General features: G+C 45.5%; 45 protein-coding genes, 1 tRNA gene and 1 pseudogene (2 of these 47 running past the window's edge). 15 read left to right on the top strand and 32 right to left on the bottom strand.

From position 1 onward, the window contains the following. Positions 1-311: the 5' portion of a lipid-A-disaccharide synthase N-terminal domain-containing protein gene (locus A3CY_RS0110775; protein ID WP_018337930.1), read on the bottom strand. It extends 301 nt beyond the left edge of the window; 311 of the gene's 612 nt are visible here — the first part of the coding sequence; it begins with the start codon at positions 309-311; its stop codon lies beyond the left edge, outside the window. Continuing rightward, the gene (locus A3CY_RS0110770; RefSeq protein ID WP_026207557.1) at positions 308-1,036 is read right to left on the bottom strand and encodes a glycosyltransferase; all 729 of its coding nucleotides are present in this window, start codon (positions 1,034-1,036) and stop codon (positions 308-310) included. Before A3CY_RS0110770 ends, A3CY_RS0110775 begins: the two co-directional genes overlap by 4 nt. Before the next feature lie 157 nt (positions 1,037-1,193). On the opposite strand from A3CY_RS0110770, the gene pyrH reads away from it, so the two are divergent. The 8 genes from pyrH to gltX all read left to right on the top strand — a co-directional run bounded on the left by pyrH (position 1,194) and on the right by gltX (position 9,408). Then, positions 1,194-1,898, top strand: a complete 705-nt coding sequence (pyrH, locus tag A3CY_RS0110765; protein ID WP_018337928.1) for a UMP kinase — start codon at positions 1,194-1,196, stop codon at positions 1,896-1,898. 32 nt (positions 1,899-1,930) lie between these two features. After that, positions 1,931-3,814, top strand: a complete 1,884-nt coding sequence (dxs, locus tag A3CY_RS0110760) for a 1-deoxy-D-xylulose-5-phosphate synthase (RefSeq protein ID WP_018337927.1) — start codon at positions 1,931-1,933, stop codon at positions 3,812-3,814. Positions 3,815-3,823: 9 nt separating this feature from the next. Further along, entirely contained in the window at positions 3,824-4,522 is a 699-nt protein-coding gene (locus tag A3CY_RS0110755) for a Crp/Fnr family transcriptional regulator (RefSeq protein WP_018337926.1), read from the top strand. A gap of 58 nt (positions 4,523-4,580) precedes the next feature. Further along, positions 4,581-5,777 (top strand): pyridoxal phosphate-dependent aminotransferase, encoded by a 1,197-nt coding sequence (locus tag A3CY_RS0110750; RefSeq protein WP_026207555.1) that lies wholly within the window; start codon positions 4,581-4,583, stop codon positions 5,775-5,777. Positions 5,778-6,236: 459 nt separating this feature from the next. Further along, positions 6,237-7,379, top strand: a complete 1,143-nt coding sequence (locus A3CY_RS0110745; RefSeq protein ID WP_018337924.1) for a 1-acyl-sn-glycerol-3-phosphate acyltransferase — start codon at positions 6,237-6,239, stop codon at positions 7,377-7,379. Further along, positions 7,370-7,549, top strand: a complete 180-nt coding sequence (locus A3CY_RS0110740) for a hypothetical protein (protein ID WP_018337923.1) — start codon at positions 7,370-7,372, stop codon at positions 7,547-7,549. The genes A3CY_RS0110745 and A3CY_RS0110740 overlap by 10 nt, the downstream gene beginning before the upstream one ends. Continuing rightward, positions 7,549-7,845, top strand: a complete 297-nt coding sequence (locus A3CY_RS0110735) for a hypothetical protein (RefSeq protein WP_018337922.1) — start codon at positions 7,549-7,551, stop codon at positions 7,843-7,845. Before A3CY_RS0110740 ends, A3CY_RS0110735 begins: the two co-directional genes overlap by 1 nt. A gap of 33 nt (positions 7,846-7,878) precedes the next feature. Next, entirely contained in the window at positions 7,879-9,408 is a 1,530-nt protein-coding gene (gltX, locus tag A3CY_RS0110730) for a glutamate--tRNA ligase (RefSeq protein ID WP_018337921.1), read from the top strand. 112 nt (positions 9,409-9,520) lie between these two features. Here gltX and A3CY_RS23445 read toward each other — a convergent pair whose 3' ends face one another. Both A3CY_RS23445 and A3CY_RS0110720 read right to left on the bottom strand, forming a co-directional pair. After that, complete coding sequence (locus A3CY_RS23445) at positions 9,521-9,655, bottom strand: hypothetical protein (RefSeq protein ID WP_316928928.1); 135 nt, start codon at positions 9,653-9,655, stop codon at positions 9,521-9,523. Between the two features lie 116 nt (positions 9,656-9,771). After that, complete coding sequence (locus tag A3CY_RS0110720) at positions 9,772-10,314, bottom strand: nitroreductase family protein (protein WP_394330663.1); 543 nt, start codon at positions 10,312-10,314, stop codon at positions 9,772-9,774. A 299-nt stretch (positions 10,315-10,613) separates the two neighbouring features. On the opposite strand from A3CY_RS0110720, the gene glpK reads away from it, so the two are divergent. Both glpK and A3CY_RS0110710 read left to right on the top strand, forming a co-directional pair. Then, the gene (glpK, locus tag A3CY_RS0110715) at positions 10,614-12,116 is read left to right on the top strand and encodes a glycerol kinase GlpK (protein WP_018337917.1); all 1,503 of its coding nucleotides are present in this window, start codon (positions 10,614-10,616) and stop codon (positions 12,114-12,116) included. Positions 12,117-12,227: 111 nt separating this feature from the next. Then, positions 12,228-12,962, top strand: a complete 735-nt coding sequence (locus A3CY_RS0110710; RefSeq protein ID WP_018337916.1) for an MIP/aquaporin family protein — start codon at positions 12,228-12,230, stop codon at positions 12,960-12,962. Here the strand turns inward: A3CY_RS0110710 and dusB are convergent. Then, positions 12,947-13,930, bottom strand: a complete 984-nt coding sequence (dusB, locus tag A3CY_RS0110705; protein WP_026207554.1) for a tRNA dihydrouridine synthase DusB — start codon at positions 13,928-13,930, stop codon at positions 12,947-12,949. The genes A3CY_RS0110710 and dusB overlap by 16 nt on opposite strands. A gap of 71 nt (positions 13,931-14,001) precedes the next feature. Between dusB and A3CY_RS0110700 the strand changes: the two genes are divergently transcribed. From A3CY_RS0110700 to A3CY_RS0110685, 4 genes are all read left to right on the top strand, one after another. Next, complete coding sequence (locus A3CY_RS0110700) at positions 14,002-14,526, top strand: hypothetical protein (RefSeq protein ID WP_026207553.1); 525 nt, start codon at positions 14,002-14,004, stop codon at positions 14,524-14,526. A gap of 30 nt (positions 14,527-14,556) precedes the next feature. After that, positions 14,557-15,381 (top strand): outer membrane beta-barrel protein, encoded by an 825-nt coding sequence (locus A3CY_RS20850; protein ID WP_018337913.1) that lies wholly within the window; start codon positions 14,557-14,559, stop codon positions 15,379-15,381. A 188-nt stretch (positions 15,382-15,569) separates the two neighbouring features. Further along, positions 15,570-17,204 (top strand): dipeptidyl-peptidase 3 family protein, encoded by a 1,635-nt coding sequence (locus A3CY_RS0110690; protein ID WP_018337912.1) that lies wholly within the window; start codon positions 15,570-15,572, stop codon positions 17,202-17,204. A gap of 103 nt (positions 17,205-17,307) precedes the next feature. Continuing rightward, a complete protein-coding gene (locus A3CY_RS0110685) occupies positions 17,308-18,492 on the top strand; it encodes a dicarboxylate/amino acid:cation symporter (RefSeq protein WP_018337911.1) in 1,185 nt (394 codons plus the stop codon). A gap of 94 nt (positions 18,493-18,586) precedes the next feature. Here the strand turns inward: A3CY_RS0110685 and A3CY_RS0110680 are convergent. The 8 genes from A3CY_RS0110680 to A3CY_RS0110650 all read right to left on the bottom strand — a co-directional run bounded on the left by A3CY_RS0110680 (position 18,587) and on the right by A3CY_RS0110650 (position 26,570). Then, positions 18,587-18,657, bottom strand: a tRNA-Gln gene (locus A3CY_RS0110680). A gap of 69 nt (positions 18,658-18,726) precedes the next feature. Beyond that, positions 18,727-20,376 (bottom strand): S41 family peptidase, encoded by a 1,650-nt coding sequence (locus tag A3CY_RS0110675; RefSeq protein ID WP_018337910.1) that lies wholly within the window; start codon positions 20,374-20,376, stop codon positions 18,727-18,729. 60 nt (positions 20,377-20,436) lie between these two features. Beyond that, on the bottom strand, positions 20,437-20,658 hold the full coding sequence (yidD, locus tag A3CY_RS22510) for a membrane protein insertion efficiency factor YidD (protein ID WP_071595984.1): 222 nt from the start codon (positions 20,656-20,658) through the stop codon (positions 20,437-20,439). Further along, complete coding sequence (rnpA, locus tag A3CY_RS0110670; RefSeq protein WP_040371660.1) at positions 20,618-21,043, bottom strand: ribonuclease P protein component; 426 nt, start codon at positions 21,041-21,043, stop codon at positions 20,618-20,620. Before rnpA ends, yidD begins: the two co-directional genes overlap by 41 nt. A 53-nt stretch (positions 21,044-21,096) precedes the next feature. After that, positions 21,097-21,861, bottom strand: a complete 765-nt coding sequence (locus A3CY_RS0110665; RefSeq protein ID WP_018337908.1) for a uroporphyrinogen-III synthase — start codon at positions 21,859-21,861, stop codon at positions 21,097-21,099. Between the two features lie 36 nt (positions 21,862-21,897). Continuing rightward, complete coding sequence (locus A3CY_RS0110660) at positions 21,898-22,677, bottom strand: DUF4271 domain-containing protein (RefSeq protein ID WP_018337907.1); 780 nt, start codon at positions 22,675-22,677, stop codon at positions 21,898-21,900. A 26-nt stretch (positions 22,678-22,703) separates the two neighbouring features. Then, positions 22,704-25,406: a DNA polymerase I gene (gene polA, locus A3CY_RS0110655; protein WP_316928927.1), complete on the bottom strand. Its 2,703-nt coding sequence runs from the start codon at positions 25,404-25,406 to the stop codon at positions 22,704-22,706. A gap of 42 nt (positions 25,407-25,448) precedes the next feature. Then, complete coding sequence (locus tag A3CY_RS0110650; RefSeq protein ID WP_018337905.1) at positions 25,449-26,570, bottom strand: AAA family ATPase; 1,122 nt, start codon at positions 26,568-26,570, stop codon at positions 25,449-25,451. A gap of 156 nt (positions 26,571-26,726) precedes the next feature. On the opposite strand from A3CY_RS0110650, the gene A3CY_RS0110645 reads away from it, so the two are divergent. Further along, the gene (locus A3CY_RS0110645; protein ID WP_018337904.1) at positions 26,727-27,827 is read left to right on the top strand and encodes a bifunctional 3-deoxy-7-phosphoheptulonate synthase/chorismate mutase type II; all 1,101 of its coding nucleotides are present in this window, start codon (positions 26,727-26,729) and stop codon (positions 27,825-27,827) included. A gap of 280 nt (positions 27,828-28,107) precedes the next feature. Here the strand turns inward: A3CY_RS0110645 and A3CY_RS22070 are convergent, their stop codons facing one another. The 19 genes and pseudogenes from A3CY_RS22070 to uvrC all read right to left on the bottom strand — a co-directional run. Then, a complete protein-coding gene (locus A3CY_RS22070) occupies positions 28,108-29,205 on the bottom strand; it encodes a thioredoxin family protein (RefSeq protein WP_169503620.1) in 1,098 nt (365 codons plus the stop codon). A 5-nt stretch (positions 29,206-29,210) separates the two neighbouring features. Then, the gene (locus tag A3CY_RS0110635; protein ID WP_018337902.1) at positions 29,211-31,871 is read right to left on the bottom strand and encodes a zinc-dependent metalloprotease; all 2,661 of its coding nucleotides are present in this window, start codon (positions 31,869-31,871) and stop codon (positions 29,211-29,213) included. Between the two features lie 36 nt (positions 31,872-31,907). Then, positions 31,908-33,332 carry an ABC transporter permease gene (locus A3CY_RS22065; protein ID WP_018337901.1) on the bottom strand — a complete coding sequence of 475 codons (1,425 nt, stop codon included), beginning with the start codon at positions 33,330-33,332 and terminating at the stop codon, positions 31,908-31,910. After that, the gene (locus A3CY_RS0110625) at positions 33,329-34,453 is read right to left on the bottom strand and encodes an ABC transporter permease (protein ID WP_018337900.1); all 1,125 of its coding nucleotides are present in this window, start codon (positions 34,451-34,453) and stop codon (positions 33,329-33,331) included. Before A3CY_RS0110625 ends, A3CY_RS22065 begins: the two co-directional genes overlap by 4 nt. 1 nt (position 34,454) lies before the next feature. Further along, positions 34,455-36,114 (bottom strand): annotated as a pseudogene (locus A3CY_RS23505) (ATP-binding cassette domain-containing protein). 8 nt (positions 36,115-36,122) lie between these two features. Next, positions 36,123-37,025: an HlyD family secretion protein gene (locus tag A3CY_RS0110610; protein WP_026207549.1), complete on the bottom strand. Its 903-nt coding sequence runs from the start codon at positions 37,023-37,025 to the stop codon at positions 36,123-36,125. A 52-nt stretch (positions 37,026-37,077) separates the two neighbouring features. Then, entirely contained in the window at positions 37,078-38,469 is a 1,392-nt protein-coding gene (locus A3CY_RS0110605; protein ID WP_155828268.1) for a TolC family protein, read from the bottom strand. A gap of 291 nt (positions 38,470-38,760) precedes the next feature. After that, the gene (locus A3CY_RS0110600; RefSeq protein WP_155828267.1) at positions 38,761-39,777 is read right to left on the bottom strand and encodes a hypothetical protein; all 1,017 of its coding nucleotides are present in this window, start codon (positions 39,775-39,777) and stop codon (positions 38,761-38,763) included. Between the two features lies 1 nt (position 39,778). Then, on the bottom strand, positions 39,779-41,392 hold the full coding sequence (locus A3CY_RS0110595) for a RagB/SusD family nutrient uptake outer membrane protein (protein ID WP_169503618.1): 1,614 nt from the start codon (positions 41,390-41,392) through the stop codon (positions 39,779-39,781). Positions 41,393-41,404: 12 nt separating this feature from the next. Continuing rightward, positions 41,405-45,046 (bottom strand): SusC/RagA family TonB-linked outer membrane protein, encoded by a 3,642-nt coding sequence (locus A3CY_RS0110590; RefSeq protein WP_240388148.1) that lies wholly within the window; start codon positions 45,044-45,046, stop codon positions 41,405-41,407. A 464-nt stretch (positions 45,047-45,510) separates the two neighbouring features. Then, positions 45,511-47,046 (bottom strand): hypothetical protein, encoded by a 1,536-nt coding sequence (locus A3CY_RS0110580; RefSeq protein WP_026207547.1) that lies wholly within the window; start codon positions 47,044-47,046, stop codon positions 45,511-45,513. A 99-nt stretch (positions 47,047-47,145) separates the two neighbouring features. Further along, a complete protein-coding gene (locus A3CY_RS0110575) occupies positions 47,146-49,530 on the bottom strand; it encodes a S9 family peptidase (RefSeq protein WP_169503638.1) in 2,385 nt (794 codons plus the stop codon). Positions 49,531-49,532: 2 nt separating this feature from the next. Continuing rightward, positions 49,533-50,498, bottom strand: a complete 966-nt coding sequence (locus A3CY_RS22505; protein WP_155828265.1) for a TlpA family protein disulfide reductase — start codon at positions 50,496-50,498, stop codon at positions 49,533-49,535. A gap of 20 nt (positions 50,499-50,518) precedes the next feature. Beyond that, the gene (locus tag A3CY_RS22730) at positions 50,519-51,646 is read right to left on the bottom strand and encodes a TlpA family protein disulfide reductase (RefSeq protein WP_018337888.1); all 1,128 of its coding nucleotides are present in this window, start codon (positions 51,644-51,646) and stop codon (positions 50,519-50,521) included. Between the two features lie 28 nt (positions 51,647-51,674). Beyond that, positions 51,675-52,775, bottom strand: a complete 1,101-nt coding sequence (locus A3CY_RS22725; protein ID WP_018337887.1) for a TlpA family protein disulfide reductase — start codon at positions 52,773-52,775, stop codon at positions 51,675-51,677. A gap of 28 nt (positions 52,776-52,803) precedes the next feature. Continuing rightward, on the bottom strand, positions 52,804-53,760 hold the full coding sequence (locus A3CY_RS22720; protein WP_018337886.1) for a TlpA family protein disulfide reductase: 957 nt from the start codon (positions 53,758-53,760) through the stop codon (positions 52,804-52,806). 129 nt (positions 53,761-53,889) lie between these two features. After that, positions 53,890-55,047, bottom strand: coding sequence for a FecR family protein (locus A3CY_RS20795; protein ID WP_018337885.1), 1,158 nt, complete (start codon positions 55,045-55,047; stop codon positions 53,890-53,892). Positions 55,048-55,162: 115 nt separating this feature from the next. Beyond that, entirely contained in the window at positions 55,163-55,720 is a 558-nt protein-coding gene (locus A3CY_RS0110540) for an RNA polymerase sigma factor (protein WP_018337884.1), read from the bottom strand. 259 nt (positions 55,721-55,979) lie between these two features. Continuing rightward, positions 55,980-57,671, bottom strand: the 3' portion of a protein-coding gene (gene uvrC / locus A3CY_RS0110535; protein ID WP_018337883.1) for an excinuclease ABC subunit UvrC. The gene runs 108 nt beyond the window's last position; 1,692 of the gene's 1,800 nt are visible here — the last part of the coding sequence; the start codon falls outside the window, past its right edge; it ends in the stop codon at positions 55,980-55,982.

The following is a 57,671-nucleotide window of genomic DNA, read 5'->3' as shown; positions in this document are numbered from 1 at the left end:
TCAAGCATATACACGATTGCCGCAATAGGAGTAAGCAGAAGTACCACACGCAACAGCAGCGGCAACCATTTCCACTGATGTTTTTTGTTCAAGTTCCAGATATAAATGTAATAAGATATGATCTGCCCGAAGATGATTGCGAAATCGTCCCTCAACCAACCGTAAACAAATAACAGGTAAGACCCCAATATGCTCAACTGCCAGAATATTGCCGGGGAGATTACTTTCTTTGCCCGCTCGGATAAAATCCATTGCAACAGTATTCGGGCTGAAAAGAACACTTGGGCGAGGAATCCGATAACGTAAATCATAGGTTGTTTTCCGCAACTTGATAGTTAATATAACGTTTCCGCATCCAGCGGTAAGCAAAACAATCCTTGAAAGGACCCACCAGACGATTTGCCAGGTTGTATTTTGATTTTCCGGCAATCCGGGGAAAATGACGCACGGGAACTTGTTTTACTCGCGCATGTTGCAATTGAATCAACGCAGGCAGAAAACGATGCATTCCCGTAAAAAATGGAATCCGCTTCGCGTAATCCGTGCGCAACACTTTCAACGGGCACCCGGTATCCTCTACCCCATCATGTGTCATCATGCGGCGGAAGCCGTTAGCGATACGGGATGACATATTTTTCACGAAACTATCTTTTCGCCCGGTACGGATACCCATAACCAGCTCGTACTCGTCAGCATGTTCCAATAAACTATTGAAGTCCTGGGGTGTCGTTTGCAAATCGGCATCGATATACCCGACCCATTTGGAAAAGGAGTTATCGATACCCGCTTTCATAGCAGCACTCAATCCCCCGTTTTGGGCAAGATTCAAGAAGAAAAAACCTTCATTACGAGCGCAAACCTCCCGCATGAGGCGTTCGCTATCATCTTTCGAGCCATCGTTTACAAACAATATACAAGAAGACACCTTGGATGTTTTTAAAAATTCACCTAACTCTTCCTCTAATCTTAGGATATTCCCTTCCTCATTATACACTGGAACTATGACAGTTAGATCGTAATTTGCGGTTTTATTCATCTGCCGTGAAATTTATATTCTCAAATTAAATTATAGTTATAACAAAAATCATTAGTTTTGTTGTTACGTTTTACGCTAACGAGCGGCGTGTATTTCTAGTACAAATATATATACTAAAAACTAAGTTTTTTGTTATAAAATTTAAACAGACAAAGATATGCAATATAACCGAATTTTGTTAAAACTCAGCGGAGAATCTTTGATGGGCGGGCAAAAATATGGCATAGACACCACGTGTTTGGAAAGTTATGCCCGTCAAATACATGAAATCGCGAAGATGGGCGTCCAGGTTGGTATCGTCATCGGCGGAGGTAATATTTTCAGGGGACTGAGTGGAACAAACAAGGGCTTCGACCGGGTGAAAGGCGACAGCATGGGGATGCTGGCAACCGTAATTAACAGTTTGGCTTTAAGCTCCGCTTTAGACAACGAGGGATGCAAGAACAAAGTACTCACGGCTATCCGCATGGAGCCAATCGGGGAATTCTACTCGAAAGCAAAAGCCGTGGAATATTTGAAAGAAGGTTATGTCACCATCATGAGCGCCGGAACCGGTAATCCTTATTTCACAACCGACACGGCAAGCAGCCTGCGTGCCATTGAGATCGAGGCGGACGCCATGTTCAAAGGAACCCGCGTGGACGGTATCTATACTGCCGACCCGGAAAAAGACCCGACTGCCACGAAATTCGACAAGATCACGTATGACGAGATATATAACCGGGGGTTGAAGGTCATGGACTTGACTGCCACGACCATGTGTAAAGAAAATCATTTACCGATCATCGTGTTTAATATGGATCAACCGGGTAACTTAAAAAAAGTCATTTCAGGCGAGAATATCGGGACGATCGTGTATTAATTTCCCTTTCAGGCTTTTTTCAAGGGTGAATCATGAGTGAAGAGAAAAGAATATTAGATACAATAAATTCTCCCGAGGATTTAAAGCAAGTACCCGAGGATGACCTTATCCAACTATGCCGGGAACTACGCGAAAAAATCATCGACGAGTGTTCGGAACATCCCGGGCATTTTGGGGCAGGATTAGGTGTTGTCGAACTTACCGTGGCATTACACTACGTGTTCGATACGCCTTATGATAATATCGTGTGGGACGTGGGGCATCAGGCTTACCCCCACAAGATACTTACCGGAAGACGGGATAGCTTCTGTACAAACCGCCAATACAAGGGACTCAGCGGCTTCCCTAAAAGAAGCGAAAGTAAATACGACGCGTTCGGCACGGGGCACTCCTCCACCTCTATTTCCGCAGCCCTTGGAATGGCAGTAGCGGCAAAGATGAACGGGGAGGAAGACCGCCAATCCGTGGCAATCATCGGCGACGGAGCCATGACCGGGGGACTGGCTTTCGAGGGATTGAACAACGCGGGAACGAATAACGCCAACCTGCTTGTCATTCTCAACGACAACAACATGGCTATCGACCCCAACGTGGGCGGGATGAACGAGTACCTTCTCGACATCACGACCTCCAAAACCTATAACAAATTAAAAGAAGATATCTGGCATATCCTCGGGCGTATCAATAAAATCAGCCCGGGAGCCCGTAACTTTATCCAAAAAATAGACAACAGCGTGAAATCGTTGATGTTGCGCCAAAGCAACTTGTTCGAGGCTCTAGGATTCCGGTACTTCGGTCCCGTGGACGGGCATGACGTCAACCACCTGATTAAAGTCCTCCGGGATTTGAAAGGCATCAAGGGTCCCAAGCTATTGCATTGCATCACGGTGAAAGGCAAGGGCTTCAAGCAAGCCGAAATAGACCAGACCACCTGGCACGCCCCCGGTAAATTCAACAAGGAAACCGGAGAGATTATCAAAGAGAATAAAGGCAACACGCCCCCGAAGTTTCAAGACGTATTCGGCAACACGATATTGGAATTGGCACACACGAACCCAAAGATCGTGGGAATTACCCCGGCAATGCCTTCGGGATGTTCGTTGAATATCATGATGAAAGAAATGCCCGACCGCTGTTTTGACGTGGGTATCGCGGAACAGCACGCCGTGACGTTCTCGGCAGGGTTGGCGGCTCAGGGCTACGTGCCTTTCTGTAATATCTACTCCTCTTTCATGCAACGGGCATACGATCAAGTGATACATGATGTTGCCCTGCAAAAACTCAACGTCGTGTTCTGTCTTGACCGGGGAGGACTGGTAGGTGCTGACGGGGCGACACACCACGGGGTTTTTGACCTGGCAAGTTTCCGTTGTATCCCAAACATGACGATCGCCTCTCCCCTCAACGAGGAGGAATTGCGTGACATGATGTACACGGCTCAACTCCCGGATCAAGGACCATTTTCCATTCGCTACCCGCGGGGCAACGGCACGATGATTGAATGGCGTACCCCGTTCAAAGAATTGGCTATCGGGAAAGGACGCTGCCTTATCGAAGGCGAGGAGGTTGCCATTCTCTCGCTGGGGGCTATCGGGAACGAGGCTCTTAAAGCCATCGAGAGGGGAACAGGGCGTTCGGTAGCGTTCTACGATATGCGTTTCCTCAAACCGCTGGATGAAAAATTACTTCATTCGGTATTTCATAAATTCAAAAAAATCATTACCTTAGAGGACGGAACTATCGTGGGTGGCTTGGGTAGCGCCGTGTTGGAATTCATGTCTGACCACGGCTATTGTGCAAAAGTCGTACGCCTCGGCGTACCGGATCATTTCGTGGAACATGGCACCCAACAACAGCTATACAAGGAGTGTGGTTACGACAGCGAATCGATATTCCAAACTATTTGTTCGATGTAAATAGAAAATATGAAAGAAGAGGCTTTTATCCCTGACATTACGGAATGTATCAGCAAGTTCAAGCTGACATTCAAAGACGTGCCCGACCAGGACATCAAAGCCTTGTTCACGGATACCGTGATTAAATTTTACAAAAAAGGCGAATACATATACAACGAGGGTTCCCGCATCAAGGGATGTTATTTTCTTTTCTCGGGTATCGTGAAAATCTTCCAGACCGGAATCGCCGGGAAAGAGCAAATCATCCGCTTCGGAAAAGAAGGCGATATTTTCGGGTTTCGCTCCGTCATCCGTAACGAACCGGCTTGCACCTCGGTAGAAACTCTCTCCGATTGCGTGTTATGTTACATTCCCAATACTTCGCTGATGCACATGATTACTCATAGCCCGGGATTCGCTTACGAGATGATGCAAATTGCCTGCGAGGAATTGGGTGATGCCAACCATTATATCCGTGATATCGCTCAAAAATCGGTGAAAGCCCGATTGGCGGAAATACTCTTGCTCATTGCCTCCGATTTTGGCGTGGAAGAGGACGGAACGTTGAAACTGAATATCACCCGCGAAGACTTGAGTAATTTCGTGGGAACCGCCACGGAAACCCTTATCCGCCTACTCTCTGACCTCAAGAATGAGGGATTGATTGAAGCTAAAGGAAGAAAAATAAAATTATTAGATCATGATAAATTAAAAAGATTGGCTGATTGATTTAAAATCAGTCAATATGTCTATATTTGTGCCGTTTAAATTTAAACTCGAATAACTTATGCCACAGATCTCAGAAAAAGGAATGGCGATGCCTTCTTCGCCGATACGCAAATTAGTTCCGTTCGCAGACAAAGCGAAAGAAAGAGGAATTAAAGTGTACCACTTGAACATTGGACAACCGGATATTCAAACCCCGGATGTCGCTCTCGAAGCTTTAAAACATTGTAACGAGAAAGTAATTGAATATACCCATTCTGCCGGAAATCTTTCCTACAGAAAAAAATTAGCTAAATATTACCAGAACATCGGTATCAATATCGACGAAACGAATATCATGATTACCACCGGAGGTTCCGAGGCTATCACGATCGCTTTCATGTCCACGTTGAACCCGGGCGACGAGGTGATTATCCCCGAGCCGTTCTACGCTAATTACAACGCTTTCGCCCTGATGTGCGGCGTAAAAGTAAAAACGGTAACCTCTTCTATCGAAACGAATTTTGCTTTACCGGCAATTCAGGAGATCGAGAAGGTAATTACTCCCCGCACGAAAGGTATCGTGATCGTGAACCCGAACAACCCGACGGGATACTTGTATTCCAAGGAAGAACTCGAGCAACTCGCCACGATCGTGAAGAAACACGATCTTTACTTGTACGCTGACGAAGTATATCGCGAATTCTGCTACGACGGATACAAACACTTCTCCACGATGCAATTGCAAGGCATCGAGCAAAACGTGATCTTACTGGACTCTGTTTCCAAGAGATACAGCGAGTGTGGCCTGCGCGTGGGTGCGTTGGTAACCCGCAACAAAGAAGTGATGACTGCTGCCTTGAAATTCGGAATGGCTCGCTTGTGCGCCCCGGCTATCGGTCAGATCGTTGCTGAAGCATCCCTCGATACCCCCGCCGAGTATTTCGAGAGCGTGTATAACGAATACATCGAAAGACGTGACTTTATGGTAGAAGCCCTCAACAAAATGCCGGGAGTTATTTGCCCGAAACCCAAAGGAGCTTTCTATGCCGTGGTAAAATTACCCATTGACGATGCCGATAAATTCGCGCAATGGTTGCTCGAAGATTTCGAATACAACAAGCAAACCGTAATGGTAGCCCCGGCAAGCGGATTCTACTCTACACCGGGCTTGGGCAAGGATGAAGTCAGAATTGCTTACGTGTTAAAGATCGAAGATCTCAAGGGAGCCATGGAAACTTTGGCAAAAGCCCTGGAAGTTTATCCCGGTAGAAAATAAAAATTTCTTGCCCCATGTTCTGAGGCAATACCGATAAATATAATAACGAATAAAGCCCGCATAATGCGGGCTTTATTCGTTTTGTTTGCTCACGAATTACACTAGACTCGGATGCAAGGGTATTCAGCCCCCTCGTGTGTTGATTCTGCTCCTTGTTTTCCCCGGGTCTTCCCGCACTCCTCTCCCACTCCTTCCTACTTTTTAAACGGTTGTTATCCGATTATTATTCGATTACAAAATGAAATAACCCGTTTAATATCCTTTTAGTTATATAATATATCAACTCTTATTTATAGAGAAGAGCGAGGGAAGACTCGGAGAAGAGTGGGAGAAAACAGCCACAATAGTAAAAAATGAGGTGTTTCGCTCATTTAGAGCGAATATAAGCTTAGTCGACACTCTTTTATAAAACATTTTTGCCTATATTTGTCACGTGATTTCTAATTTTAAAATTACGACATGACATCGGATTCCCAATTTAATAGTATCAGACCCTACATAGGGGAAGAGATTCCTGCCGCCGTGGAGCGGCTAAGCCAAGCAGAAGAATTTTTGGCTCTTTTCTCCCAAATGACAAGGGTGGATAAAGATAAAATACAAAAACAACTCGAAGGTATTACCACGAGAAAAGAGTTCCAAGAACGTTTCTTCGGTCCCACGATGAAGCGGTTGATCGCAGGAACTACCGACGGGGTCACTGCCACGGGATTGGAATACATCGAACCGGGCAAAAGTTACTTGTTCGTTTCCAACCACCGCGATATTATCCTTGATTCAGCAATACTCAACGTGTTGTTATCAGAAAAAGGATGCCACTATTGCGAGGCTGCCATCGGAAGCAACTTATTGATCAACAAATGGGTGACGGATCTCGTGAAACTGGATGCCTGCTTTATCATCGAACGGGGACTTCCCGTGCGTGATATGATCACCAGCGCTAATTTGCGTTCCCACTACTTACGCAATGTTATCCTCGAGAACCAGGATTCCGTGTGGATCGCGCAAAAAGAGGGAAGAACCAAGAACGGCGATGACCGCACGCAACACAGCCTGCTGAAAATGTTCCGCATGAGTGGCCCGAAAGACTTCGTGGAAAACTTCCGGGAATTGCGGGTTGTTCCGGTATCCATTTCCTACGAGTGGGAACCTTGTGATGATTTGAAGACCGACGAGTTATATCAAAAAACGGTGGGCGAATATATCAAGACACCTGCCGCGGACATGAGAAGTATGCAACAAGGTTTGTCCGGGTACAAGGGACGGGTACATTTTGCCATCACTCCCCCGATTGACCGGGAACTAGAGGAAATCGACACCCGGGATAATAACGGTGACCGCATCGCCAACCTGGCAAATTTCGTCGACTCCAGAATACAGGGAAACTTCAAGTTGTGGGAAAATAACTACATCGCCTACGATTTGCTCCACGGCACGAACAAGTTTACCTCCAAATACACCGAGAAAGAAAAGGAGAATTTCATCCGCGTGATGACAGAGAAAATGGATAAACTCGAGGGCAATCGCTCAGTATTGAACAATATATTCCTCGAAATCTACGCTAACCCGGTTAAAAACGCTTTAGAAAGACATTTATGCGAATAGCGAAATACTTGCTGATTTTAACAGCATTCCTTATCATGATTTCCAGTACGCTCAGCCTCTTTCAAGGAGGTAACCGTACTGCCGTGTACGTGAATATCGGTGCCATGGCATCATTGGCTATTGCCGTCGGAATAATGAATTTCAAGACCCCTCCCAGAAATAATATATAATGTACAAGTTCAAGCGCAACATATATCTCGAGGACAAGTCAATAGAAATGTGGTTCGGGCTGACAAGCAAAAGCCGTGACCGCCACAGTAATTTCACCCTTTACGTCCTCACGGAGGGTCCCGACAGCCCATTCAGCTATGCCGAACAAATCAAGAGCGGCATTCCTTCCAAGAAAGAAGCCGAACGCTACGCGGTCACTTACGCTAAAAGCCTCTTGAGCCAACTCCTGGAACGGGAAAAAGAAGAGAAATCACAAGAAGACCCGCTCAAAGAAGACGAGGAAGAGGCGATCTAAACAGATCAACCAGTCATTATAAAAACTAAAGATATGATTTCCGATAGAAAAGTCAGAGTAAGATTTGCCCCCAGTCCCACGGGAGCCCTCCACTTGGGAGGAGTCAGAACAGCTCTTTTCAACTACTTGTTTGCCCGCCATAACGGGGGCGACTTCCTTTTAAGAATCGAGGATACAGACCAAACCCGCTACGTGCCGGGAGCCGAAGAATACATCATCGAATCGTTGAAATGGTGTGGCTTGACCGTAGACGAGGGCGTCGGGGTAGGAGGAGAATACGGACCTTATCGCCAAAGCGAGCGCAAACCGCTCTACAAACAATACGCCCTCCAGCTCGTGGAGTCGGGCAATGCCTATTATTCTTTCGATAGTGCCGAGGAATTGAACGCGCAACGTGCCGCTCACGAGGCAAAAGGAGAAACATTCATGTACAACGCAGCAAGCCGTAAACACATGAAGAACTCGCTCACGATGAACGCTGAGGAGGTAAAAGCCCTGTTGGACAGCAACGCCAATTACGTGATTCGCTTTAAAATGCCGGAGAATGAAGACCTTTTATTACACGATATCATCCGGGGGGAAGTACATTTCAACACCTCACTCTTGGACGACAAGGTGTTATTCAAGGCTGACGGGATGCCAACGTACCATTTGGCAAACATCGTGGACGACCACCTGATGAAGATTTCTCACGTGATCCGCGGGGAAGAATGGTTGCCGTCCCTCCCGTTGCACGTGCTTCTGTACCGGGCTTTCGGCTGGGAAGACACGATGCCGGAGTTCGCGCACTTGCCCCTGATCCTGAAACCTGTCGGCAACGGCAAGCTCAGCAAACGGGACGGGAATAAAATGGGCTTCCCCGTGTTCCCCATGGAATTCACGGATCCGGAGAGTGGAGAGAAATGGCACGGCTACAAGGAAGACGGCTATCTGCCTGATGCCTTTATCAATATGCTCGCTCTATTGGGCTGGAACCCGGGTACAGAACAAGAGATATTCTCCTTGCCTGAGCTATGCGAGCAATTTACCCTGGAACGCGTGAACAAAGCGGGCGCCCGCTTCAACCCGGACAAGGCAAAATGGTTCAACCACAAGTACCTCGTGGAAAGAAGTGATGCGGAACTGGCAGCCTTGTTGAACGAGTTGCTGGTAAAAGACGGAATCGCTTATGACACCCGGAAATTGGAAAAGATTTGCCACTTGCTAAAGGAAAGAGCAAACTTCGTGGCGGACATATACAATACATCTCAATATTTCTACAAAGCCCCGCAAAGTTATGACGAGAAGGGCGTGAAGAAATTCTGGAAAGAAGAAACGCCCGCCCTGATGCAGGAATTGGTCGGCGTACTGGAAAACGTGGAAGACTTCACCTCACCGAACACGGAAGAAGCCGTGAGAGAGTGGGTTACCGGAAAAGAAATCGGATTCGGTAAGGTCATGAGCCCGTTCCGTCTGGCAATCATCGGTGCCGCCGACGGTCCCCATTTGTTCGATATTATCGAAATTCTGGGTAAAGAAGAAACTTTAACACGCCTTCACCGTATTATAGATATATTGCGATAACTCTATAAAACAATAACCAAAAATTAAAAGTTGGAAAAGATCACATTGACCATTTCTAACTTTTAGTTTTTTAATACCGATACTATATGGATATTTCTAGAATAATGTATTGTTAACCTTCACGCAATCCTTTCTTTCCGGCTTGCCAGAGCCCCTTGGAGCGATTATCGGCTTCGTGCTGATATTTCTTCATCGGGATTAATGCCGTCGTTCTAGACGTTTTATTCGCATTAGTTGCCGGCATCATGGTTTTTACTCCCTGGACGAACTGCTCCCCACCGCCAAAGAATACGGGGCTCACCACCTCTCCATTTACGGTTTGATCACCGGAATGGGACTGATGGCTTTTAGCTTGTTGTTATTTTAGAACTTATTCCGATGAATCTTACTTTCATCATATTTGTCTTTCGCTTTCTGCGGACCATCGGGATAACCGACAGGAATGATACAAAGCGGGACAATCTGTTCCGGCATATTGGTATATTTCCGCACGATTCCGATACGATCCTCGTAAGGATAAGCCGCCGTCCATACTGCACCTAACCCTAACGCTTCGGCTGCCAGCAGAACATTCTGCGTCACGGCGGAACAGTCCACGTACCAATAAGAGGAACGGGTGGAATCCCCGCATACCACGATAGCCATAGGCGCTTGCGTTAACATCTTGGCGTAAGGCAACCCGGCTGCCATAGAATCGAGCGCAGCCCGATCCGTCACCACGACAAACTCCCACGGGCGTCTGTCCATCCCGGAAGGAGCCGCCATGCCCGCCTTCAACATAGCGGTAATCTTTTCCTCCTCCACTTCTTTCTTTAAATACTTGCGAACGCTCTTGCGTGCGGCAATATTTTCTAAGACCGCCTTAGTCTTCAAGACCGGGTCATCTTGTTGTTTCGCATCTCCCATACATGATGTCTTTAAAAATACAATCACCAATACTACGGCAAGTAAGATGTAAAAGGTATTCGATCTCTTCATTTTTTCTTATTTATTTTTCAATAATTGTTTTCATAAGCTTAATTTGCAACCTCGAATATACGAAAAAAAAAATCTCCCGGTTAAACTTTCCGGTTTTTTCCAAAATTCAGTACACACTTTCAGTGGCAAGTCGTATCACTAGCCTCAAGGCAATAATTGCAAATGTTCCTTTTATATATGTAACCGAATTAAAAAAAGTACGTAAAAGAATCTATAACTACATTACTATGAAGACAGCAAAATACATACTTGCACTAGACCAAGGGACAACCTCCTCCCGAGCCGTGCTTTTCAATCATGACGGGAACATCCTCGCCATGTCGCAAAAACCGATAGAACAACATTTTCCCCACCCCGGTTGGGTAGAACACGATCCGAGTGAAATCTGGTACACGCAATCCTCCGTGGCGGCAGAAGTTATCGCCAAAGCCGACCTCACGGGATTGGACGTGGCTTGTATCGGGATCACGAACCAACGTGAAACGACCATCATATGGGACAGGGAAACTTCCATGCCTGTCTATCGCGCCATCGTGTGGCAAGACCGCCGCACTGCCGACATTTGCCGTGAACTAAAGGAAAACGGGTATGCCGACATGATCCAGGAGAAAACAGGACTATTGATTGATGCCTACTTTTCCGCCACGAAAATCAAATGGATTCTCGATAATGTCGAGGGTGTACGTGAACGGGCAGAAAAAGGAAAACTGTGTTTCGGGACCGTGGACAGCTGGCTCGTGTGGAAATTCACGCACGGGCGGGTACACGTGACGGACGTCAGCAACGCTTCCCGCACGATGTTGTTCAATATTCACACCATGCAATGGGACAAGGAGTTATTGGAACTTTTCGGCATTCCGGAAGCCATACTCCCGAAAGTAAAAAGCAGTAGCGAGATCTACTCGGAAACATCGACGACCTTGTTCTCCACGAAAATTCCGATCTCCGGGATAGCCGGTGACCAACAAGCCGCTCTCTTCGGTCAACTCTGCCTGGAACCGGGGATGACCAAAACAACTTACGGGACAGGATGTTTCATGGTAATGAACACCGGCAAGGAAGTCGTGAAATCCGAAAACAACCTGTTGAGCACGATTGCGTGGAAAATCGGGGATTCCGTTACCTACGCACTGGAAGGCAGTGTCTTCGTCGGCGGAGCCGCTATCCAATGGCTACGGGACGGGATACAGCTCATCAACAACGCCTCGGAAAGCGAATCCCTCGCCACGTCCGTACCTGACAACGGGGGTGTTTATTTCGTGCCCGCTCTCACGGGAATGGGTGCGCCCTACTGGGATCAATACGCCAGAGGTGCCATCCTGGGGATTACCCGCGGGACAACAGCCGCACATATCACCCGGGCAACCCTCGAAGGAATCGCATTTCAAGTGTACGATATTCTGAAAGCCATGGAACACGATACTCAACGCCAATCCCTGGAATTACGGGTAGACGGAGGTGCTGTCGCCAACAATTTCCTGATGCAATTCCAAAGCGATATTTGCAGAACGAATGTCATCCGTCCCCAAATACTGGAAACCACGGCTCTCGGCGCAGCTTATCTTGCCGGGCTAGCAACCGGGTTCTGGCGTGACACGGAAGAATTGCGCAAACAATGGAATGCCAACAAAGAATTCTCCCCCGTGGCTACGGAGGAAGAAGTCGACAAACAACTCCATATGTGGCATAAGGCTGTCGAGAGAGCCCGCAATTGGGAAGAACTGGCATAACGCTATTCTCCCGGATAAACAAGAACAAATCACCGGATCGATAATCACAAAAGAACCGTCGATCCGAGTGACCGTAACCATAAATCTAGAATTTAAAACCTAAAATCCATTATGTCCCCATTTATAGCAGAGCTACTCGGAACAATGACAATGATTCTCTTGGGTGACGGCGTAGTAGCTAACGTCGTGCTAAAAAAAACCAAAGGATTCCAGGGAGGCTGGATCACCATCACCACGGCATGGGCACTTGCCGTATTCACGGGAGTCGTGATCGCCGGACCTTACAGCGGGGCTCACCTGAACCCTGCCATCACTATAGGCTTTGCCATCGCGGAAAAATTCCCGTGGGCAAGCGTACCTTCTTACGTGATCGCGCAAATGCTAGGTGCCGCCCTCGGCGCATTCCTCGTGTGGATCATCTACTACGATCATTTCAAAGCCACGGAAGAACCTGGGACAAAACTCGGGGTATTCTGCACGGCTCCTGAAATTCGCCATAACATCGTCAACTTCGGGGGTGAGCTTATCGCCACTTTCGTCTTGATGTTCTCCGTCTTCTACATCACCGGGGCGGAACTTATTGCCGATGTCGACACCACCACTCCTATCGGGCTCGGTTCGATAGGAGCTATCCCCGTGTCCTTCATCGTGTGGGTTATCGGGCTTTCCCTGGGTGGAGTCACCGGGTATGCCATCAATCCTGCCAGGGACTTCGCTCCCCGTGTCATGCATGCCATTCTCCCCATCCCGGGAAAAGGCAGCAGCCAATGGGATTACGCCTGGATTCCCATCCTGGGACCACTAGCCGGATCGCTCGTGGCAGCAATAATTTATATGGTTGTATAGTACCTCTCCTCTATTTTTTCGAACACTTCCCACAACTTTTCTATCGTCGGGGCTTGAAGCATTTGAATCCGTAAATCCCGGAAATGGGGCAATCCCTTGAACATACAAGCCATATGCCGGCGCATATGGAATAAACCCCGCACTTCATCCAGCCACTCTTGTGACAACAATATCTGCTCCTTGATGACTTTGATTTGCTCGTGTATCGATAATTCGGGCAAGTGCTCGCCCGTCTGTAAATAATGCTTGATCTGCCGGAATATCCACGGCTTCCCGATAGTAGCACGCCCAATCATCACCCCGTCCACACCGTAACGTTCGAAAGCCTCTTTTACCTTCTCGGGCGAGTCAATATCTCCGTTCCCGATGATTGGAATCTTGATTCTCGGGTTCTGCTTCACACGGGCAATCGGTTCCCAATCCGCTTCACCCGTGTACATCTGCGAACGGGTACGCCCGTGAATCGCAAGTGCACTTATACCCACATCCTGCAAACGTTCCGCCACATCGTCGATAATAATATTCTCGCAATCCCAACCCAAGCGGGTCTTTGCCGTGACAGGAATCTTTACCGCCTGCACGATCTGCTTCGCCATCTCCACCATCAACGGCACATCCCGAAGCATTCCGGCTCCTGCCCCTTTCGCCGCGACTCTTTTCACGGGACACCCGAAATTTATGTCGATAAAATCCGGCTGCACTTCCTCGACAATCTTCGCCGCCTCCACCATCGAATCAATAAAACGACCGTATATCTGTATCGTCACGGGACGTTCTGATTCTTCTATCGTCAATTTCTTGACAGTCTTATTTATCGAACGCACCAGTGCATCCGCTGACACGAACTCCGAATAGAGCCAATCCGCCCCGTATCGTTTACAAAATTTCCGGAAAGGGGGATTTGTAACCTCTTCCATCGGCGCTAAAATAAGCGGTCGATCACCTACGTCTTTTCCTCCGACTATCATCTTCAATCAAATAAGTTTTGCCACAAAAATAATAATTTCTATCTTTAACACATGAAATAAACAGGATGGATATGTCTATACTTAAATTTATTCTCATCGGGTTACTTGCATTCGCCCCACAAAAAGAAGAATGGGTAAAAATAAGAGGCGACTACCAGATCTCGTTCCTTTTCCCAAGCCGGGGAGAGCGGGTGAAAAAAGACGTGAACAATATTCGTTCGTGGATATTCCAAACGAAAAATGCCACGTGCGTCTTCGGGGTGGTATGCACCCAACTCACCAAGGAAAAAGGTACGCTCGACGCCTACACGCTCAACCAGTTATATATAGCCATGAAGAAAGAATCGGTTTCAATGCCGACTGCCAAACTGGTCAGTGAAAAGCGTTTACCGTCAAAGAATACTGAAATATGGGAAATCTGCTACACGATAAAAAAAGATCTTGAAGAAATGACCTATTTTAAAAGGTTTATTTTCAGAGATAATTGCATGTATCAAGTTTCCATCGGGGCTAAAACCGAAGATCTGAAAGAAATGGAACCTCAGAAAAATAAATTCTTCAATTCCATTGCCTTCCTCGATAGTTCTGAAAAATAAAGCACTCACAACCGACAAAAATAAATCACCATGAAAAGTATCATCATTTCCCTTGCACTACTGCTATCTTTTCCTGCCATGGCACGGGACAACCGGACGGGCAGCATCGATACCCTCGACCGTAAGGTCAAAGAAATACATTTCCGGAACGGACAGGAAAAGGCTCACGTCAAGAAGACCGAGGTATTGAGCGATCCCATCCACCAGGCTATCTACCAGCGTAGCCAGAACCCCCGTTTCAGAGGACACTGGAGCGGTTTTAACCTTGGCTTTGCTGACTTCGGGGATTACGACGTTATGCCGGGAGGCTCGCCATTCATGGATTTACAACGCAAGAATTCGTTCGTGATGCAATTCAATATGTTCCAGTACAGCATGCGCTTGAGCAAACTGAACAACTTCGGATTGGTTACCGGGGTAGGACTGGAATACCAACGCCTTCGTTTCCAACACAAGAATAGCATCCAACGGGGAGAAAACGGGACAATACATCCGTTGAGCATGGAACGTGTAAAGAAAAGTTCGCTGAAAAACCTTTACCTGACGGTTCCCCTCATCTGCGAGTATCAATTCCCCGCCAAACAACATCGCCGTGCATACGTAGGTGCCGGAATCATGGGCGGTTTAAGACTACACACGAAAACCAAAGTCGTGTATAAAAATGAAGATGGGGAAAGCCGCCGCTATAAAAAAGCCGGTAATTACAGCATGAACCCGATAAAAGCCGACGTTATCGTCCGGGTAGGTTATGACAAAATCGCTCTCTGGGGCAGTTATACCCTCACCCGAATGATGAAATCCGGTAAGGCACCCGATCTCCACGCTTATGTCATCGGGTGCGGGATAAACTTCTAAACACATACAGCAAGCTATACCCTTCGCCGGGACTCAACTCCAGCGAATTCCCAGTTCAAGGAACAAGCTTACGGGTGAAATGTGCAGAAAGAATAACCGTAAATCGTGACTTTACAGACTTTATTTTGAATAGTCCGCTCATTTTTATATTTTCGTCCCTCAAATACTCAAACACAAATTTTATAAAAATGAGAAAACTATTCCTATTCTTATCTTTAAGTATTCTACTGTTCTCTTGCAAAGAGGCAAAGAAAGAAACCAAACAGCCCAGCCCTTATCAGCCTCTCGCTGACCAATACGCCGAATTCCCCTTGACAACGGATGTCAGCAAACTGACTGAAAACGAGAAAAAAATGATTCCCCTCCTTATCGAGGTAGCACACATCATGGAAGATATTTTCTGGCAAAACGCTTACGGCGACAAGACCGCGTTGATGCAAAAATTCGCACAAGACTCGGCTGCCTTGAAATACCTCTCGATCAACTATGGACCGTGGGATCGATTGGACGCAAACAAACCCTTTATTGACGGGATTGGAGCGAAACCGCTCGGGGCGAACTTTTACCCGACAGACATGACACGGGAGGAATTCGATGCTTTGAAAGATCCCCGCAAAACGGACTGGTATAGCATCATCCGCCGGGATGACAAGGGCAACCTAGTTGTACTCTCGTTCCACGAGGCATACCCGCAAGAAGTCGCCAAAGCTTCCGAGTTATTGAAGCAAGCCGCGGAACTGGCTGAAGACCCAGGGTTGAAGAAATACCTGTCTTTAAGAGCGCAAGCCCTCCTGGACGACGATTATCTCGCCAGCGACCTGGCATGGATGGATATGCAAACGAACACGCTGGACTTCGTGGTAGGTCCCATCGAAACTTATGAAGACCAACTTTACGGGTACAAGGCTGCACACTCCGGGCAAATCCTAGTGAAAGACAAAGAATGGAGCAAACGCTTGTCCGAATATGCTAAATACCTGCCCAAATTACAGGAAAACCTGCCCGTACCTGCCGCTTACAAGAAAGAAAAAGCCAATGCCAACCCGGACATGAACGCTTACGACGTGATTTATTACGCCGGGGACTGCAATGCCGGAAGCAAGAATATCGCCATCAACCTGCCGAACGACCCGAGAGTACACGCTGCCAAGGGAAGCCGCAAACTGCAATTGAAAAACTCCATGCAGGCAAAATTTGACAAAATGGTAGTTCCGATTTCCAAACTGGTCATTACCCCAGAACAACAAAAGTATGTCAATTTCGACGCATTCTTCGAGAACGTGATGTTCCACGAGGTTGCTCACGGTCTTGGAATAAAATACACGCTTAAAAACAAACAAGACGTACGCTCCGCCCTGCAAAACTACTACACGTCTATCGAGGAAGGCAAGGCAGATATCCTCGGGTTATTCTGCGTGACGAAATTAGCGGAATGGGGGGTTCTTAAAGATAAAGACCTCATGGAAAACTACGTGACCTTTATAGCCGGCATCTTCCGTTCTGTACGTTTCGGTGCTGCCAGCGCTCACGGTAAAGCAAATATGCTGCAATTCAACCACTTCATGGAAAGCGGAGCCATCACGAAAGACGAAACGACCGGATACTACACGATTGACTTCGACAAAATGAAGAAAGACATCGAAGTTATCGCCGGGGAATACATCACAATCGAGGGCGACGGCGACATCCAGACGGCAACAAAACTCGTTGCTGAAAAGGGTGTTATTCCCGCCACCCTGCAAAAAGACCTCGACCGTATTGCCGGGGCTGGTATCCCGAAAGATATATTCTTCAAACAAGGAGTTGAAGTTCTCGGGCTTTAATATCGAAGTTTAAAATAACAGAATAAAGGATGTCGCAAGGCATCCTTTATTTTTTCACGTAACCAAATCCGCCCCCGAACGATATAAGCATAAAAAAAAAGACATGAGAAGACTATTTTCCAGCACAATATCCAAATTGATCCTTGCCGTGATCGTCGGTATCCTGCTCGGGCTCATCGCCAACGAGGGTTTTATGAATATCATCGTCATCATGAAATACATTCTCGGGCAACTGATCTTTTTCATGGTTCCCTTGATTATTCTCGGTTTCGTTTCCTATTCTATCGCCAAGATGAAGGATAACGCCTCGAAGATGCTCGGGCTGGCACTCGTGATCGCGTACCTTTCTTCCATCGGGGCGGCATTTTTCGCCATGGTGACGGGCTACACGCTTATTCCCCACCTGTCTATCGAACCGGTGAAAGAAACCCTGCAAAAGCTACCCGAACTGGTGTTCCGCCTGGATATTCCGCCCGTGGTCAGCGTGATGACCGCCCTCATGCTTGCCATCATGATCGGGCTAGCCACGGTATGGACAAAATCGGAAATCTTCGAGAACTTGCTCGACAATTTTCAAAAGATGGTACTACTCCTCATCAACCGCATACTGATCCCCATCCTGCCTTACTTTATCGCCGCCAATTTCTGCACGTTAAGTTACGAGGGGGCAATCACCAAACAACTCCCCATCTTTCTCGGGGTTATGGCTATCGTTATCTTGTCGCAATTTGTTTGGCTCTCATTCCTATATGCCCTTGCCGGGGCGATCTCGAAAAAGAACCCGTGGCAGGTATTGAAATACTATGGACCAGCTTATCTCACCGCGGTCGGCACCATGTCCTCCGCCGCAACGCTTGCCGTAGCTCTGAAATGTGCCAAGAAAAGCCCCGTGCTAAAAGACGACGTGATAGATTTCGCCGTCCCCCTGTTCTCGAACATTCACCTCTGCGGCTCTATCCTGACGGAAGTATTTTTCGTCATGACCGTGTCGCTCATGCTATACGGAACGCTACCCTCACTGACCGTGATGATTCTCTTTATCCTCTTGCTCGGTATTTTCGCAATCGGGGCTCCCGGGGTTCCCGGCGGTACAGTGATAGCCTCTCTCGGCATCGTGATCTCCGTGTTGGGATTTGACGAAGCAGGCACAGCATTATTGCTCACCATATTCGCTTTACAGGATAGTTTCGGTACGGCTTGCAATATCACGGGTGACGGAGCCTTGACACTCATCATGACCAAAGCATCCAGCCGTCGTCCTTTAAAAACAGAAGCGGTTAATAGTTAAACTAAAAAAGGGATGAATCGCACATAGCTCAACCTTATTATCAAGCGAAATAAAAAACCTCTTGACTTTTCCATCAAGAGGTTTCTTCATTTTGTTGCCCCACTAGGATTCGAACCCAGACAGACAGAACCAGAATCTGTAGTGCTACCATTACACAATAGGGCAATTGTTTTATTGCGGTGCAAAGATAGTAGTTTTTTGGAATTTCAAAAAACTACTATCTATTTTTTCCGTCTACTTCAATATTTTTTGATATTCCTCGTCGTTAGCCAATACTTCCAAGGCTTTGGCGATATGCTTATCATTACGGATATGATATTCTATCACGCCATCCTGCATATAGTAACGCTCCATAAACTGGTCCGCCAATATATCCGAAATCTCGTCTTTAAACGTGTCCAAATCTCGATCGATGGAGTGTCCCAAATCCTTCTTTAATTGCTCCACTTGTTTGGATATCTGGTCATAATACTTCTCATCCTTTGCTGTCTTTACCAGTTTATCCAACATTGCCTGAGTAGCCGTTTCATACTCGAACTCCCTCGTTTTCAAATATGCTTTGAACTCGTTGAACAGTTCATCTGTCAAGATGAATTCAGAAGGAGAAGGCAACGAGGAATGCTTTGCCGCGTATTCATTCACGAAATCAAAAACCATATCCTGCATCACCAATTCCTGGGAAACCCGTGCATATTTTTCCGGTTCGATCTTGATGTCCGGCGTGATTCCTCCTCCGTCATATACAGTACGCCCGGCTTGCGTCTTGAACGGTTTGATTAATGAATCGGGTATCACTCCCACACTCCCGTCCGGGTTGCGATGCGTGTAGTCTACGGCTTGGATACAACGTCCGCTGGGGATATAATATTTTGCCGTAGTAACCTTCAATTTCGTGTTGTACACCAAATCACGAGTCGTCTGAACCAATCCTTTCCCGAAAGAACGCTCTCCCAAAACAACGGCACGGTCATAATCCTGCAAAGCACCGGATAAAATTTCGGCAGCAGAAGCAGAAGCACGGTCGATCAACACGGTAAGCTTCATATCCGGCAACAACGGATTTTTAGTTGTCTTGTATTCCTTATCCCATTGCTTCATCTTCCCCTTGGTACTCACGATCAAAGAACCTCTCGGCAAAAAGAAACTGGCTATCTCAACCGCCTGATCGAGCAATCCGCCACCGTTTCCACGAAGATCAAGTATCAATGATTGTGCCCCTTTATTCTTCAACTCCATAATCGCTTTTCGCACGTCGTCGGCAGACTTGTCCGTGAAACTGGTAAAATAAATATATCCGGTCTGATCATTCAACATCCCATGATAAGGCACACTCGGCATTTGCACGATTTCACGCAATACCCGTTTCTCCATGGGCTTGTCTTCCCCGATACGTTGTACTTTCAACACGACCTCTTTACCCGGTTGCCCCTTCAAACGGGAACTCACGTATTCAACGGTCTTGCCTTTCATATTCTCCCCGTCAATCTCTAAAATCAAATCACCGGGCAACAACCCAGCTTTATTGGAAGGAGAGTTCCGATACGGCTCACGAATCACCACGTAATCCCCTTTTACCCCGATGATCGAACCGATTCCGGCATATTCTCCCGTGGTCATCATCTTGAATTCATCCATCCGGGATTCGGGATAAAACTCCGTGTAAGGATCCAATTTTTTCAACATGGCATCGATTCCGTCTTTCACCATCTTCTCCGGCTGGACATCATCCACGTAAAAAAGATTTACATCCCTAAAAAGCGTAGCAAAAATATCCAACCCTTTGCTTATCTGGAATCTCTTGTCATCTTCCTTCAAACTTAACGCCCCGAAAGCTAATAATAACACTCCCGAGATGAAAATAATAATGCGTGTATTTTTTCTCATAACCTTATTTTAATATCAAAATCTAGCGAAAATAGTACATATCCGCCAAAATAGCAAATTTCAAGGCACCGGATCGTATCCCGAACCTCCCCACGGGTGGCAGGAACATATCCGTTTAATCGCCAAGTACAATCCTTTTATAGGTCCATGCTTTCGTAACGCCTCCACGGCATATTGCGAACACGTCGGGGTGTAACGGCAACTCGGGGGCGTCCAGGGGGAGATGCAAAGCTGATAAAATTTAATGGGAATCAGCAATATCCCCACCAGTATCTTTTTCAATATAGACCATAAGTTTTTTAATAGCACCGGTAATCGCTTTTTCTATTTTCTGAAATTCAAAGATATTATCTTGCAAGTATATAAACAAGATATCCATTGTTTTATCTTCCGGAATAGCGGTATACAAAGTATGTTTGTTCAACCGGTACCCCTCCCGAACCAACCGTTTCACCCGGTTGCGTTTCACCGCCCGCTTGAAACGCTTCTTGGAAACACTTATCGCGACACGAGCCGGGGCATCTTTTTCTCCTCTTGGATAAAAACGAAATACCACTCGCAGGGGGTAGCTCACGAAACTTTGCCCCGAGGCTATCAATTCCTCGAAACTGCCTTTACGACACAAGCGTTCCTCTTTACTAAACGTGTATTCAATCGTTTCTTCCATATCTGAATACAAACATACAAAGAAAATGGACATCGTCTGATGTCCATCCCTTTCTATTTTGCTTTATTCTCTTTATTAAAAGCTTTAATGAACTGCTCTAACGCCATGGTCATCGAAGGAGCTTTCTCCGTCGGAGCTTTTATATCAAGCCTTAACCCGGCTTCGACGGCAGCTTCGGCAGTTGCTTCCCCAAAAGCTGCGATAATTGTTGTATCTTGCTTGAAGTCCGGATAATTCTGGAACAATGACTTGATTCCGGCAGGCGTGTAAAATGCGATAATATCAAATTCCTTCAAATCCGGAATTTCTTTTGCCACTTCATTTGCCACCGTTCTATAAAATACTACTTTCGTGTATTTTAAGCGTAATTCGTCCATCAATGCCGGAATATTTTCCTTGTGAACATCAGAAACGGGAACCAAGAAATTTTCGGTTTTGTGCTTCAACAAGATTTTTGTCATATCCTCTACTTTCTTGTCTCCATAGAAAATTTTCCGTTTACGATAGACGATATATTTTTGCAAATAGAATGCTATTGCCTCTGATATACAGAAATATTTCATTGTATCGGGAACTGTTACCCGCATTTCTGTACAAATACGGAAGAAGTGATCAATAGCTGTACGACTCGTGAAAACGATCCCGGTAAAATCCAATATATTGATTCTTTCTTGACGGAATTCTTTTGCCGTAACACCTTCCACCTTAATAAATGACTTGAACTCTAATTTCAAACCAAGTTCTTCAGCCAGATCAAAATACGGGGACTTCTCTGTCGTCGGCTTGGGCTGCGAAACTAATATCTTCTTAATTTTCAAGACTTTCTGTTTTTAAATTTAACCACATTATCTCAATCACACTAATAGCTTGTATAACACAAGTATCGGTACGATTTCGAGCCCACAAAGGTACAAAATCATATACAAAATTGAAACTTTGTAACCATATAATATTTTAATCAATCTTATAAATCTAAAAATCAAAAGAATAACAAACAAGGTCAAAATCACGTGAAACAACATTCCTACCGCAGAAGGCGTTACGAAGAACAATGCCAATACCAAGGGAGAAATCGACAGCCCCAACACGATACCACTCACCCGCAAATTTAATATAACATCCGAAGCACAATGCCGATTGTTAAATGTCCAGCCAAATATTCGTACCACTCCCATGTACACGATATGATAGCCGAATATAATCAGAAAATAAAATAACGCGTTTGAAAAAACGAAAGACTGACTCGTGAAAAACGCAATCCCCATCGCCAAAGACGAAAAAGAGAGGCAAATCGATAAAAATATAAAAGCATAATTTTGCCGTGTCCCCTCCGACAGTACTGCCGCATCTTTTTTCCGGCTAAAGAAATAAAAATAAACTGACAACAAAAATCCCCGCCCCTGCAAACGCAGCCAAGCCACGAGCACGAGAAAAACCACCATGTAGATTAGAATCCCCGAAGTAAAATGAATATCCCATCCCTTCAAGGGAGTCCCCTCAACCAAACCAACATAATCCGAGATGGTATCCAAAGGCGGTAACGGCATCCGGGAAACCTCTTCAACCAAAGAAGCCGGGAACCAAATCGAATCCCGCACCTGCGCCACACTGTCCACAACTTGTTCCTCTAACATATTTACTCTCGTCTATAAATCACCTTTTAATGCGCCTCATACCAGTTTTTACCGTACCCGGTACCGACCGTCAAGGGTACCGCCAAACTCACCACGTGTTCCATGCAATCCTCGACCAACTGCTTCAGTTCCTCGATCTCGTCGTGGTGACATTTAAAATTCAACTCGTCATGTACCTGCAATATCATCTTGGAACGCAGTCCCCGTTCTTTAATTTTTTGATGGATACAAATCATCGCCTTCTTGATTATATCCGCAGCAGAGCCTTGTATCGGGGCATTTACGGCATTTCTTTCCGCCACACCTCGAACCACGGCATTTCTTGAATTGATATCCCTCAAATAACGGCGACGTCCCATGATAGTTTCCACGTATCCTTGTTTCCGAGCTTTTTCCACGGACTCCTCCATATAGCGTTTCACTCCCGGGTATAAATTAAAATATCCGTCGATCAGTTCCTTACCCTCTTTACGGGAAATTTTCAATCGTTCAGCCAATCCCCAGGCTGAAATCCCATAGATAATCCCGAAATTAGCGGTTTTCGCCCTTCTCCTCATCTCGGGAGTGACTTCATCCAAGGGCACATGGTATATTTTTGAAGCAGTTTCCGCGTGTATGTCCTCACCGTTCAGGAATGCATCAATCAAACCGGGTGCACCGCTTAAATGAGCCATTAACCTCAATTCCACCTGGGAATAATCGGCAGAGAAAAAGCCATAGTCCGGATCACCCGTGATAAAAGCCTTCCGGATATTCCGCCCTTCTTCCGTCCGGATCGGGATATTCTGCAAATTCGGATTCAAACTGCTCAACCTCCCCGTGGCAGCTTCCGCCTGGTTGAAATGCGTGTGAATCTTTCCGGTTCCAGAATCGATATAAGTCGGTAAAGCCTCGGCATAAGTGGTCAACAATTTTTTCAACCCGCGATAATTCAAGATATGCCCCACGATAGGATGCGCTTCTTCCAGTTTCGAGAGTACTTGCTCGGAAGTGCTATACTGTCCGGTTTTTGTCTTTTTATTTCCCGGGTCAATATTCATTTGGTCAAACAAAATCTCCCCAAGCTGTTTCGGGGAACTGATATTAAATTCTTTCCCCGCTATCTCGTAAATAATCTTTTCCTCCTCGGCTATTTTTCCTTTCAACTCTTCCGACAATGCTTTCAACGCTTCTTTGTCGATGGATACCCCCTCGTACTCCATATCTGCCAAAACCGCGACAAGAGGCATCTCTAACTCTTCAAACAATTTATAGAGCCCGACATCCTTTAAAGCACTCTCCAACTTCCCTTTCAGGCGGAAAAGAATATCCGTCCGCTCGGCATAATCCTTCTCTTTTTTACCCTCCTCTTCCGAGAATAAAGACAGTTGCGGATTTTCAGTATTATCCCCTTTTATCAAACGATAGTTCAACAACTCCAACGCTACCCGCTCTAATTCGTGCGAACTGTCCGGTTGCAACACGTAGTGTGCGATCTTAATATCAAAAATCCGGTTTTTTATCTCGATTCCCGCTCTTCTCAACCAAATCATATCATCTTTCACATCATTGGAAATCAGAACTTTTTTCTCATCCTCAAAAACGGGGGCAAACAACCGTATCATCTGTTCTGCCTCCCCTTTTGCCGCAGGAAGCCGAAAATAACAAGCGCTATTGGAAGCTACCGAGAAACACAGGTAATCCGGGTAAGAATTATAAATCGTCCCATCCCCGAAAATAGCGTTCAACACGAACTCCGGGGCTTTTTTCAAAACCTCCAACAACTCTTGTCGCTCCTCCCCGGTCGTCAATTCCTGATAATTCACCTCTTCGGGATGTATTGTATCCGCCACCTGTTCGTCATGTTCTATCGCGAATACCCGCTTTGCCAAAGAGAATAATTCCAATTCATCGAAAAGCGGTTTCAATACATCATCCTTTATCTCTCCCAAAGATAAATCAACCACATTCACGTCCGTGGGTACTTCCGTGTTGATCGTGACCAACTCTTTTGACAAAAACACGGTATTCTGACAACACAGCAAACGCTCTTTCTGCTTTCCCTTCAGATCCTCTATATGTTGATATATGCCTTCAATACTCCCGTATTTATAAATCAAAGCTGCCGCACTTTTCGGTCCAATCCCGGCACATCCCGGCACGTTATCCGCCGTGTCGCCCATCAACCCAAGTATATCGATTACCTGTTCCACCCGCTCTATTCCGAAATGATCGAGCACTTCCGGGATTCCCCACACCTCCGACTTGTTGCCGGCACGTCCCGGTTTGTACATAAACACCTTATCGCTCACCAGTTGGGCGTAATCCTTGTCCGGGGTAATCATATATACTTGAAAACCTTCTTTCTCTCCCCGCTTTGCCAAAGTCCCCACCACGTCATCCGCCTCGAAACCATCTACCGTAATGGCAGTAATTCCTAACCCCTCGATAATCTTTTTGATATAAGGAATAGATTTCTTCAAATCCTCCGGCATAGGAGGACGTTGCGCCTTGTACTGCGGGAACATCACGTGCCGGAACGTCGGACCTTCCGGGTCAAAAACGACAGCCAGATGCGACGGTTTCTCCAACTCTATAATCTCCAGTAAAAAATTAAAAAAGCCAAAAGTCGCCGACGTATTTATTCCCGTGGTCGTGATCCGGGGATTGTTGATAAACGCGTAATACGAACGGTAAATCAAAGCGTAAGCATCCAGCAAATACAGTTTTTTCTCCTCGTTAGTCATCATCTTTCCTTTTCAAATTATTCCTACAAAGTTAGACTTTTTCTTTTACACCGACAGCCACTTTGAAAAAAAGACATCATATACTTTATAACACCCTTTTTCTTCGTAAATCATTTCTTTATCCAGCAAAGCCTTTATTGATCGTTGAACCGAACTGGCTTGCCCCAGTTTATATTTCGCGAGGAAATCCTTCGACATATATTTCTCGAAACCATTTTCTTTCGCCAAAGCTCTCAGCAGGTTAAATTGATTATCCGTCAACAGATTTCTATAATTATAATATACATACTCACGTTCCAGCATAATATTCTCCTTCACGTGCTCAACCAAATCCCGGGTAATATTGTTCACACCTGTTTCAAAAATACGATTAAACATGAATTGAGTATAAAACGTGTACGTATCGTAATTCCGCAATACTTCCAAAACGAGTTCCTTATCTATTGTCCGCCGGAACCGAACAAATTGTTTTAAAATAAAATCGGCATAAACTTCTTGATCCAGCCGATCAAGAAACATAAAATCGCTACTTTGATAAAAAGGGCGTCCATAATCACTAAACATGGACATCAATAAATGTTTATTACTCCCTGAAAATATAAAATTCACGTTCGTCAATTGCTGCACACTACTCCGCAATAATGCCTCGACATTCTTTTCCGCGTAATTAACAATTTGCTGGAATTCATCTATCGCGACAACATATTTTACTTTTTGAGATTCTAAATAATCAAACAAGGCGGCTAATCCCTTTTCTGCCTCCTGGGGCATCCGATAATCAACCTCGATTTCCGGCATTCCTGTAATATCATTAAATACAACTTTAGCCCTTATTCCAGAAAGAAAGGTAATCAACTTGTTCAAAAAATTTGCAGAACGTTCCTTTTCTTCCCGAATCACAGCATTCCCCAGTTCCCGAACCAGTTCCGCCATATTGTTTGTTGCCATAATATCAACATAAAGCAATCTAAAAGGGCGTTCTTTTTTCAAATAGTAAAAAACATTCTTAATCAATCCGGTTTTTCCCATCCTACGTAACGACAATAACGTAATATTCCGATTGTTATCCATAGCCGAGATTATTCTCTCTGTTTCTTTTTCCCGGTCACAAAAATATTCCGGGGACAAGTAACCCGTCACTAAAAATGGATTCTTTACATTCTCCATAGTTTTTGGTTTTATATTTGCATTACGCATTTTGCGTTATGCAAAATGCGTAATGCAAATATAAAACAAGTTTTACAATCAAACAAATCCCGTTTTTCTCCTTCCTTTTAAAAGAAAAGAATACCTTTGGACTCGTAAACAGAGAAAAAGATCAAAATGGCTTGTCAACTGGATATTCAACCTTGTTCGGAGTGGAACCTCTTCTCGCGATTACAGCGCCCACTAGTCATCGCGGGACCTTGTAGTGCTGAAAGTGAAGAACAACTTTCCAATACAGCTACTCTTCTCAAAAATAACGGTATAGAAGTTCTGCGAGCCGGAATCTGGAAACCCCGTACCCGTCCCAATTGCTTCGAGGGAGTCGGCGAAAAAGGGTTACCTTGGTTACAGTACATTCAAAAGACATTAGGACTAAAAGTCGCCACGGAAGTCGCCAATGCCCATCACGTGGAAGCTGCCTTGAAACAAGGAATCGATATGCTCTGGATCGGAGCCCGTTCCACTGCCAACCCTTTTGTTGTTCAAGAAATAGCCGAAGCTCTCAAGGGAGTCGATATCCCTGTTTTAGTAAAGAATCCCGTTAACCCCGACATCGAACTTTGGGTGGGAGCTTTCGAGCGCCTTTATATATGCGGGATAAAAAAACTAGGAGCTATACACCGGGGATTTTCTTCTTATAACAGCAACCGCTATCGCAATACACCACAATGGCAAATCCCCATCGAATTAAAGCGACGCATCAAACAACTTCCCCTGTTTTGTGACCCTAGTCACATTAGCGGGCACCGGGAATACATACAGGAAATATCCCAAAAAGCCATGGATCTAGGTTTCGACGGGTTAATCATCGAATCCCATATCCAACCGGATTGTGCGCTAAGCGATGCCGCTCAGCAAATTACGCCACAGCAATTAAATAACATTTTAAAGCAACTTATCATTCGGGATGCTCACCCGAACAACTCCTCCAATCATTTAATTATCGAGGAACTCCGGGAGAAAATCGATACCCTCGACAACTCCATCCTGGAAGCCCTGACCCATCGCATGAAGATCATCGAAGAGATCGGTCATTATAAAAAACAAAACAACATTACCATCCTCCAACCCGACCGCTGGGAAAACATTCTTTCCCGGGTCATAGACGAAGCCCGCAAAAATAATCTCCCCGTGGAACTCGTGGAACGGGTATTCAAAGCCATTCACCAGGCTTCAATAGATCGCCAAACAGACATCATGAACCGTCACGAGAAGTAATAAACACGAGATATGTAACGAAAACAAAGGATACACGAAAAGGAAGTGTCAAAACACACCCACGAGTCCATAAGGTCGAAAAGTCCATAAAGTCGGAAGGTCGGAATGTTATAAATGTTGCAGTTGATCGTCTGATAACCAGAAACTTATGCAATAGTTGACTTTAAGGACTTTCAGAACCGAAGGTTCGACTTTATGGACATTATGGACTAGGAGGTGTGTTTTGACACACCTCCCATTCTAATTCATATAACAAATTGATCAGAAAAGCCTTTTCAGATTACCTAAATTTTTCAAAATAGGCTTGAACTCTTTTTCGCGTGTTTGCAGAAGAAGAGAAATATCCACTCACTCTCTCTTCTAAGGCAAAAAGTTTTTGGACATCAACTTTCTCTCCGTTTGCGTTGACAAAATCCAAGGCTGATAACAACACCCACACGTCAAAATTCCACTTCGGGTTTTCTTGTTTATTCAACCCGAAGTCCAGACAAGCATAAATACTCTCGGAATCCTTGGCAAGACAAGCTTGAAGCAGTTTCATTTTATTTTGCAATCTTTTCTCCGGCTCCCATTTCATCGAAGCCCATTCTTTTGTGATCCGCCCCAAAAACTCTTTCATGGTTTTCTCGTCATTTTTTCCTTCTCTTTGTATCACTTTATCTAAAATCCCATGATACCTGCTTTCCAAATATTTATTAACCGTTTCTTTACCAACGCTTTCTTTTAATTTGGAATAATTTGCCACAACAAAATTGCACTCTTCCGAGCCATAAGGGCGTTCTTTCAGCATAAACCAATATTCAGGTTGCAATCTCTCCTTCGTATCCAATTTTCCCTTCAATTCTCCCAATATCGTATTGCTTTTCTCATTTTCACAGGCATAAACAAGAGTCCAATAATAATCTAACAATTGCTTTTTGTTCATAGACCCTTTTTCATACAATTTATCCAGATAATCCAAAGAAGTTTCCTCGTTCAAACCTCTTTCCACCCAACCCAAAAACGAATTCAAAGGTCCAGCCCCACCGATTTTATGCTGAATTGTACCGTCCGGACGAAATATAAAAAATGTCGGGAAGCTTTTTATATTAAATTGCTTTGCCAACTCAATCCCTTCCCCTTTTTCCATATCGTATTTCACATTCACGAAACGGGAATTGAAAAAATCACCGGCTTCTTTCTTGACAAAAACCGTATTCAGCATCTTTTTACACGGGCCACACCACGAGGTATAGCAATCCATGAAAACAAGTTTATTCTCCGCTTTAGCTTTAGCCAACGCCTCTTTAAACGTCAGTTCTTCAAATTTAACTCCTTCTTGGGCGTTTGCCGTGATGCACAATAGCATCACGACAAATAACAATACCGTATTCTTCATATTCATCAAATTTTTATTCCTTCCGTCATTTGCATCAACATAAACAACATCGCTTGATAATGCTGCTTTGAAACCTCATCCGGGGCATTCATCGCCCTTTCAAGCAATAATGTCCGCAATTTCATGCCGATAGCGCAATAATTAGCCAACGTGCCATCTATCAGTTCGGTATTCACAGGACGCTGCCAACCGTAACCGTATCCTAACCCGAAACTATTCAAGATTTCACGCTCTTCTTCATTTCGAGTGTATTCCCCGTCAGATCCGATCAGTTCCATTTCATGCAAACCGTACAGTTCCATTTCATCCGGAGAAGGAACACCCGCCTCGCTTGTGATTCCTCCTAAAAGTCCGGCCAAACCGGAGGGCGGTTTCAACAATTGTTTCATGAAAGCCAACATGCCTTTTTGCATGATGATGTCGGCTTGGGTTACCTTGCGGTTCGTGATGGCACTCTCCCATACGCCATGATATAAATCATCGAAATAGGCTTCCAGCGTGTACGGATTTTCTGAAATATGCGATGATAACACCACGTTTTGACTTGCCTTAAGCAAGAGCATGACTACTAAATTTTGAAGTCGTGCGGAAGATGCGATATTCAAACCGAATTTTCCCGTCACCTCTTTATTATCCAACCAATCACAATCATTCAATTGTTTCAATACCCATTTCAAGGAGGCCTGCTGCTTTTCGCGGCAGACCGGCTCTACCCCCTTCTCGGGAGAACCGTCTTTCACGTCTGTCAAATAAACTCCTCCGACGTTGTAAATCACGTTCGTCACGTAACGGGCATACTGGTTTACAATACTTTGATACAACGCTTTCCGGTGCATGGCATCCGGATCATCCTCGATCCATTCATTCAGATGACCCAGAATATATTTCAAATTCCGAATCCCGTATTCACCCGCTTTTATCGGATCATCACCCAAATCTTCCTCTATCGCGGTAGGATCAATTCTCGAATATATTTGTTGCTTGCGGAAACGATAAATCGGATCCCCGACTTTCTCGTCCACCCAATTTTCCAATATTTCAAATTCCTCTTCCGAGTTTTTTGCCTTGGGGAAATACGTGTACAGCCATTTGATGGCAAATTCATCATACAAGCCCAAATCCGGCGGAGTCAATTTCACCCCTTTGTCCCCGGGTTGTGCCACATAATTAAACCGTGCGTAATCCATGATAGAAGGCGTAGTTCCATATTTCCGGGTAAAGCTTGCCGAACGCAAGGAATCCACCGGGTAAGCACTGGAAGCCCCCATGTTATGCATCAATCCCAACGTGTGGCCGATTTCATGAGCCACCACGTAAGTGATCGACTCATCCATCACATCCTTCGGCATCTTTTTAGCGCGCACGCGAGGATCCACTTGTGCCGTTTGAACAAAACGCCAATGATTAATCAACTTTACAATATCATTGTAAACAATCACCGAAGCGGTCATAATTTCCCCCGTTGTCGGGTCAACCCAAGAGGGACCCATGGCATTCTGTGTATTCGAGGGAATATACCGGATGCAAGAATATTTCAAATTATCGGGATCAAAATCCGGATCGTTTTTCGGGAATTCGCGTGCTTGCATGACATTTTTAAAGCCGATCTTCTCGAAAGCCTGGTTCCAGCGCAAAACAGCTTTCTTGATCGGTTCTTTCCACGACTCGGGGAAAGCATCGTCAACATACCACACGATCGGTTTCACGGGTTCTACCGACTTGCCTTTTTTGTAAAGTTCCGGATCCTTAGGCTCTAACCTCCAACGATTCACGAGAGAATAATTGCGCAATTGGTCCTCGGCTTCCGTGATACACTGTTTCCCGGTCTGGAATATACCCAACCTGAAATCCGGGTATCTCGGACGCATTTTCTTTTCCGGCAACAACAGCAACGAACGAGTGGCTTTTACCGACAACGGGGCATTATTTACCAAAGTAGAACGTCCTCTCTTGACGGTCACATTGTAAGCATACCACGTGGAAACCATCACGTTATCCTCAAACGCTTTTATCTCATCCAATTTCGTACCCTCCTTCAAAGGCGATGCATTAATCGTAAGTTGTCCCCCGCCTTGATTCACCGGAGAGAAATCACTCCCCGTAAACAACGAGGTCACGTTAATCACCACGGCAGAACGGTCTTTATTGAACGCTTCCACTTTATAAACCTTCAGCAACGGGTCGATAAAATTCCTTTGCTTCAACAACTCCCCGCGCTCCTTGTCCACCTGTAAATCCAGTGCCGCGTTGACACTACGCATGTACACGGTAGTATCTTTTTCAAAAGTAAATTTAATATGCCAGGGAGTATTCGTTTTGAAACCGTTCGTGCAAAACATCGGGTTGCTGGATTCCGATGCCGTAGACCCGAGCAACATCTCGCGCCCCATGTATTTCAACGGAATCTCCATGTACAGTTTATCGCCCACCTTATGCAAGGTCATGAAACCTCCCTTCGTGGCAACATGTTCCTTCGTGTTGAACAATTTATCATACTTGCTTACCGGTTTTGCCTTCGGCTTGTCGGAGCTCTTTTTGGCAGAAACCGTCTCCTGCTTGCCCTTTTTCTTCTCCTGTTCATTTTTGGATTGCCCGGCACCCGACGCCACTCCATAAAAAGAGAGCAAAATCAAAGGTACCAGTAGAAATACAATACTTTTTTTCATACATACAACATTTAAACATTAAAACATTAAAATTATCTACCTGGCTTTTCGGAAGTTCCAAATCGCCCAACTGTTAAATACAACAATAAAAACACACAAGGCTCCCACCTGGGGCAACACATGCCTTAACTCACTGCCATAGGCAAAAAACAGACGCATCACCTCGATATAATAGCGCAACGGATTTATGTCTGCGATCACCCTCGCCCATCCCGGCATACTGTCAATCGGCGTCCACATGCCACATAACAAACAAATAATCAACAAAAAGAAGAAACAGAGCAACATCGCCTGCTGCTGATTACGGCAAGCCGTGGAAATCAATACGCCAAATCCGACCATCGACACAAGGAAAAGGAATGAAACCAAGTAAATACACCAGTAACTACTCTGGGGCACAATCCCGTACATGGCCCACACGATGATCAAGCCAAGGGTAAGAATCGCCATGCCGATGATCCACGAAGGAATAATCTTCGAGAAAATAAAAGCACTTCGTTTCACCGGGCTCACGTTCATTTGCTCGATGGTACCGTTCTCTTTTTCCGTCACAATATTCAATGCAGACAATACCGCCCCGATGATACAAACCAAAATAGCCAACAGGGAAGGAATCTGGTACAGGCTGGATTCTCCATCCGGATTATAACGGTAATCCACGGCCACATGGATTTGTTCAAACTCCGGATCCGACGGTTTTTCTATCAGCGGGATATCCACATCCGCCTTCCCCGCGTCAATGGCCAACTCGGATAGCGTGATCTCTTCCCTTTTATCCCATTCATTCATCTTTGCCGTCACCGAAGATGGGTTTGCCTGCTGAATTTCAAACGATTCCTGCAATGGCGATTCCATTTCCGCCCGTGACGACATCAGCAGTCGAGAGCGTGCCAACCGTGTTTCTGATTCCGCGCTCTCTTTCGCCCGCTTCGTCATTTCGGCTTGCGCCTCCGCTTCCACGCGGGCCATGATCTCTTCCTGCGACTCGATCCTAAAACCCGGCTGAAAACCGAATCCGTCCACGTATTCCCATATATATCGCTCCAGCACTTGCAGGAAATAAAACGAGGAAAGCCCCGCCGTCACACCGTTAACGGCATCTATTTCCAACATGATCGGCGCTTGGGTACGCCCCGTGACATTTTTCTCGAAACCTTTCGGAATCTCCAGGATCCCGGAAGCCTTGTTCTTCTCCAACACCTGCAATCCCTCCTCGTAGGTATCCGCGTAAGCCCCTATCCGAAAGTGATTCGAGCTTGTCAGTTTCCGCAAGAAACTGGCGGAAGTACTCGTGCGGTCATGATCCACCACGCTCAAAGCTATCGTGGAGGTCCTCACCTTGGCGGCAGGAGGAAGAATAAACAAAAGGATGGAAGTGATCAAAAACAAGATCAGCAAAATCGTTTTATCCCGAAATATCAGAATAAACTCTTTCTGTAATAAAAAGCCCAACATCCTCATGACAACCGATTTTTAAAACATTTGATACTAATGACAATCAAGACTATCGTTATCGCCAATAACCCGAACAGTTCCGGGTAGACAGCATCCATCCCCAATCCTTTGATCATGATGTTCCGCGCTGCCGAAATAAACAGCGTTACCGGCATGAGATGCACGATCACCTTCATCCCTAAAGACAAGGAATCCAACGGGAAAATAAACCCGGACAACGTGATTGCCGGAAGCATCAGTCCCGCGATGGAAATGATAATGGCACTCCGTTGTGTTTTGGTCAGCACCGACACCATAATCCCCAAAGCCAAAGAGGAAAGGGTAAAAACAATGCCGATAAAAAACAGTAAAAAGATATTCCCCGTTATCGGCACTTTCAACACGGTGACCGATATGAGCAGAATCACCACGATATTAATCATGCCGACCAGCAAGTAGGGTACTAATTTTGCCAAAACAATCACCGGAGGTCGCACGGGGGATACCAGTAATACCTCCATCGTGCCGGACTCTTTCTCCTTCACGATTGCGAGGGATGCCATCATTGAGCACACGAGCATCAACACGATGCCAATGACTCCCGGCACAAAATGAAAAGCACTGTCCAGTCGGGGATTGTAACGCATCTTTATTTCCGGAACAATCTGTATCGGCAACTCCCTTCCGGCATTGATCTTCCGTTGGTAATTCAATAATGTCGCCAATATATAAGATTCCAGCGTGGATGCGTTAATCTGTAAACTGGCATCCATGATCACCTGCACGTTCCCGACTCCCGTCCGCTTGATTTCTTTCTCGAAACCGGGCATAAACACGAACACTTGCGACAAGTTTCCTCTCTTGAACAATTCATCCACCTCATCCATAGAACTCACGCGCTCTACCACTTTAAACGTGGAACTGGCATCTATCTCCGCCACGATCTGCCGGCTCATCCTATCATTCGACATATCCAGGACCGCCGTGGGCATCTCGGTCAAACTGCTATTCAAAGCGAAACCGAAAATCAACAATTGCGAAATCGGCAAAACTACCAATACCAACAGGGTCTTCCGGTCGCGAAGGATATGATAAAACTCCTTCCGCGTAAAAGCAAAAAACTGATCTATAAATGTCCTTATCTTCATTTCATCCCTCCTTTCTTTGGGCCCGTCGTGCCAGTAAATAAAAAACCTCCTGCATCCCGGGAACGCCATATTGTTGCTTCAACGCGGCAGGTGTGCCCAATGCCTCAATCCGCCCGTCCACCATGATGGACACCCGATCGCAATACTCCGCCTCGTCCATATAGTGAGTTGTTACAAACACGGTAATCCCATCGGCTGCAGCCTGGTAAATCAACTCCCAAAACATCCGGCGCACGGCTGGATCCACGCCACCCGTCGGCTCGTCCAAAAATACAACTTGCGGTTCATGAAACGCCGCCACCGAAAACGCCAGACGCTGCTTCACCCCTTGCGGCAGTAAACGCACCTGCGTATTCCGCTCTTCCAGAAGGCCTAAATCTCCCAGCACCCGGTCCATTTTGTCCCGGATCTCCGAACGCCGCATCCCGTAAATTCCCCCGTACAGGCGAATATTCTCCCGCACCGTCAGATTCTCGTACAACGAAAACTTCTGGCTCATGTAACCGATACCCCTCTTTATCTTTTCCGACTCCCGGGCAATATCGAAGCCGACCACCCGTCCCGTTCCCGAAGTCGGTTTGCTCAACCCGCACAACATGCGCATGGCAGTCGTTTTTCCCGCCCCGTTCGCCCCAAGGAATCCGAATATCTCTCCCCGCTCCACGTGAAAACTGATATGGTCCACCGCCGTGAAGTTCCCGAATTTCTTCTCCAAATGCTCTACTTCAATGACCCGTTCCATCGCTAATATCGTTTGTCAACATCATAAAATAATCTTCTATACCCGCCTCGATTTCATTCCACTCCACTCCGACATGTCCCGCCTCCCGCAAGGATGCCGCGAACCGTTCCACGGGATAATCTCCCTCCCGGAAGGTCGTGTGAAGCGAGTCCCCGAATGTGAAACAGGAATAAACCCCCGGTTCTTCCCGGATGTCCCGCAATAACCGGTACATATCCCGGGCCCGGAAGGCGACCAATTTTTTATCGTGTTTCCGGATCAACCGGTCCGGCGTATCCACAGCCAACAGCTCCCCGTGAAAAATCAGTCCGATCCGGTCACACAACCGGGCCTCATCCATGTAAGGCGTCGACACCAATACGGACATTCCCTCCTTGCCCAACCGCTTCAGGACATCCCAGAACTCTTTCCGGGAAACGGGATCAACTCCCGTTGTCGGCTCATCCAAAAACAACACTTTCGGTTTATGAATCAAGGCACAGCACAAGCCCAGTTTCTGCTTCATCCCTCCCGACAAAGCGCCCGCTTTTCGATTTTTAAAAGGAGCCAATTGCTCGTATATCTCTTTTATCTGGTCATAATTGGACTGTATCGTCGTGTCGAACACGTTGGCAAAAAAATGCAGGTTCTCTTCCACCGATAAATCTTGGTACAAGGAAAATTTTCCCGGCATATATCCCACGATATTCCGCACCTCGCGATACTGGTCGATCACGTCGAATCCTCCCACGAAAGCCCTTCCCCGGGTGGGCAGAAGAAGCGTTGTCAATATCCGGAACAAGGTACTTTTGCCTGCCCCGTCAGGCCCGATCAGCCCGAACACTTCTCCCTCCTTCACCTCGATCGAGATCTCCTTCAAGGCAACAATCTCTTTCAATACCTGCCGGTACGTCATGCCGATGTTTTCCGCCAAAATCATAGCCAGATTCATCGGGTATAAAATTTCACGTCGGCATACATCCCGACCCGCAGAAAACCGTCGTTCTCGACGTGTATTTTCACGGCGTACACCAGATTGTCCCGTTCGTCCTGGGTCTGCACCGTTTTGGGCACAAACTCCGCCTCGGAGGCGATCCAAGTGATTTTCCCCCGGTACTCCCGTTCTTCTCCTCCCCCCAACTGGGCAAACACCCGTACCGGATCTCCCACTTTTAATCCTCCGACACGTCCACCCTCCAGGTAAACCTGAAGCATCATATTTTTCAAATCCCCGATTTTATACAACGCCTTTACCGGGGCTGCCAACTCTTTCTCTTCCGTGTACTTTGCCAATACCGTCCCCTCGATCGGGTTTACAATGATGCAACGCTGGATCTGGTCATTTATCTGATCCACTTTCAAAGCAATGGCATCGCTTTCAGCCTTTGCCCCCGCGATCATAACCTCCGCCTGATGGGTTTGGCCCGCCAATGCCGAACGTCCCTCGTCTACCATCGCTTTCACGTCATCATACTGTTTCTGGGTAGCCGCTTTACCTTCCAACAAACGTTCCACCCGCTTTAATTCTTTCTCCCCTTTTTTCACCTTCAAACGATACACTTCCAACATCTTATCCAAATTCGGAATACGTTCGTCCACTGCTTTCACCGCCTGTTGCGCCTGTACTTTCAACCAATGCAACTGCATCGTGTCTATCAGGCCGACCACTTTACCCGCCTCGATATAATCTCCTTCCATGACCTCCAAACGCTCCACTCTCCCGCTCATCTCCGACGACACGATGACCTCCCTCACTTCAAACATTCCCGAGGCATCCCGCTCTTCCGTTTTATCTTTGCAACCAACTCCAAGACAAGCCAAAACAACTAAATACAATATCCTATTCTTCATCTTCTCCAATCATTAAATCAAAAATCATAAATCATAAATCCCCAATCGTCAATCATAAATCAAAGTCCCCTATCGTAAGCCTCTTCGTGTACACCATCATCTTCAATTCCACCTCCCGCAACGCCTTCTCTTGGCGGGCGATCAATGCCTGGTTCACATCTGCGATCAACTCCGAGATCGTGTACACCCCATTCGCGTACTTCACTTCCGACGCTTTCCAGATACTCTCCCGCAAACGCACAGCCTCCTCGTCACTCTTCACCAGCTCTTGCAACTTCCGGATCTCCGCGTCCTGCATCAATACCTCCATCTTCGTGTTGAAAATAAAACTCTCCCGCTGGTTCCTCACACTCTCCTGCTGTACCTGAATCAATTTCCGGTCATTTCCCCGGGTATTCAATTTCCCGAAATTCCAACTGACCATCACCCCGCCGATAAAATAAGGCTTGAAATCACTATCAAACGTATTCAATCCCGACTTACCGTATCCTCCCATCGCGAACAAACCGATTTTAGGCATGATCTCCGCATTCTGCATCTTCAAATCGGCATCCAGTCGCTTAATTTTACGATCCAGGTAGTTCAATTCCGGTCGCTTCACTTCTTCATTCTCCCCAGGCACCTCCACGACCGGCACCTGCAATTCGGTCTCTTTCGACAACGGGCGACCGATCAAAGTCGACAACACGTTCAAACAAGCTTCCCGTTTGGCTTCCAATTCAACCCGCGACTGTTTGTATTTAATACGTTCCACGTCAATCACATCCAAATCCGTTTCGTATATCACCCCTTCTTTCAAAGCCACCTCGGCACGCACCCGCAAACTGTCCAGGATCTCATCCGCCCGGTCCAACTGTTTCTCTCTTCCCTCGATGGTCAACAAACCGAAATACAACTGTTTCACTTTATCCTTAATCTCGTATAACTGGGCGTCCAACCCGGCATGCATCATATCAACCTCCCGGTTGGCGATCTCTTTTCCCGCTTTCATCCTTCCCCCGGTCCACAACGCCTGTTTCAACGACAGTGATGCACTATAACGATCCCGGTCGCTCACGGGTATCGTCATCGGGGGGATCGCCACCGGTACATTTACCGTCGGCAAATCATGGTCCTGCCTTTGGGCAACCTCGTTCAAATCCACGCTGACATTCACCCGGTCCGGCATCTTCAAATCCAGCTCCATCTTCTCCGACTGCCACGATGCCACTCCGGAAAAACTGAATTCCGGCATATACACCCTCGAAATATTCGATAACGTGTATTCCCGGCTCTGTTCCAACAAGCCATGTTGCCGGATGGCGGGGTAATTATCCATCGCCCATTGTTGACACTCCTCTATCGTAATCCTCCGCTCCGGTTGCTCCCACCTCCTCGTCTCCTGTCCCCAAAGCGAAACATGTAACATGATAACACAAAAAAAAGCAAATACTCTCTTTCTCATAAACTCCAATTGTTAGCAGAACACATACTGATCTTCATTTTAAATTAAAACGAACGCTTCCGCGAAACCGGGTACACACGACCTACTATTTATTTTAAAAAAAAGGAAGGTGTGTTGACACACACACCTTCTGGTCCATAAAGTCAAAAGTCCATAAAGTCGTAAGGTCGAAATATCACAAAGTTGTAAACAAATTATATTGACAACCAATATCTTGTATAATGCTTGACTTTATGAACTTTCAGAACCGAAGGTTCGACTTTATGGACCTTATGGACTAAAATCAATCTATTACTTTTTGATAAATTGCGTCAGTCCCGCGTCTTTCAAGACCTTCAACAACGCCTCGTATCTTCTGATAACCATCTCGTAATCGGCATGTTCCTCTCGGATCTCGGCATCACTCTTCGTGTAGATCATGCGGGTAAAATCCGAAAGATCCTGCAACACGGAAGGCATCCAAATGGAAGAGCCATTATTTTGCCCAAACGTCAGCACGCCATATTTCCTCGGGTTGGTAATATCCATCGCGTAATTTCTTATATTAAAACTTTTTCCCAAAGCATAACAATCCGTTGATGAGCTCGGATTAGGATCCGGCTCCGGGGCCTCTTTCGTGATATCCTGGTAAGCCGTAAACTCCTCGGTATAATATTTCCCTAAATAATCCTGCAACACATACATACTTAAATTCCAACCGTATACGGCCTTCCTCTCTTCTGTCATATCCTCCAAAGAAAAATAAGTAACATTCAAACCCTTCTTTTCTTTCGTCATCATATATCTCGTACTCAAGCCGATATTTCCCAAATCCTTCACCAACGTATCCGGCTTATGCTGTACACTTTTTTCCAAAATATCCAAAAGGATAAAAGCGTGGGGACCGAACTGCCCTTTAAACTGAGGTCCGAAATTATCGGGAGCCATAAAAGGCTCCAAAGCGTAATCTCTTAACAGTTCCACCATCTCTTTCAAGCGTTTCTCGTCCTTCTCCATGGTATAGGTTATCGAAGAAGCTTGTTCACCCGCGTTCAAAGAATAACCGGGACGGAACAGCTCGTAATAAACATACGGGTTACCCCCTTGGTCATAACGGGTTTGTGTTCCCAACGTATCACTGTAAAAAATAGCGAATCCCGTCTCTTTGTATATCTCGTAAATCAATTGGTCCACCTCCCCGGCATTCGGGTCGTATTCAATCACGTACCAATTTTTCTCCATGCGCGAAGGTTCCGCTTCGTCATTACCGCAGGCTGCACAAAAAAGCAACAGGAACAACCCGCCAATCATCATATTTAATTTTATCATTCTAGTTTCCATAAAACATACAATCTTCTCGGTTATTATCTACAATGGCTCCTTCTGTCTGTTTGATCTCGTCCGTCGGGATTTTAAACACCCAACCCCCGTCCGGGTACTCGGGCAACAGGTAATACCCGTTATAAATTCCCGGGGCTCTCTTACCCGCGTAAGAATAATCATAAGTTTTGTGCTTAATACGCTTCAACTCCGGATATTTCGGGGAAACGGCATAACGTCTCAAATCAAACCAGCGATGTCCCTCGAAACACAACTCCCGGCGACGCTCCTCGCGAATCAACTGCACCAGCGCCTCCCCGCTCTCCGTGATCGGCTGCAAATTCTGAATACGCGTCTCCATCAGCTTTCTCAGGGTCTCGCGGGCAAGCCCCTCCTGATTCGTCATGGCATAAGCCTCGGCAAGATTTAAATATGCCTCCGATACGCGAAGGGTGAAGACATCCGAAACAAACTGATACTCCTGATTTTTCGCTCCCTCGGCAGTCGCTTTCGTCTTGCGCGGCAAATAATAGTCATGGAAAGCATCCTTTATGAAAAATACATCCGGCCGGCAATCCTTTTCTCCCGTCGCTTCATTCGTTCTTTTCTTGAACGTGTTTACCAGATCATCCGAAATACGGAATGCAGCCATGGACAGTTTATCGCTCGAACCCACCTTCATCAGCGCAAACACGCCATTTATACTATTGGACCCTTGGGTAAAAATCACCTCCGGGGAATTCGTGTCCATCCACGAAGTATCTTTCGACGTGGAGACCATCGGGTACACCTTTTTCAAATCCTTCAACGAGTATTGCAAGTGATCGCTCAACACCGCGTTGCACAATGCAGGAACGGAATCCCACTGCCCCATGTAGCAATACACGCGGCTCAAGAATACTTGTGCGGCAGCTTTCGTCGCCCGCCGTTTATTAGTCGGTTCGTATTTATCCAGATACAGAATCGCTTTTTTCAAATCATCCACGATCAGGTTGTACACGCTTGCCACCGGGTCCCGGACATAATTCTCGTCCACCACGTAAGGCGTCGTCTTGATCGGCACGCCCAAATCCGAACCCGCCGTGATCGGGTCATACGCCTTCGCGTAAAAATTCACCAGGAAATAATAATCTGTCGCCCGGATGAAATGGGCCTGTCCCCGGATGGCATTGCGTGCCGCTTCCGTGTCGTGCGTAAACTCCTCTACCTTGTTTAGCACGACATTCGCCACGTTGATATGCTCGTACAGCCGGCTCCAGTTCTGGTCGATGTAAAGTACACCCTCATCGTTATTGGGTTCCGCCTGCCACGTGTAATACCCGTACAGTTTCGTGTAAGGAAAGGTCGCTGAATAATCCCCGGCAAGAAACCCCTCGGCATCATCGTCCATCACGAGCAGCCAGGGGAAATAGACACTCCCCTTTTTCCCCTTGGCATTCAAAGTGCCTTCACTATTATTCGCCACTTTATGTTCCATATAGCCGCTACCCACCAGCAATTCGTCCAGCGCTTTGCAATTCGTGGCATACGCTATCCCGTTCGACTCTTCCTCCAGGAAATCACTGCATCCCGTCAATCCCCAGAAGAGCAATCCGATCCATATTACAACGCTATATCTTTTCATATATTCCATGTTTTAAAATGCTAGATTAACACTTAAAGAATACGTTGGGGGAACCCCCACGCTAATTTTGTCTGCCGAACCGGACTGCGAGGTCGGGTCTTGTCCCTTCAGCTCTTTCGCGCTCCAGGTAAACAAATTCGTCCCTGACAACGACACGTAAAGCGAACTCAGGTTCAATTTCTTGCACACGGAATCCGGGAACACGTAACGCAAATTCAAGCTCTGCAATTTCAGATAATTACCGCTGACCACCCGGATATCCGCGTAATTATACATCTCCCAGATATTTTTCCCGAAATCGTAGGTCTCGCTTCTCCACCACACGTCATTCAAGGTGTTTTGATAAGCCGTATTACCCAACACTCCCGGAATATTCGTGTATTTCTCGTCGCCCGGATGTTGCCAACGCTTTGTCATCTCCTTCCGGATATTCTGAATCGGGGAATAGGCCATGGTAGCCGCCTCCGGGTTATACAATTTCAACAGACGTACCTTCGACCCGATACTGTAAGCCAAATTAAAATTCAACACGAAGCCGTTCCACGAGAACGTATTATTGATACCGCCTTGCAGGTAAGGCACCCGGCAACCCGAGTATTTCATCACGGTGGTGTAGACTTCCGAGTCCTTCATATCCACGTACTGCTCGAAATACTCCTCCCCGATGCGGGCAAACGTCGGGCGCCCGTCATCCGGGCTCAAGCCGGCAAACTCGTAAGAATAGAACGAATTCAACGGTTTCCCCGAAATATGGGCACTCCCGTTCAGGTAATCCGTGTACACGTAATCATCGTGCATCGGGTCATATTTATCCGTTTCCAGCACCTTGTTCAACAATTTATTCACCACTTGCCCCAACTGCGGGTCTATTCTCCAGGAAAAGCCCTTCCGGTTTCCCCCGACAGCCGTATTGACAGGGTTGATGTTAAATGAAACCTCCAAGCCCTGGTTCTCTACCGTCCCCTCGTTCACCGTGTAAGAAGAGACCCCGTTCACCGCGGACACTTTCTTTGGCAAAAAGGCATCCGTCGTCTTCTTGTAATAATAAGACAACGAACCGTTCAACTTGTTCTTGAATAACGAGAAATCGATCGATGCGTTGATGCTGTTGGTCTTCTCCCACTCCAGGTCCGGGTTGGGGAAAGATTTGATCGTCGACCCGAAATCCCCGCCGAAAGCCAGATTGGCACCTCCTTGCGTGATCACCAATTCCGGATTCATGGAGGCGTGGGTCGTTCCCTGCCAACCGTATGAACATTTTAACGCCAATTGATTCACCCACCACGAATCACTCAGAATATCTTCCTTGATATTCCAACGTCCCGAAACAGACCAGATCGGTAAGAATTTATCCCGGGTGCGATCCCCGAAGGCATTCGAGTAATCCACGCGCATATTGGCATTGAAAATATAGCGGTTCTGGTAACTGTAGTTAAAAGCCCCGTAAGCTGAAATGCGGTTGGTCTTCTGGTCTTTCAACACGCCCAAAGCTTTCGAGTCTGTCGTGTACCATTTCGTGTATTCTCCATATTCTTCGGAATTGAAATTACCCACCAACATCCCCCGATCCGGCAAATAGTTCCGGAAGGTTTTATTCAAGCCCGTGTAATTCGAGGACGAGAGCTCCCAACCTCCCATGAACGTCATCAGATGGTCACGCGCTTCGTCCAGGTAAAGGTTATACTGCATCTGCAAACGGGCCATGTAATTCTCGTTTTTCGTCTCGTTCCGGGAGAACTCCCCGCCATAAGGGAGAAGCGTCCATTGCTTATAATACGATGACGCTAAATACGCATCACGCTTCTGCTCGTTATCCGTGCTATAGTTTAACTTTTTCAACGATTTCACGTAAGACGTTTCCTCCCCCCAGTAAGTTTCGTCCTTCGTGTTGGTTGTTCCGTACGAAAAAGTACCTGTCAATTTCAAATTCTCGAGGATATTATAGTTTATACTGGTGGAAAAATTCAACCCATTTCGGTTAATATTATTATACGAGTGATCCCGTTCATTCAGGATATTATACCACACCTTCACATCACTCCCCGTACCCTTTTGCGGATAAAAGAAATAGGAACCGTCCTCGTTGAAAGCCGGAACGGCACGGCTCGCGTTATAAGCGTAATCCATCAATCCCACGGAATTAGGCGTATGGTCCTGTTTCTGGACATTTCCCCCCAATTTGAATTGCACGTTAAACCGGTTGTAATTCAGCGTGATGTTCGTGTTTGCCGTGTAACGGTCGCCCTTTTCCTTCTGGAGTACGCCATTCTCCCGGTTATACCCCACCGACACGTAATATTTCATGTTCTTCGAACCTCCCGACACGGAAAGCGTATGGTTGTGCGAAAACGCGTCGCGGCAAATCACATCAAACCAGTCGGTATTCAAACTCTCGTAATAGGCAACTTTGTCACTATATTCCTCGAACGTCATCAAACCGTTCCGATAATTCTCGTAAGCTTCTTCATACCCGATCCAGCACTCTGAATAATGACTCTTGTATCCCACGCCCTTCTCGATCACGTCCCGGGAATACGCCACACGTTCCGCCGAATTCATCACATTCACCGCCCGGTCCGAATAACGGGGACGCCGTGAAAAAGTACCTCCCAAACTGTATCGGATCTGGGGTGGCCCCTCTTTACCTTGTTTCGTGGTAATCACGATGACGCCATTCGCCGCACGGGTTCCGTACAATGCCGTGGCGGAAGCATCCTTCAACACGTCAATCTGTTCGATATCCTCGGGATTCAGGCCCGAAATGGCGTTTCCCAACAAGTTCACGAAATCCAAATCATTCAATTGGGCGGAATCCACATTGACCGGATCCTCTTGAATGATACCGTCAATGACCCACAACGGCTCCTGCGAACCCAACACCGTGGAGGTTCCCCGGATGCGCAAACGGGGCGAAGCCCCCACCTGTCCGGAATTCTGCATGAAGATCATACCGGGAACACGTCCCTCCAGCATCTGGTCCAACGTGCTCATTCCCGGGGTCATAATATCATCCATCTTCAACGTGGTGACCGCACTCGTCAATTTACGCTTGTCGATCTGCTGGTAACCGGCATTGATCACCACCTCCTCCAAGGCCTGTGCTTCATCTTCCAGCACCACCCGCATCATCTCCTGTCCCGTGTATTTCACCTCTTTCTTTTTCTTCCCGACAAAAGAGAACACCAGCACCACGTCATCCCCGTCCGGAATGACCATCGTGAATCTCCCGTGCACATCGGTGGTAATCCCTCTCGTGCTCCCCTTCACCACGACCGATACCCCGGGCAACGTATCCTTGGGAGAACTCCCCAATACCACCCCCTTCACGGTTCTCTTCTTCACTTGTTGCATCATCGTCATCCGCTTCAGAATGATCAACTCGTTCTCGATCGTGTACATCAGGTTCGTCCCCGACAAGGCCATATCCAGGATCTCGCGTAGCGTCTTTCCCTGCACATCCATCGAAATGTCACTGATTTTCTCCACGTCGGAGGCAGAGTAGATAAACGAAAAACCGGATTTCAGTTTAAGCAAATCGATCACCTCTACCAAAGATTTGTGCTCCACCCGCAAATCCAATTTCATCTCCTGCGCCGTAACGTTCGCCCATAACGTACTCGCCGATAGCATGACAAACAAGACTAACAATTTCATCTTCTTTACTAATTTTACCAGCCTCGGGTCTCCCCGAAACAAAGAGTATAAATTCCTTTTTCCCATAAATCAGTATTTGGTTAATTAAACATTGATATTTATTCTGTCTTTTTATAACCAAAACGTAAACGATTGCATTTATGGGTACATAAAATTATTTTTTTTCTCCTCGATTCCCAACTTTTTTTCTAATATTATACAACAAAAAAAGAGGTATGTCAAAAAACACACCTCCTGGTCTATAAGGTCCATAAAGTCGAACCTTCGGTTCTGAAAGTCCATAAAGTCAAATATCCCACAAATTATTGATTTTCAATATAATCATCCACAACTTTGTAATATTCCGACCTTATGGACCTTACGACCTTATGGACCTTATAGACCTTATGAACCTTATGGACCTTATAGACCTTATGGACCTTATAGACCTTATGAACCTTATGAACTTTATGAACTTTATGAACCTACTCCTCCTCCTCTACCACAGCCTCATCTTCTCCTTCCCAGTAACCGTAACGCTCCGCGATATCCACGTAATAATAAGACTCCCAACCCACTTTATCGCGATACACGCGGTACCGGTTGCGCAATCCCGGTTTCACCTTCCCGTCCAAGGATTCGGCGGGACCTTTAATCGAAACCGGAGCATGCGGGTAAGCCATCCCGTTCTTCCCGACAAAACGGAAACGGAGTTCATGCAGGCAGTACCCGAAATTCTCCACGTATCCGGTACCCGTTCCTTGTGCCGTCCAATCCCAACGGCTTATATTAAAATGATTCCCCAACGGGAACTCGAATTCCACCCGATACCTGTTGTTCCCGAGCGGTTCAAAGGTAGAAGAACTGGCATACACGCCACACGCGTCAAATCCCGACTCGAAAGTGGCTTTCCGGTCATTCAAAGTATCCAACCGACCGACACTCGTACCTATACTCTGCCATGGGTCATCGAACAACACGACACCATCCAATTCGGCATCCGTCCGGAAAGTACAAGCAACACGTATCGTATCCGTGGTATGATAGGGCCCCACGACCCTTCCCGTGTCTGCCTCCACTGAAGAACGGTACACCTTGGAACGGATATCGACCCCTTCAATATCCACGTCGAACGCCTCGTAAGAATAATGATCATTAAACAACTGTGTCCCCATCAAATAACGGACATCCCACAACATCAGACGAACCTTGTCCGGGGTCCCTAAAGTCGGACGTATACCGGATTGTCCCGGTTTCCCGGCATACATCCGGCAATTATAATTCGGGGAATAATTCAAACTTGAAGAAGTAGTCCCCGTACGTTCAAAAGCTCCCATCAAAGACAAAAATGCGGACTCCGATCCGGCATTACTCTCCGGCAAAAAGCAAGCCTGGGCGAAAGCCTTCAACACGTATCCCAACTTCGACAAGAAAGTCGCACGGGCACGTGCCGATTCAAAATATTTGATACGGAACCGGTCATTCACACACCCGCAAAATGCCATGCCCTCGTACTCGGAGGGATAATAGTGTTGGATAAAACTCCCCGTGTACTCCGGCATCCACACCAAATAATGGTCGCTCTTCTTCTCCGTCGCGTTCTTCTCGAAATACGCCAACACCTCTTTCGCCATATCCGCGATGTTCGCCACCTTCATGTCGAACGCGTTCCGTGCACTCTTGATATAATGAATCCGCACGAATGCCGGATTCACGTCATTCAACTCCAGCCCGAATTTCCGGTCCACCCGGTAGCGCATAAAACATTCGTGAAAGAATTTTTGGATATGCAACGTCATTCCGGACAACCGGTAGTGCCAATCTGGATTGTCCTCCACGTCATTCGGGACATAATACACGACATTTAACGTGTGTGCTCGCTCTTGCGTGTATGTATCACCGGGAGGAATGACTTCCTCGTCTTGCGACAAGTCTGAATCATCTTCCTTATACACATCCGTACAAGCTGCAATAAAAATGGATAAGAATATACCCCATAGAATTCCTACATTTTTTTTCATCATGTTATTGTTTTAGGTTGCTATATTAATTCTTTTTCTCTAAAAACGAAAAACATCTCTAAATGGGGTACATAGTCCTCATTTTTTTTAAAGAAATCTCTATTCCGCACGCGAAGAGGTTCGACGCATATACTCGTCAATCTCCGTGTACTGCTCCATGGAATAGTCATGCAACAGATGTTTGGCAAAATGAAACCACATCTTGCGCCTGAAAAATTCCAAGGATTCCCCCCGGTAAGCATGACCTTGTCCGGGAAGAACAAGCATCTCAAAATTTTTCCCGGCTCGAATCAGGGCATCCACCATACGGAGTGTATTCGCCGGATGGACATTATTGTCCGCATCCCCGGCAACCAAGAGCAAATGCCCTTTCAAATGCTTCGCCAACTCGATATTCGTCGGAATATTGGGTTTCTCGAAACATGCGCTCTCTTTAGTTGTTTTCGTCGTATCAGCCGCTTGTGGTTTCTTTTTTGCGGTTTTATCGGTCGCTTCTTTGATCCCGTGATGCGTCTCTCCCCACCAGATATTGTAGATATTGTTATCATGGTTCCCGGCTGAAGAAACAGCCGCCGTGTAAAAATCCGGGTAAGTGCAAAGAGCCGCCGTTGACATGAATCCCCCGCCGGAATGGCCGAATATGCCGACTCTCGACGGATCTATAAACGAATGCCGGTGAGCCAATTGCTCGATACCGCATTTGTCATCCGCCAGCGGATAATCCCGCAAATTACCGTACCCGTAAGTGTGGTACCACCTGTCGCGCAAAGGGCTTCCTCCCCGGTGACCGAAAGTCACGACGATAAAACCGACTTGGGCGAGAGCCGCATTATTGAAGCCCGTGGAAACGGAAAATTCCAAAGGAATGGCCTCGGTTTGCGGTCCGGGATAAACATAAGAGATGATCGGGTAATTCTTGGTTGAATCAAAATCCGCAGGCTTCCACATGTAACCGAAAAGATCGGTCTCCCCGTCTGCCGCCTTCACCGTGAAAGGTTCCGGCATACGCCACCCCGTCTCGTAAAGCAAAGCCAAATCGGGCGAACAGAGTTCCACAACGACCTTCCCGTCCGTGTTTCTCACCACACTGTGCGGTTCCAGGTCTGCCCGGGAATAATTATCCACGAAATACTTCCCTCCCGACAAGAATATGGTCTTGTGAGTGGCCTGTTCCGGGGTCAATATCTTACTTCCTCCCCGTCCGTCAAAACGGGCTTTATTCAACCGGGCGTAATAAGGACTCTCTCCCGCTTCTCCTTGCCCGTAAGCCTCGAAATAAATGAGCTGCTTCACGGTATCTATCCGCACGATTTTGCCGGAAGTCCAGCCTCCCGAGGTAACGGCGTTCTTCAAACGACCCTCCCCGTCGTAACGGTACCAGTGTCCATGTCCCGTGCGTTCCGACCACCACAGGATCTCCTCCCCGTCATTCAGAAGATGAAATTTGAAAAGCTGGTCATTGAAATAGGGTTCACACACCTCGTTGATCAACACTTTCACCTCTCCCGTTTCCGGAAACACCCGGCACAGTTCCATCTCGTTGCAACTCCTCTTTTTCCGCACGAAATAGAGCCGTTCGACAGGTCTCCCCACGGTGTGCACGGTCAGTTTCTGGTCTTTCCATTTCCCGACAGCCAGATCCACCTCTTGCTGTGCGGCAGCATCAAAAAGATGCAGCTCTTGTTGCGCCACATGCTCGTCTCCCGGCATGGAATAGTCGTATCTGTTCAATGTCGGACGTCCTTTCCCCGTCGTGTTCACCAGGTAAAGTTCCCCGATCTTCCGCTTATCGGTACGTTCCGCGTAAAAATAACGGGAATCGGCAAACCAGGTAATATCCGGTACGGTAATTTTCGCCGAATCCTTGTTTTTAGGCGTGTAAGAATATTTTTCACATCCATCCTTCGTCAAACAAGTTTCCACGGAATCTTTTGTCGATACAAGATAAAGGTTATGATTCCTGCCATACACCACGTAACTGCTGTCAGGCGAATATTTACCCACCCACTTCATTTTCGATGGTTTACCCGGAAGGGAAGCTTTCTTTTTCTTCGTGACGGTATCGGGAAGCACCTGACTCAGTCGCTCGTTCCGAAGGTCATACTTGAACTGCACCCCCTCGGAACTGAAACACAACACGTTCTCTTTCTCTTCCAAAGAAAAACCGGTTAATTTTATATCTTTATAATTCACCGGCTTATGGGTCACGCTACTGATTTTACCCGCCAATTCCTGACGGTCAAACAACTCCCGCTGCAATCCGGCAACCGGATCTACCAGATAAAAACGCACCCCGTCCCTCGTTTCATACCTGTACCAGAATTTACTTGACCCCTTCAATGTATTAGGCATCACATTAGTAGAACCTACCAAACTTTCCAGATGAAGAAATTTCTCCGCCTGCCTGTAATTCGCTTTTTGCCCCATTCCCGTCAGCACGAGGAAACAGGGCAAAAAACACAAATATTTTTTTATCAAACGCATCATTATTTACGGTACTCTTTCATGATTTTTTTCAAAACCTCCTCTGTCAATTTTTCCGTTCCCAACGGGTAGCCTTCCCAACGGACAATACCCTCCGGATCAATCAGAAGTACATGAGGGATAGCCCCGATCTGCAACTCATCAAACATCCGTTTCTGGGTATCGATGGCATTATAATACTCAATGACAGGCTCCTTCATGGCTTTCACTTTCTCTGCTTTCTCGTTCGAAATTCCAATAATTACCAGATCTTTCTTGTACTTTTTGTGCCACTCGTTCAATTCCGGAATCAATTCCTTGCAAGGATTGCATTTCGTGGCCCAGAAATCAAGCAAAACAAATTTACCTTTCGTATCCGGCTTTTTACTCAACCACTCTTCAACCACAAATTCCGGTGCCGGTTGATTAATAATTGATTTAGCGTACAAGCGCAACGGTATTACTTTCGAGGTAGCGGCTTTCTTTTTGCCATACTTCTTGATAATACCGGCGATCACTTCCGCGGTCAATTCATGCTCCTTCAAAAGAGGAAATCCTTCCCAGCGGACGATACCCTCCGGATCAATCAATATCGCGTGAGGTATACCTGTTATTTCGAGCTCTTTAAACATCACTTTTTTCGTATCGACAGCACTGTAATATTCTATTACCGGTTCCTTCATCGCCTTGACTGCTTCCTCATTCCTCGACAAGCCAATGACAACCAAATCGTCCTTGAATTTCTTACTGAACTCGTTCAAATCCGGAATGCCCTTGCGACAAGGAGCACAAGCTGGTCCCCAAAAATCAATCAACACGAATTTCCCGCGGGTATCCGGTTCCTCCGTCAACCATTTTTCCACCACCAATGCCGGGGCCTTTTGATTCAGATACGATTTCGCCCACATTCTTTTATCCCCATTACTCTCTTGTGCCATCACCAAATTCGCAATAAACAGCACACAAACCATAAACAATACTCTTCTCATAATATTTTCCTAATACTTGATTATTTATATTTAGCTATGATCTCCTTGATCTTCTCCGTCGTCAAATCCACGCAAATCCCTTCCCAACGAACAATCCCCTTCGGGTCAACCAACTGTACATAGGAAAGAACGTGCAATTCCATAGTCTTCCAAATTGCTTCACCGGTATGCGCCAAATAATATTCTATTTCAGGTTCTAAAGTCCTCAATTGCTTGATTCCGTCTCTGGAACAACCGATAATCACCATATCGTCTGCAAACTCCTTGTGCCATTTGTTCAACTTCGGAATGGCTTTCCGGCAAGGACCGCAATGGAAAGCAAAAAAGTCTCGCAACACGAATTTGCCTTTCGTCTTCGGTTGTTCCGGATACCACTCTTTAACATCCAATTCCGGAGCTTTCTCCCCTACAAACGGTTTCGCGAAATGCCTTTCCACCCCTCCATTCTCGTAATTGTATTTCTTCATCAGGTTTTCGATCACCTCCGCCGTCAATTCATATCCTTTCAACTCCGGATGTCCTTCCCAACGGACAATTCCCCGCGTATCAAGTAAGATCGCGTGAGGATAATATTTTAGTTCAAAATACTTCTGGGTATACTTTTTCCCTCTTATGTCTATCGCACTATAATACTCGATAACCGGTTCTTTCATATTCCGCACCAGTTCCTCGGTATTCGGGGCAACACCGATCACGACAAGTTTATCCTTGAATCTCTTACTGAATTCATTCAATGTAGGAATATTTTTCCTACATGGGGTACAAGTAGGTCCCCAAAAATCAATTAACACGAATTTGCCTTCCGTATTGGGCTCTTCAGTCAACCACTTATCAACTTCCAAATGTGGAGCTTCCCGGTTTAACCAAGATTTGGCATACAATTTTTTATCCCCATTGGTTTCTCCCTTTCTGTTATTCTTCGTGACGGTTGTCTCTTGCTTATTACCCGTTTCTTTCACATTTACTCCCCCGAAAGCTTTGAAAAGATTCTGCAAATCTTCCATGCTCTTCACTTCCATCTTGATCGTCTTACGAATGTTACCGTCACTATCTACACTATCCTTAACTTCTTTTGTATTTTGTGCTTGCCCATTATAAAACATTCCCAACAAAGCAAATACCGCCAAAAAAATCTTACTTTTTTTCATACATTCCTTTGTTATCAAACTCTATTCCTTATTTATACTTCGCTATAATCTCTTTGATTTTCTCTTCTGTCAAATCCGCACAGATCCCTTCCCAACGGACGATTCCTTTCGGGTCAATCAACTGCACGTAAGAAAACACGTGCAATTCCATTGTTTCCCAAACTTTATCAGTAACATATGCCAAATAATACTCTATTTTAGGTTCCATGGTTACTATTCGGCTAATACCATCTTTAGGGCAACCGATGATGATCATATCGTCTGCAAATTCCTTGTGCCATCTGTTTAATTTCGGAATCGCTTTCCGACAAGGACCGCAATTGGAAGCAACAAAGTCCCGCAAAACAAATTTACCCTTCGTGTCCGGTTGTTTCGGGTGCCATTTGATAACCTCCAACTCCGGTGCTTTTTCTCCAAGAAACGGTTTTGCAAAACGTCTTTCTACTCCCCCGTTATCCCGGCTATATTTTTTTATCAGATTCTCGACCACCTCGGCAGTTAATTCATACCCTTTTTGAACCGGGTTTCCTTCCCAATGAACAACTCCTTGTTTATCAAGCAACACGGCATGAGGATAACCCTTCACTTCAAAATATTTTATGAATTTCTCTTTTGTAGTGTCTATCGCGCTATAATATTCAATCACAGGTTCTTTCATCTTCCGTACAAACTCCTCTTTATTTGGAGAAATACCTACGACAACAAGTTTATCCTTGAATTTTTTACTAAATTCATTCAACGTCGGAATACTTGCCCTACACGGTCCGCAAGAAGGTCCCCAAAACTCGATTAACACGAATTTGCCTTCCATATCCGGTACATCAGTCAACCATTTTCCAACTTCCAAACGCGGAGCTTTCTTATTCAAAAAAGATTTGGCATACAATTTTTTGTCACCGTTTGTCTCTTGTTTAGCACCCGCAGGTGCATTCGTTTTTACATTTCCTCCTCCGATAGCTTTAAAAAGATTCTGCAAATCTTCCACACTATTCACCTCCATCTTGATCGTCTTGCGAACGTTACCATCACGATCTATACTGTCCTTGACTTCTTTCACATTTTGTGCTTGCCCGTTATAAAACATTCCCAATAGGGCAAATACCGCCAAAAAAATCTTACTTTTTTTCATACATCCCTTTGTTATTAAACTCTATTCCTTATTTATACTTCGCTATAATCTCTTTGATTTTCTCTTCTGTCAAGTCCACACAAATTCCTTCCCAACGGACTATTCCTTTCGGGTCAATCAACTGCACGTAAGAATACACGTGTAATTCCATTGCTGTCCAAGCCTCATGACCGATATTTGCCAAACAATACTCTATTTTAGGTTCGATAGTTCTTAATCGACCAATATCATCTCGAGAACAACCGATGATGACCATATCGTCTGCAAATTCCTTATGCCATCTGTTTAATCTCGGGATCGCTTTCCGACAAGGACCGCAATGAAAAGCAAAAAAGTCTCGCAAAACAAATTTACCCTTCGTGTTCGGTTGTTTCGGAAACCAGTGTTTAACATCCAACTCCGGTGCTTTTTCCCCAAGAAACGGTTTTGCCCACTGTCTTTCTACCCCTCCATTATCTCTACTATATTTTTTCATCAGATCCTCAATGACCTCGGCAGTTAATTCATACCCTTTCCGAACCGGATTTCCCTCCCAACGAACAATTCCGTGTTTATCAAGTAATATAGCATGAGGAGAAGCCTGCAATTCAAAATATTTTATGAATTTCTCTTTTGTAGTGTCTATCGCACTATAATATTCAATAACCGGTTCTTTCATCTTCCGTACAGCCTCTTCTTTATTGGGGGAAATACCTATGACAACAAGTTTATCCTTGAATTTTTTACTAAATTCATTCAACGTCGGAATACTTGCCCTACACGGTCCGCAAGAAGGTCCCCAAAACTCGATCAACACGAATTTGCCTTCCATATCCGGCACGTCAGTCAACCATTTTCCAACTTCCAAACGCGGGGCTTTCTTATTCAAAAAAGATTTGGCTTTCAAAATTTTATCACCGTTTGTCTCTTGCGCAGATAAATTCATCGCACTTACGAATGTTCCCAATAGAACCAATACCGTAAAAAAAATCCTATTTCTTTTCATACATTCCTTTGTTATTAAATTTTATTCCTTGACTTCAATTTTCATTTATTGCAAAACGGGAAAAAATTTAAAACGGGGTACAATCGCACCCCGTTTTAATAATAATTTAACAAAAAATGTAACGCCTACTTATTTTACTGTCGAAACATTAATCACGTTTCCTTTGATTTTAAACGTCACCTGACCGGTTTTTTCAAATTTATCCAAAAGCTCATTCATATCGCTATAACGGTCTATATTGGCATAAAATCGTACATCTTTCGCTTCCTCGTTCACGTAAAAAATATAAACGTCATACCATTTGCTCAACCGGTTCAAAATGTCTTCCAAACGTTGGTTTCGAATATTCAATTTCCCGTTCTTCCAATCCACAAATTCAGCCACATCCACGTCCCTCTGCACCATATTTCCTGTCTTTTTATCCAACACGCTCTGTTGATTAGGAGCCAATATACAAGATTCATCCCCGGTAGATACTTTTACCTTACCGGAAACCAAAGTAGTTTCCACGAATACTTCGTCCTCGTAATCTCTCACGTTGAAAGTTGTACCCAACACCTCTATCTGTTGATTTTTCATTTCAACGATAAAGGGACGAGCGGTATCTCGGGCCACTTCAAAATACACTTCCCCGTATGCCTTCACCACCCTCCTGTTTCCCGTGAACGTCACCGGATACTCTATCTTAGAAAGTGCTCCCAAATAAACTTTAGTTCCATCCGCAAGTGTTATACCATACTCTCCTCCCCGTGGAGTCGTCACGTTATTGAAAATTTCCTCCCGAACCAACGTATCCTGCTTTTTCTCATAGCTCAATAACGAACCCGTATTCACTATTTTCGCTGAAGCCTCTTCCAATTCATTGGAATAATTTTCCAGTTCTATGCACTCCCCAGTAGATAACTGCAAAATAGCCCTGTTCCCTCCAGCAGGAATAGCCACTATCTGTCCGGAAGGAACAACATGCTCCTCTTTCTCCAAAACAAAAATCAAAACACCAATCAATAAACAAGCAGCAACACCCGCAGCAGACCAATAAGAAAGAATACGTCTCCGTCCTTTTTTACTCCCCTTCTGCCGGGTAACAAACTTACTCCAAGAAATATTTATATCTTTATCAGTCACCTCCTTGACAAAGCCATTTTCACGATAAAACTTCTCAACTTTATGGAAATAATCTCTATTCTCTTTGCTTGCCGTACACCATGCCTTAAAACAACTTTCTTCTTCCGAAGAAAGTCGCCCTTCTAACTTGCGCTCTATGATATCCCACTCTATCTGTCTCATAAGTCTCCTCATCTTCTTTTGTGTGAATTCAATTTAATCTAGTTCTCTTAATACTAAGAACGAACTCATTTCTATTCCGGGGTACAACAAAATCACTCTTTTTTCCATAAAATCATTATTTGAATATCACATACAAAAACAACAGCAAAAAAAGCAGATGAGTCTTAATATATTTATACGCTCTTTTAATATGCGTATGCACGGTTCCTTCCGCTATATTTAAACGCTCCGCCACTTCTTTATACGTCAATCCCTCCATAACGCTTAATTTCAAAACCTGTCTCTGCATATCAGGCAATTCGGACAAAAGTTTTTTCACCTTTATTTCTCGTTCCGTCTCTTTCTCTTCATACGGGAAATAAACAAAAGCTTCAGATTCAACAAGATGTTTTTGATATTTATCAACAATGTTCAACTTCCGATGATGATCCACACACAAATTTCTTACTGACGTGAACAGATAACGTTCCAAAGGTATATCTCCAGGCATATTTTTCCCTTTATTCCATAATCCCATAAACACATCTTGGATTACATCATCTGCAAGTTCTTCATCCATCAAAAAATTTCGTGCAAGAATATACAGTCGTTTGTACATAGATTTGTACAAAACTTCAAAATGTACAGGATAATTCTCATTCAACCATTTTACTGTATATAATTCATCACTCATAGATTCAAATATTACATTCCTCTATGTAACAAGATATTAAATTTTAATAGAAAAATTTACGTATAATGTATTGGCAAATATAAAAATTATCTCCGAAAATTTTCAATAAAAAAAAGAAATGATAGATATACCCACGACTCCCCCTTAAGCTACCCTTTCCCTATCCCATGGACGTAGCATAAACGTAGTATATTCGTAATATAAACGTAAACGAGGGTTCATGCTACCTTTTTGATTGGTCAATGATAGGTTAATAAGGTCAGGCAAGGGTATGGAAATGGTCGTGCACGATCTTCGCTTTGGCATTTCCAATGACTTTTGCCAATTCCTCACGAGAAGCGGATTGAATAGCATTTACCGTTTTAAAATTTTGTAATAAAGCTATTTCTGTCTTTTCTCCTATACCTTTTATTTCACTCAATACACTGACAGTTTGCTTTTTTTCCCTCAATTTACGGTGAAAAGTAATACCGAAACGATGGGCTTCATCCCGGATATGCATCAATGTTTTCAAGGCAACAGATGTCTTTGCCAATAAATAAGGATCTTTATCACCCGGGTAATAGATTTCCTCCATCTGTTTTGCCAACCCGATAATAGGCACCCGTTCCAATAAATCCAGTTTCTGCAAAGTAGCAACAGCAGAACTCAACTGTCCTTTACCTCCATCGACAACAATCAAATCGGGAAGCTCCAAACCTTCTTCCAGTACCCGATGGTATCTACGGTATAAAATCTCTTCCATAGAAGCAAAGTCATTCGCCCCGATGACAGTTTTCACGTGGAAACGTCGGTATTCCCGCTTTGCCGGTTTCCCATCGATAAAGACAACGCAGGAAGCTACTGGATTGGTCCCTTGTATATTAGAGTTATCGAAACATTCCATCCGATGCGGTAAACGGGGTAATTTTAATTCATTTTTTATCGTGTTCAGCAGGTCTAATTTGGTATCCTGTCGGCGCAATCCCCTTTGCCGTTCCCGATCCATTTTAAAGAATTTCACGTTTCGCTCTGACAAATCCAACAATTGCTTCTTCTCCCCCCGCTGCGGAATAGCATAATTCAATCCTTTCATCAGGACATCCGGGTAAAAAGGTACTAAAATTTCCTTGGATTGGCTATTCACGAGTTGCCGGATTTCAAAAATACCGAAAGACAGTAAGGATTCTTTCGATTCATCGAGTTTCTTTTCCAATTCTATGGTATGCACTTGATTTACCGCACCGTGAACAATACGTAAATAATTCACGTAAGCATACTTTTCATCTTCCAGGTACGAGAATACATCAATATCATTCATAGTAGAACTAACAATAGTCGATTTTGTCTGATGCGACTTTAAGGCTTCTATAGCCTCTTTCATCTCTTGAGCTTTCTCGAATTGAAGCGAAATAGCGTATTCTTTCATTCTTTTAGACATGAAATCGATCACGGAAGAAATATTTCCCTTCAATATATTCCTAATCTGGACTATATTCTCCATGTATTCTTCTTCCGGCATGTATCCCACGCAAGGACCAAGACAATTTCCTATATGGTACTCAAGACATACTTTATATTTTTCACCATATATTGCTGATTTATTGAGATTTAAATTACAAGTACGTAATTTATACAAACTTTTTATCAAGGAAATCAGCGTGTTAGCGTATTTTGCAGAAGTATAAGGACCAAAATATTCCGAACCATTCCGAATAAACTTGCGAGTAATGAATACCCGAGGGAAAGCTTCTTTCGTGATACAAATCCACGGGTAAGTTTTGTCATCTTTCAACAGGATATTATACCGGGGCTTATACTTTTTAATCAAGTTATTTTCCAGTAGTAAAGCATCTTCCTCCGTGTTGACAACAATATACTTTAAATCACGTATCTTTTTGACTAAAACCATGGTCTTTGAAGACTGGTTTGTCTTCACGAAATAGGATGAAACTCTATTTTTCAGATTTTT

This window comes from Butyricimonas synergistica DSM 23225 (assembly GCF_000379665.1).
GTDB lineage: Bacteria > Bacteroidota > Bacteroidia > Bacteroidales > Marinifilaceae > Butyricimonas > Butyricimonas synergistica.
This window is presented reverse-complemented; position numbering and strand designations above follow the sequence as displayed.

Coding starts and splice junctions, on each gene's coding strand:
- A3CY_RS22505 (WP_155828265.1), bottom strand. CDS start 50,498: ATGAGAAGAGTATTGTTTATGGTTTGTGTGCTGTTTATTGCGAATTTG.
- dxs (WP_018337927.1), top strand. CDS start 1,931: ATGAGTGAAGAGAAAAGAATATTAGATACAATAAATTCTCCCGAGGAT.
- glpK (WP_018337917.1), top strand. CDS start 10,614: ATGAAGACAGCAAAATACATACTTGCACTAGACCAAGGGACAACCTCC.
- A3CY_RS0110650 (WP_018337905.1), bottom strand. CDS start 26,570: ATGGAGAATGTAAAGAATCCATTTTTAGTGACGGGTTACTTGTCCCCG.
- A3CY_RS0110755 (WP_018337926.1), top strand. CDS start 3,824: ATGAAAGAAGAGGCTTTTATCCCTGACATTACGGAATGTATCAGCAAG.
- A3CY_RS0110625 (WP_018337900.1), bottom strand. CDS start 34,453: ATGAAGATAAGGACATTTATAGATCAGTTTTTTGCTTTTACGCGGAAG.
- rnpA (WP_040371660.1), bottom strand. CDS start 21,043: ATGGAAGAAACGATTGAATACACGTTTAGTAAAGAGGAACGCTTGTGT.
- A3CY_RS23445 (WP_316928928.1), bottom strand. CDS start 9,655: ATGATGCCGGCAACTAATGCGAATAAAACGTCTAGAACGACGGCATTA.
- A3CY_RS22070 (WP_169503620.1), bottom strand. CDS start 29,205: ATGAAGAATACGGTATTGTTATTTGTCGTGATGCTATTGTGCATCACG.
- A3CY_RS0110580 (WP_026207547.1), bottom strand. CDS start 47,046: ATGAAAAAAAATGTAGGAATTCTATGGGGTATATTCTTATCCATTTTT.
- A3CY_RS0110635 (WP_018337902.1), bottom strand. CDS start 31,871: ATGAAAAAAAGTATTGTATTTCTACTGGTACCTTTGATTTTGCTCTCT.
- A3CY_RS0110600 (WP_155828267.1), bottom strand. CDS start 39,777: ATGATAAAATTAAATATGATGATTGGCGGGTTGTTCCTGTTGCTTTTT.
- A3CY_RS0110770 (WP_026207557.1), bottom strand. CDS start 1,036: ATGAATAAAACCGCAAATTACGATCTAACTGTCATAGTTCCAGTGTAT.
- A3CY_RS0110750 (WP_026207555.1), top strand. CDS start 4,581: ATGCCACAGATCTCAGAAAAAGGAATGGCGATGCCTTCTTCGCCGATA.
- dusB (WP_026207554.1), bottom strand. CDS start 13,930: ATGATAGTCGGAGGAAAAGACGTAGGTGATCGACCGCTTATTTTAGCG.
- A3CY_RS0110660 (WP_018337907.1), bottom strand. CDS start 22,677: ATGTTAGAGGAACAAGTTGTGGACAGTGTGGCGCAGGTGCGGGATTCG.
- pyrH (WP_018337928.1), top strand. CDS start 1,194: ATGCAATATAACCGAATTTTGTTAAAACTCAGCGGAGAATCTTTGATG.
- polA (WP_316928927.1), bottom strand. CDS start 25,406: ATGATGACTAACGAGGAGAAAAAACTGTATTTGCTGGATGCTTACGCT.
- A3CY_RS0110645 (WP_018337904.1), top strand. CDS start 26,727: ATGGCTTGTCAACTGGATATTCAACCTTGTTCGGAGTGGAACCTCTTC.
- A3CY_RS0110675 (WP_018337910.1), bottom strand. CDS start 20,376: ATGAGAAAAAATACACGCATTATTATTTTCATCTCGGGAGTGTTATTA.
- A3CY_RS22065 (WP_018337901.1), bottom strand. CDS start 33,332: ATGAGGATGTTGGGCTTTTTATTACAGAAAGAGTTTATTCTGATATTT.
- A3CY_RS20795 (WP_018337885.1), bottom strand. CDS start 55,047: ATGAGACAGATAGAGTGGGATATCATAGAGCGCAAGTTAGAAGGGCGA.
- A3CY_RS0110590 (WP_240388148.1), bottom strand. CDS start 45,046: ATGAAATTGTTAGTCTTGTTTGTCATGCTATCGGCGAGTACGTTATGG.
- A3CY_RS0110595 (WP_169503618.1), bottom strand. CDS start 41,392: ATGAAAAGATATAGCGTTGTAATATGGATCGGATTGCTCTTCTGGGGA.
- A3CY_RS0110710 (WP_018337916.1), top strand. CDS start 12,228: ATGTCCCCATTTATAGCAGAGCTACTCGGAACAATGACAATGATTCTC.
- A3CY_RS0110690 (WP_018337912.1), top strand. CDS start 15,570: ATGAGAAAACTATTCCTATTCTTATCTTTAAGTATTCTACTGTTCTCT.
- A3CY_RS0110605 (WP_155828268.1), bottom strand. CDS start 38,469: ATGAGAAAGAGAGTATTTGCTTTTTTTTGTGTTATCATGTTACATGTT.
- A3CY_RS22725 (WP_018337887.1), bottom strand. CDS start 52,775: ATGAAAAAAAGTAAGATTTTTTTGGCGGTATTTGCCCTATTGGGAATG.
- A3CY_RS0110745 (WP_018337924.1), top strand. CDS start 6,237: ATGACATCGGATTCCCAATTTAATAGTATCAGACCCTACATAGGGGAA.
- A3CY_RS0110720 (WP_394330663.1), bottom strand. CDS start 10,314: ATGGGAGATGCGAAACAACAAGATGACCCGGTCTTGAAGACTAAGGCG.
- gltX (WP_018337921.1), top strand. CDS start 7,879: ATGATTTCCGATAGAAAAGTCAGAGTAAGATTTGCCCCCAGTCCCACG.
- A3CY_RS0110735 (WP_018337922.1), top strand. CDS start 7,549: ATGTACAAGTTCAAGCGCAACATATATCTCGAGGACAAGTCAATAGAA.
- A3CY_RS22730 (WP_018337888.1), bottom strand. CDS start 51,646: ATGAAAAAAAGTAAGATTTTTTTGGCGGTATTTGCTTTGTTGGGAATG.
- A3CY_RS0110610 (WP_026207549.1), bottom strand. CDS start 37,025: ATGAAGAATAGGATATTGTATTTAGTTGTTTTGGCTTGTCTTGGAGTT.
- A3CY_RS0110540 (WP_018337884.1), bottom strand. CDS start 55,720: ATGAGTGATGAATTATATACAGTAAAATGGTTGAATGAGAATTATCCT.
- A3CY_RS0110575 (WP_169503638.1), bottom strand. CDS start 49,530: ATGCGTTTGATAAAAAAATATTTGTGTTTTTTGCCCTGTTTCCTCGTG.
- A3CY_RS22720 (WP_018337886.1), bottom strand. CDS start 53,760: ATGAAAAGAAATAGGATTTTTTTTACGGTATTGGTTCTATTGGGAACA.
- A3CY_RS0110700 (WP_026207553.1), top strand. CDS start 14,002: ATGTCTATACTTAAATTTATTCTCATCGGGTTACTTGCATTCGCCCCA.
- A3CY_RS20850 (WP_018337913.1), top strand. CDS start 14,557: ATGAAAAGTATCATCATTTCCCTTGCACTACTGCTATCTTTTCCTGCC.
- A3CY_RS0110685 (WP_018337911.1), top strand. CDS start 17,308: ATGAGAAGACTATTTTCCAGCACAATATCCAAATTGATCCTTGCCGTG.
- A3CY_RS0110740 (WP_018337923.1), top strand. CDS start 7,370: ATGCGAATAGCGAAATACTTGCTGATTTTAACAGCATTCCTTATCATG.